Genomic DNA, 57,671 nt, shown 5'->3' with positions numbered 1-57,671 from the left:
GTTAACGATCTAACAGACGCTAACATGCTTGCACACCTTTTACAATATGACTCTGTTCACGGAAAACTAGATGCAGAGGTTTCTGTAGACGGTACAAACTTAGTAGTGAACGGTAAAACAATCGAAGTATCAGCTGAGCGTGACCCTGCAAAATTAAGCTGGGGTAAACAAGGCGTAGAAATCGTTGTTGAATCTACTGGGTTCTTCACTAAGCGTGCAGACGCTGCAAAACACTTAGAAGCTGGCGCTAAAAAAGTCATCATCTCTGCTCCTGCTAACGAAGAAGATATCACAATCGTTATGGGTGTAAACGAAGACAAATACGATGCAGCTAGCCACGATGTCATCTCTAATGCATCTTGTACGACTAACTGCTTAGCTCCATTTGCAAAAGTACTTAACGATAAATTTGGTATTAAACGCGGTATGATGACAACTGTTCACTCATACACAAATGACCAGCAAATTCTTGATCTTCCGCACAAAGACTACCGTCGTGCTCGTGCAGCTGCGGAAAACATCATCCCAACTTCTACAGGTGCTGCGAAAGCCGTTTCACTTGTATTGCCTGAACTAAAAGGCAAATTAAACGGTGGCGCAATGCGTGTTCCAACACCTAACGTTTCTTTAGTTGACCTTGTTGCTGAATTAAACCAAGATGTAACAGCTGAAGACGTAAATGCAGCACTTAAAGAAGCAGCTGAAGGAGAACTTAACGGAATCCTTGGCTACAGCGAAGAGCCATTAGTATCTGGTGACTACAATGGTAATGCAAACTCTTCTACAATTGATGCTCTTTCTACAATGGTCATGGAAGGCAGCATGGTGAAAGTCATCTCTTGGTACGATAACGAGAGTGGATATTCTCACCGCGTAGTTGACCTTGCAGCTTACATTGCAAAACAAGGTCTTTAATTTCTCACGCTGAAGGAACTCACTTGGTTCTTTCCTAGAGACACGATATAATGAAGACGGACAAGGGAAGGGGAAGCATCCCTTTCCCTTTTTCTCTTCTTTTATCCGTTCTGCACGATTTCTTGTTTTGATGAGGGCAAAATGGGAAAAGGATAAAGAGAGACTTGTCCAATGCGTAAGGAAACCAGAATAAAGGAGGATCTCCTGACGAGCATGAATAAGAAATCAGTAAAAGACATTGACGTAAAAGGTAAAGTTGTGTTCTGCCGCGTAGATTTTAACGTTCCAATGAAAGACGGAAAAGTGACGGATGATACTCGTATTCGCGCAGCATTACCAACGATTGAGTATTTAACAGGACAAGGCGCAAAGGTACTGCTAGCTAGTCATTTGGGTCGTCCGAAGGGTCAAGTTACTGAAGAACTGCGTCTGACACCTGTGGCTAAGCGTCTGCAAGAGCTTCTTGGACAAGAAGTGAAAAAAGCGGATGAAGCTTACGGCGACAACGTGAAAAAGCAAATCTCTGACTTAAAAGAAGGAGACGTGCTAGTGCTTGAAAACGTTCGTTTCTATCCTGGTGAAGAAAAGAACGATCCTGAATTATCAAAAGCGTTTGCTGATTTAGCGGATGTGTATGTCAATGATGCGTTTGGTGCTGCACACCGTGCACATGCATCGACAGCTGGTATTGCAGCATATCTTCCGGCTGTTTCGGGCTTCCTCATGCAAAAAGAACTTGAGGTTTTAGGAAAAGCTGTTTCAAACCCTGATCGCCCATTTACAGCGATTATCGGTGGCGCAAAAGTAAAGGATAAAATCGGTGTCATTGAAAGTCTTCTTGATAAAGTGGACAACCTGATCATCGGCGGTGGACTTGCTTATACATTTGTGAAAGCACTCGGCCACGAAGTAGGGAAATCTCTATTAGAAGAAGACAAAGTAGATTTAGCGAAATCCTTTATGGACCGTGCAAAAGAAAAAGGCGTGAACTTCCTGATTCCAACAGATGTTCTAGTAGCCGACGACTTTTCAAATGATGCGAATACAAGCATTGTGCCAATCTCTGAAATTCCAAGTGATCTAGAAGCACTTGATATTGGGACAGAGACAAGAGACAAGTATGCTGACGTGATTAAAAAGAGCAAACTTGTTGTCTGGAACGGACCAATGGGTGTATTTGAAATCGATGCATTCGCCAAAGGAACAAAAGCAATCGCAGAAGCACTGGCAGAAGCAAAAGATACATATTCTGTCATTGGCGGTGGAGACTCAGCAGCAGCTGTTGAGAAATTTGGTCTTGCCGATCAGATGAGCCATATTTCGACAGGCGGCGGCGCTTCACTTGAGTTCATGGAAGGCAAAGAGCTTCCAGGTGTTACTGCATTAAACGATAAATAAGACAAAACTGCTATAAGGAAGTGTCAATCATGAGAAAACCAATTATAGCTGGGAACTGGAAAATGAACAAAACACTTGGCGAAGCGGTTAGCTTCGTTGAAGAAGTCAAGTCATCTATTCCATCTCCTGACAAAGTGGAATCCATTGTCTGTGCGCCAGCACTTTTCCTAGAAAAGCTAAACAGCCTTTCAAACGGAACAGACCTTAAAATTGGTGCGCAAAATATGCACTTTGAAGAAAATGGTGCATTCACTGGTGAAATCAGCCCTGCTGCTCTAACAGACCTTGGCATCGGCTACTCAGTGATTGGACATTCAGAGCGCCGCGAATTCTTCGCTGAAACAGATGAAACAGTGAACAAAAAAGCACATGCAGCATTCAAGCATGGCATCGTTCCAATTATCTGTGTAGGTGAAACGCTTGAAGAGCGTGAAGCAGGCAAAACAAATGAACTTGTCGCTGATCAAGTGAAGAAAGCACTAGCTGGTTTAACGAAGCAGCAAGTGGCTGAATCTGTTATTGCGTATGAGCCAATTTGGGCCATCGGTACAGGTAAATCTTCTACAGCGAAAGATGCAAACGATGTTTGTGCACACATCCGCCAAACCGTTGCAAGCGAATTTGGTCAAGAAGCGGCAGACAGCCTTCGCATTCAATATGGCGGAAGCGTGAAGCCGGCGAACATTAAAGAATATATGGCAGAATCCGATATTGACGGTGCTTTGGTTGGTGGCGCAAGCCTAGAACCTCAGTCTTTCGTTCAATTATTGGAGGAAGGTCAATATGAGTAAGAAACCAGCTGCATTAATCATCTTAGACGGGTTCGGTTTAAGAGGCGAAACAGTCGGAAATGCTGTTGCACAAGCAAAGAAACCGAACTTTGACCGCTACTGGAACGAATTCCCGCATCAAACTTTAACGGCATCAGGTGAGGCAGTGGGTCTCCCGCAAGGTCAAATGGGAAACTCTGAAGTTGGGCATTTGAACATCGGTGCAGGACGTATTGTGTATCAAAGCTTAACAAGAGTGAATGTTGCCATTCGTGATGGGGAATTTGAGAAAAACGAAACGTTCATAGAGGCAATGACATATGCAAAAGAGAATGACAAGGCCCTTCATTTATTTGGTCTATTGTCAGATGGCGGTGTGCACAGTCACATCCAGCATCTATTTGCCCTGCTGAAACTAGCGAAAAAAGAAGGCTTAACAAAGGTATACATTCATGGCTTCTTGGACGGACGTGATGTTGGTCAGAAGACAGCCAAAGTGTACTTAAAACAGCTTGAAGAACAAATCAAAGAAATTGGTGTCGGTGAAATTGCAACACTTTCTGGACGCTACTACTCAATGGACCGTGACAAACGCTGGGATCGTGTGGAAAAAGCGTATCGCGCGATGGCGTATGGTGAAGGCCCAAGTTATCAAAACATCTATGATGTCGTTGATGACTCATATGAAAATGGAATCTACGATGAATTCGTTATTCCATCTGTCATGACAAGAGAAAATGGTGAACCTGTTGCAAAAGTAAACGACGGCGACTCTGTGATTTTCTATAACTTCCGTCCAGACCGTGCAATCCAAATTTCGAACACATTCACAAATGAAGATTTCCGCTCGTTTGACCGCGGAGAAGCACATCCGAAGCATTTACACTTCGTCTGCTTCACACACTTCAGTGAAACGGTTGATGGCTATGTGGCCTTCAAACCAGTGAATTTGGATAACACAGTAGGAGAAGTGATTTCTCAAAATGGATTGAAACAGCTGCGGATTGCTGAAACAGAGAAATATCCTCATGTCACGTTCTTTATGAGTGGTGGACGTGAAGAAGAATTTCCTGGTGAAGACCGCATCTTGATCAATTCACCAAATGTTGCAACCTATGACCTAAAGCCGGAAATGAGCGCTTACGAGGTGAAGGATGCACTTGTTGAAGACATCAATGCCGACAAGCATGATGCGATCATTCTAAACTTTGCGAACCCGGATATGGTTGGTCATTCAGGGATGCTCGAGCCAACCATTAAAGCAATTGAAGCAGTAGATGAGTGCTTAGGAGCTGTTGTCGACGCAATCCTAGCTAAAGGCGGACATGCCATCATCACGGCAGACCACGGTAACGCAGACGTGCTGATTACCGAAGAAGGAAAACCGCATACTGCACATACGACAAACCCTGTTCCAGTCATCGTAACGAAAAAAGGTGCGACGCTTAGAGAAGGCGGCATTTTAGCTGATCTATCTCCAACGCTTTTAGACTTACTTGGTCTTGAAAAACCAAAAGAGATGACAGGAACATCATTGATTCAAAAATAACAAAATTGATTCAAAAGGAGCGAAATAATCATGCCATACATTGTTGACGTATATGCACGCGAAGTATTAGACTCTCGCGGTAATCCAACAGTTGAAGTAGAAGTTTACACAGAATCTGGCGGCTTTGGCCGTGCATTAGTTCCAAGTGGTGCTTCTACTGGTGAATATGAAGCAGTAGAACTACGTGACGGAGATAAAGACCGTTACCTTGGAAAAGGTGTTCTTACAGCTGTAAACAACGTAAACGAAATCATTGCACCAGAGCTTTTAGGCTTTGATGTAACAGAACAAGTAGCGATTGACAAAATGTTAATCGAACTTGATGGAACAGAAAACAAAGGGAAATTAGGCGCAAACGCAATTCTTGGCGTATCTATCGCTGTAGCACGTGCGGCTGCTGATTTCTTACAAATTCCACTTTACCAATACCTTGGTGGATTCAACTCCAAAACGCTTCCAGTGCCAATGATGAATATCGTCAATGGCGGAGAGCATGCGGATAACAACGTAGACATTCAAGAATTCATGATTATGCCTGTAGGTGCACCGAACTTCCGTGAAGCACTTCGTATGGGCGCACAAATCTTCCATAGCCTGAAATCTGTATTAAGCGCAAAAGGCTTAAACACAGCTGTAGGTGACGAAGGTGGATTCGCTCCAAACCTTGGTTCTAACGAAGAAGCACTTCAAACAATCGTGGAAGCGATTGAAAAAGCTGGCTTCAAACCAGGTGAAGAAGTGAAACTTGCAATGGATGCTGCATCTTCTGAGTTCTATAACAAAGAAGACGGTAAATATCATTTATCAGGCGAAGGTGTTGTAAAAACATCAGCTGAAATGGTTGACTGGTATGAAGATATGGTATCGAAATACCCAATCATCTCAATCGAAGACGGCCTTGATGAAAACGACTGGGAAGGTCACAAACTATTAACTGAGCGCCTTGGCAGCAAGGTTCAGCTAGTAGGAGACGACTTATTCGTAACAAATACGAAGAAACTTTCTGAAGGTATCAAAAATGGTGTCGGTAACTCAATCCTGATCAAAGTAAACCAAATCGGTACATTGACTGAAACATTTGATGCAATCGAAATGGCAAAACGTGCAGGATACACAGCTGTGATCTCTCACCGTTCTGGTGAAACAGAAGACAGCACAATTGCGGACATCGCAGTTGCAACAAACGCTGGACAAATCAAAACAGGTGCTCCGTCTCGTACGGACCGTGTGGCGAAATACAACCAATTACTTCGCATCGAAGATCAATTGGCTGAAACAGCACAATACCACGGTATTGCAACTTTCTATAACTTGAATAAATAATGTAAAACAACGCGCTGCGTACCGCTCTTTTATGAGAGCGGGCCGCAGCGTTTTTTTGTTGAACGAGGCCTCAAAGCTGTTTCAATAGTCACATCCTATTTTTGTAAAAAATCATCCTTCTGTCAGAGATGAAGTCAGCAGGACCCCAATTTATAAGAAATAGATCATGAAAACTCTACTAAAAATATGAGCTGAAATGAACTTATGCTTTCTGCAAGGTGATGGTATCATTTTACATATATTAGGGGGTGATGAGATGCTGAATCCTTTTAGCCTTCGTTTTCCAGTAGGTGTGTATATGTATATACTTCATCTATTGGCGGCCTATGATGAAAGGAAGCAACGAATTCTGACTTCTAAGAACGTACAGAAAAATGCATTTTGGATTTATGTCCTTGCCGTTATTTTAGGCATTGTGACAGTTGCAGCATTGATTTGGGCATGCAGAACATTTGGAAAAGGCTCTAAATTTTTAGGAGAGTTTAAGTTTTTAGGCATGTACATTAAAATCAAATGCGGTTTTTAACAGGTGATGAGAACAGATGCAAAGTCATCTGTTCTATCTGAAACAAACGGAGGGACATGATGCTGACATTACAATTAAAAGAAAAAACGTATAGCCGTACCTTCTCTCTCCGCAATATTCAGATGAATGTGGAGAAAGGACGCATGATGCTTCTTTTGGGGCATAATGGTGCAGGAAAGACAACGATGATCCAATCCATGTTTGGGCTGACGCCATTTACAGGGCACGTATCCTTAAATGGTGAACAGCTCAACTTCCAATACTCAGCTCACATATCCCTTTTGAAAGAACATGTTTCCTATATTCCTGACGACCATGCTTTGTTCGATTATTTAACGCCGAGAGAATATTTTCATTTACTTCAGCTGCCAAATAAGCAAGATATCGCGCGAGACGAGACATTCATCGATCTTTTTGAGCTGAGTCCGTATATGGATCAGCCAATCGCTCAGCTGTCCCATGGCAATCAAAAGAAAACTCAGATCATTTCACAGCTCCTCAGGCCTTGTGATTATTTTGTGTTCGACGAGCCAACGAATGGACTTGATCCAGATATGATGATCATCTTAAGAAAGGTGCTCATGAAGCTGAGAGATCAAGGCGCTGGTATCCTTATTTCAACCCATCATTTGAGCTTTGGTGAGACATTGTATGATCACCTCATGATCTTAAGAAATGGTGACGTAAAGCTGGATATGTCTCGTCAAGAAGCAAGTCAGACATTTCCTCATCAGGCACTTGAGGACATTTATAAAGAAGTGAATCGAGATTACTATATGCAGGTGGAGAGGTTGCTCAATGATTTGGACTCAACGCGTTCTTCATAAAATAGAATGGGGTATGCTGACTACGAAAGGAAAGCAGCTCGGCAAAAAATATCCTTTGCAGCTTCTCGCAGCAGCCGCTTTTTTCTTGCTGATGTATGCTATGTACGTCGTCATGAGCCTGCGCTTTTTCATGCAGACAGGGGAAAGTGAACCTTCTGCTCTATACCTCCAATTTGTCAAAATGGCACTTCTGCTTTTGTGTGCAGGAATTGTCTTTTCCCGTAATAAAATGAAGCGTCAAGAATACCAATTTTTCTTTCTAAATAGTGCAATTCAAAGTGTGTCATTTGTCCTGTGTGTATATTTCTTTCCGGTGCTGTTTTGCTTCATTATCCTTGGCCTTCTTTTTTTACCAATCGTGTTAGGGCTTTTCATTAGCGGTGTTACACTCTCTATGTATTGGATCATTGTTGTATGTGTCACTTGCTGTGTACTGGCGCTGTATGTGCTCGTTTCTTGGATGCTGATGCGAATTGGTGTGAGCCGCTTCATATCCAAAACAAAAGAGCATTTGCTTCTGCAAACGATCGGATTTGTGATACTAAGCGCTTTGATGTTTCTTCTTTTTCAAAAAGCGGTTGAGATAATCCATGTATGGCCGTCAGTCTATCTGGTGTTTCAGCTGATCTTACTATGTGCTGGATGGCTTTGGCTGAAGGGTTTATCGGCTTGTTATGTCAATCGGATGTTTTTGCAGCTGAAAGTAGAAGTGAAGTCGTTTTCTTACCAAAAAATCAGAACGGATTCTTCATTTCTGACTCATCTGCGGCAGGAATTTGTTTATTTCAGCCGATCAGCTGTTTTTAAAGAACAGGGTATTCTGTTTCTATTTCTTGTTTGCTTGACGGTGGGGCTGCCATTTGTTTTTTCTCCGGCAGAAACTGGCTGGCTGTATGCTTTTATTGTGCAGTTTGCGTTAAAAGAGATCTTGATCATGCTTCCGCTGATGATTGGCAGGGAATATCATATGAATCATCGAGCCATCTTTATGTTGAATACATCAAAGGGCGCTTATTTATTGTCGAGAATTTTATTTTATTACGCGATCAATTTGCTCATATATTTTGTGTATATTGGGCTTACTTATTTGGTGATGGGTATTGAAAGTGAAGGTCACGTTTTGGCGAGTTTGTCCATTTTATTGATCACCGTCATGGCGGCATGTGTAGGGTTTGTAGTGAAAATTAATGATTTTAATAAAATGTTTGTGATCCTGATGATGATTGCTGTGTTCAGTTTCTTAGATATGCTTTTATTAGAGTGGCTTTCATCCGATCCACAGCTTCTTGCAACTGCCTATATGATTGGTTCCCTTACATTTTTCAGTTGTATATATGCTGCCATGTTAAAAAGGCCAATCTTGCGATGATAGAGCTTTTGATTAGTTTGATAGCGGTTGTGCTCATTCATGAACTCGGTCATATGCTGATGGTCATGGTGTGTAACAAAATCGAAAATAGACCACTTTTTGATTTTGTGGTGATGATCGATTGGAAGCACGTGTCGATCGTCCATGAAAAATTTGCCCGGCCGAGCTTCAATGTGATGGTGGCACTTGCAGGTCCATTGTTTCCGGTGATCTGCTCTAGTGTTCTTTTTTTCATGTGGAAGCATCCATTGAGTCATCAATTGCTGCTTTTTTCTTTACTGAACACTGTGATGCTGCATCCAGCCTGCCCAGACGGGAAAAATATCACAGCCAGCTTAAAAGAGATGAAAGGAGAGAAATAGATGATCAAAGTATTTCATTCTTTTTCTAGTGGCTTAACACTCGCGATGCTTTATGTATTCGCTGTGTTTATGACCCCAGTATTTTTATTGCTGCTAGAGGTCCATCATGTTGAATCAAGTCCGACTGTGTTTGGCATGCCATTTTATATCATGAAAATCGAAAAGTATCAATTCAGCTCAGAGGCGACCCTCTTTGGATGTGCGGTCTGCTTTCTAGCTGGTGCCGTGCTCTACTTCTTGATTCAATATGTGATTCATGCCGTAAAAAAGCGCAGATCATAAAAAAGCAGGCTGAACAAGAAGTCAGTCTGCTTGAAAATCGAGCGACAGCCGTACCATATCCATGCACTGAATACCGTTTTCATAGATCGGTTCATCATAATGCTTAAGGAAGAAATCATGATCAATGGATGTTAGGCGAAAGCCGCATTTTTGATAAAGTGCCAGCTGGTGAATACTAGAGTTTCCTGTGCCGATTTCAATCGTGTGAAAACCGGCTGCTTTGGCTTCAGCAATGGCATGATGAATCAGCTGTTTCCCAATTCCTTTTCCTTGCCATGACTCCTTCACAGCGACATTCATCATTTCAACCGTGTGCTGAGATCGTGATGAAAGTACATAGATACCGATCATGTCCTGTTCATGAAAGGCGACATAACAAGAGCCGGATTGTACATAGGCAAGAATCTTTTCTTTTGAAGGGTCAGCTAATAGCAAAAGATCCATAGGTACAGATTGATGACGAGACAATGGCCGAATCTGAATCACTTCATTTCATCCTCTCTATTCTTTAATATACCCTTGTTTGACCCCCCCAATCGTATTGATCCTGCACCCACTGAGAGGGAGGATGATGTGTGACATTCGGGTCTTTTTTGACGTGAGGTTTCCTTGCAGCTTGTGCTGACTGCTTATTCGTTTGAGCAGTTGCTTTCGCTGCTGCCAGCTCCTTTTGAAGCTGATTGATTTCCACCTCAAGAGCTTTACGCTGTTTGACTTCTTTTTGATAGGCCTTCTTTTTTTCCTTCAGCTTTTTTGTGACTGTGGACAATTTCTTTTTTTGATCATCGATTTCATGCTTCATATCCGCTCCTTCTGACTTTAACTTCACCAGCTGCTGATCATTCGTTTTGGTTTCTTGCTGATGTTTTTCCGCTGCTGCGGTGATTGTATGCTCCTGCCAAACAATCCAGCCAGCTGCGCCTAAAATAGCGACAGACAGAAGGAGGATGGTGATTGTTTTCTTCATGTGTTATCTCCCTTTCTCTAAACCTCTATTAACATCGGTTAAAGCCAAACAGGTTTTAACATATCAAGGGAATATTCACATCAGTTTGGCAGACACTATGAAAAAAGGAGGGTGTCTGTTGATTTCCTTTATGATTCATGTCGTTGTGTCACTATTTGCTGTGTCGAACCCAATTGGAAACGTGCCTCTTTTTATCACCTTAACAGAAGGCTATACAGAGAAAGAACGCTCTCAGACGGCCAAAAAAGCCATTGTTGTATCATTTATTATTTTGGTTGCCTTTCTACTGGCAGGCAGGCTCATTTTCAAGTTGTTTGGGATCGATATTCATGCACTCCGCATCGCTGGAGGTATTTTTATTTTTGGTATCGCTTACAATTTACTGAATGCAAAAGAGTCACATGTCCAAAACCCTCATTCGGACGAAAAGGCAGAAAGCATAGAGAAGGCAGATGTCTCCGTTACCCCGCTGGCGATCCCAATCATTGCAGGCCCCGGTACAATCGCCACAGTGATGAGTTTAACCCCAGGAAGTGAGGCAGGGGTTCATATACTTGCGATCCTTTTTGGTATTGTGATCGTTCTTGCCATGATGTATTATGCATTTCATTATTCAAGTTTCATTATGCGAAAAATGGGGAAAACAGAGATGAATGTCGTGACTCGATTGATGGGATTGATTCTTGCTGTCGTGGCAGTAGAGATGATTGGCGCAGGTTTAAAAGGGATGTTCCCAATGCTTATGTCATAAGTGTATATATAAAAAAGCTGTTTTTTTCTACAATGATGTAAAATAAAACAGCTTTTTCTAAGGTTTTGGTACATGCTTAAACACTTCTTCACTTTCGAAGAATTCAATTAAGCGGCTAATCCAATCATAGTAATCAAGACTTTCTTTAATTTCTGAAAGGAGCAGATTGATTTTATCCTCTATCTCTTCTGGTAGGTCATCCTGTTCAAGCAGTTCCAGCAATTCCTTGCACGTTTTCTTATGTGCTTTGCGATTTTTGCTGACCACTCGTGACCAATTGGCTGCAAACAATGAAATAAATGTCTGGTAATGATCTTGCTCAACGTCATACAGATCTTTACGTATTCCTTTTTCATAAACCTTTTCCGCAATATTCAAATCGAGCATTTCTCGAACGACTTGACTCATTCTCGTTTTGCTCATGCCGGTCTCCTCTGAGAGCTCTCCCAGCGTCATTGGTTTACGGTTCATGTGAATGATACCAAGCACTCTACCCACTGTAGAAGAAAGACCAAAGGCATTCATGTTCTCGGCAGCTTTTTCAATATAATGATCCTGTGCTTTTTGAATGGCGCCTAACGCTAGCTTGTCCACTCCCCGCTTCATCCCTTCACGACTGACAATTTGTAACACAATATATCATATACCTGTTTGTTAATGAAAACAATAAATATTGAGCATTTGCTAGTAATTTGAAGGAAAAAGGAGGGATCTCTACATATCAGCCCGTTAACTGAAAATTTTTAATAAATGTTATGCAATACAAACATATTGTAAACTTTTTATTTTACAAAGTTTGCACTATAATTAATAAGGTGTAAATTTTCTGAAAATACATACCCAACTAATTGGAGGTGTCTCATTTGCTGAAACTAGAGAATGTATCTAAGACGTATAGAGGCGGAAAAAAAGCTGTCAAACATATTGATTTAGAAATAGCAAAAGGAGAATTTGTTTGTTTTATTGGACCGAGCGGCTGTGGCAAAACGACAACGATGAAGATGATCAATCGACTCATTGAACCTTCCTCAGGAAACATTTTGATCGAGGGAGAAAACATTATGAAGAAGGACGCTGTCCAATTAAGAAGAGAAATTGGTTATGTGATTCAGCAAATTGGACTTTTCCCCCATATGACCATTGCACAAAACATTTCACTTGTTCCGAAGCTATTAAAATGGCCGGAAGAAAAGCGAAAAGAACGGGCGCGAGAACTGCTCAAGCTAGTCGATATGGGGCCGGAGTATCTAGAACGTTACCCGCATGAACTAAGTGGAGGACAGCAGCAGCGAATTGGCGTTCTTCGCGCACTAGCAGCAGAACCTCCTCTTATCCTCATGGATGAACCATTTGGTGCACTTGATCCAATTACACGAGATTCACTGCAAGAAGAATTTAAGAAACTACAAAAAACATTAAATAAAACAATCGTATTCGTCACACATGACATGGATGAAGCGATCAAACTCGCTGACCGAATTGTGATTTTAAAGGATGGAGAGATTGTCCAAGTAGGCACGCCAGATGATATTCTGCGTAACCCTGCCAATGAGTTCGTAGAAGAGTTCATCGGGAAAGAACGTCTGCTTCAATCAAATCCAAACATGGAACGTGTAGAACAGATGATGAACACGTCGCCAGTGACAATTACAGTCGAAAAAACGTTGACTGATGCCATTTACATCATGAGAGAAAAGCGGGTCGATTCTTTGCTTGTTGTGGATGAAAATCATGTGTTAAAAGGTTATATCGATATCGAAACGATCGATGCGAACCGTAGAAAAGCAGCCTTCGTTGGTGAGATCTTAAATACAGAGTTCTATACAGTACAAGAAGGCGCACTTCTAAGAGACACCGTCCGGAAAATTTTAATACGCGGTATTAAATATGTACCGGTTGTGGATGCAGAGGGGCATTTAAAAGGCATTGTGACACGTGCAAGTCTTGTTGATGTTGTGTACGACTCCATCTGGGGAGAAGATACACCGGCTGTCACTGAAATGAACTAAGGAGGTGTACACATGGATCAAATCATCGATTTTCTAGAGAAAAATGGTGGGGAACTCCTCACAAAAATGTGGGAGCATTTATATATTTCTTTAATTGCCGTCGTGCTAGGCATTATTGTCGCCGTTCCTTTAGGCGTGATACTCACACGAATGAAAAAAGGTGCAGGTTTTGTCATCGGTGTCGTGAATATCTTTCAAACACTCCCTAGTTTAGCGATTCTTGCATTTTTTATTCCTATTTTGGGGGTTGGGAAAATACCTGCGATCGTTGCTCTATTTTTCTATTCCGTTTTGCCTATTTTAAGAAATACGTATGCCGGAGTTCAAGGTGTGAACAAAAACTTGCTTGAATCTGGTAAAGGGATCGGCATGACGACATGGGAACAAATTCGTCTTGTGGAACTCCCGCTTGCCGTGCCGATTATTATGGCGGGTGTCAGGACGTCAACGATTTATTTAATTGGCTGGACAACACTTGCTGCGTTTATCGGTGGAGGCGGTCTTGGTGACTATATTTTAATTGGACTCCAATTATACCAGCCGGAATACATTATTGCTGGTGCCATCCCAGTCACCATTTTAGCGGTCATCATCGATTTTACATTGATGAGGCTTGAGAAAAAAGTAACACCAGAAGGCTTAAAAGGATTGAAGGAAGTTTCATAAGGAGTTGGCACATGTGAAGAATCGAAAAACAAAATGGATCAGTGCACTGCTTGCCGGATGCTTGCTATTGATTAGTGGCTGTTCACTTCCTGGACTAGCCGGCTCCTCAGGCAATACACTGCGAATTGGCGCACAAAACTTTACCGAATCAGAAATTATGGCCTATATGGTTGGGGATATCATTGAACATTACACAGATAAAAAAACGACCATTGTGAAAAATCTAGGCTCCAACACCGTGCAGCAGAAAGCGATGGAAAACGGAGATGTTGATATTTCTGCGACAAGATATACAGGCACGGATTTGACAAGTACGCTCGGAATGGACGCGGAAAAAGATCCGAAGCGTGCGATGGAAATGGTTCAAAAAGAATTTAAAAAACGCTACGATTACAAATGGTTTGATTCCTATGGATTTGATAATACGTATGCCTTTGCTGTGACGCAAAAGATGGCAAAGGAAAACAATGTAGAAACGGTCTCTGATTTGAAAAAGAATGCGAAGAATTACCGTTTCGGTGTCGATAATATTTGGCTCAAAAAGAAAGGCGACGGTTATGAAGGGTTTGTGAAAACATACGGGATCGAATTTGGAAGCACCTTTCCGATGCAGATTGGTTTAGTCTATGATGCATTGAAAAATGAAAAAATGGATATTGTGCTTGCCTATTCAACAGATGGCCGGATCAAAGCCTATAATCTCAAAATCTTAAAAGATGATAAACGATACTTTCCGCCATATGATGCATCGCCAGTTGTCCCAGAGAAGGTATTAAAAGAAAATCCAGGCCTGGACAAGGTGATCAACAGGATGATTGGAAAAATCGGTACAGAACAAATGCAAGAGCTTAACTATCAAGTCGACGGTGAGCTTCAAGAACCAGCGACCGTTGCGAAGAATTTCCTGAAAAAACACAATTACTTTGAGTAAGATTGGGAGGTGTCAGGGCTGATGGACACACTGCAGCAATTATGGACGTATTATCAGCAGAACGGTTCATATGTGTTAGAAGAATTTTATCGGCATTTTCTCATGTCAGCGTATGGGGTGTTGTTTGCGGCAATGGTCGGAATTCCAGTAGGCATCTTTGTGGCACATTATCGCAAGCTGAGCAATTGGGTGTTCGCCATTACAAATGTCATTCAAACCATACCAGCGTTAGCGATGCTTTCAGTGTTGATGCTTGTATTAGGACTTGGCGCAAATACAGTGATCCTATCACTCTTTCTATATTCGCTTCTGCCTATCATCCGAAACACATACACTGGGATTGTCAGCATTGAACACGCCTATTTAGAATCGGGTAAAGCAATGGGCATGACGAAATGGCAAGTGCTGAGAATGGTTGAATTACCGCTTGCTTTATCGGTGATTATGGCTGGTTTAAGAACCGCACTGGTCATCGCAATCGGCATTACAGCGATTGGGACATTCGTTGGTGCGGGAGGACTTGGTGATATCATCATCAGAGGATCAAATGCGACAAACGGAACAGCCATCATTTTAGCAGGCGCTATTCCAACTGCGCTCATGGCCATCATTGCCGACCTTGTCATGGGCTGGCTTGAACGCTATTTAAGCCCAACAAACAAGAAAAAAGAGAGAAAAGCGTTAGCTGAAAAAAACATCACATCTGCTTAAGCGGTTGAATAGACAAAACCTCCCTTACATCTGTAAGGGAGGTTGTTTTATGATCATCAGGCGGCTCACATGGAGAGATTTTATGATTCAAGTGTGATCCATTCAGTGGACCACTTCGAAATTTCCTCAAAAACGGGTGCAAGTGAACGCCCCATATCAGTTAAAGAATACTCAATGCGTACGGGTGTTTCAGCAAAAACCTCCCGTTTTACAATGCCTGCTGCTTCCAGCTCTTTTAATCTCTCAGATAATACTCTTCCGCTTAAATTTGTCAGAGCCGCCTCAATTTCACTAAAGCGCTGCTGACCTGAGAGAAGCTGAAAAACAATCAGTGCAACCCAGCGTTTACTTAATAACTCAACTGCTTTTTCAAACCGCGGGCACATGTCAGATTGATTCATCTTTCTTCACTCCAATCTGAACCCATTATACCGTAATTCTGTCATCAATCAGCGCAAAAAGCTTGTCAATGATCAAAACATTTTATGATGACGTGCGGCTGTTTAACATAAACAACAGATAGCGGTTTAGATCCTCTATTTCTTTTTTAGAAAGGGTAGACCATATGTTTCCATCAAATATTTCGAGATCACCAAGTTCATATTGCTCTGCGGCTTCTTTTATTTTGGATAAAGCCATTTCCTCTTCCTTTATCAGAGGGACAGGAGATGCTTCTTCAATATAACCAGCTGCCTGCATCATTTCCTCATAAGGTACCTTTAATGCACCTGCTAGTTTCTTCATCGTAGGAGGTTTCGGAATGCCGCGTTTCCCGTTTTCAATACGAGAAATACCGGCAGCGCTGACCTCTGAATACATGGCTAATTGGTTCACTGATAGCTTCTTTTCCTCACGCAATGCTCTTAAATATGCACCAAAGTTCATCAACTCAAAACCTCACATGGTTAAAGATTAGGTAATTCTATTTTACCTGATTTGTTGACTATTGGCAATAAGTGTACCATGAAAATATTGACATTAGTTAATGGTAGATGTATCTTAAGTTTATGCCCGCTATTTGTTCGCCTTTTTTTGGTTGATGAGCGTGAGAAAGTATTCATTCAGCTGGCTGATGTCTTGTGCAGTGAGCGTTTCCCATTGGTCTCCATCAAAAATGGGGAGATGTTCTACATCCTTTTGAAGCGCCGTTTGATAGATTTTCAACATGGACTCATATTTAGGTTTCATTTCATGAACCTTTTCCTGTTCTATATGACCGGCAAGCAGCATTAAATCCTCATAAGGCACCTTCAAGGCGTGTGCTAATTTTTTTATGGTTAAAGGCTTGGGCACACCACGCTTTCCATTTTCAATACGAGAAATACCAGCAGCGCTTACACCCGAATACATGGCGAGTTGATTGACAGACATTTTTCTATTTTCTCTTAAAATGCGTAATTGTTCACCAAAGTGATTCATGACATCGAACCTCACATTTCAGTATATGACTTATTTTAGTATGATCATTGACCAAAGGAAATAGCAGAGGTGTAAAAGTGTTGACATAAGTTAATGGATCTGTTTGTTGTGAGAGCCCTACGTTCTGTACATATTGATCCTATAGGAGGTTGTAATGATGGTCGAAAAGATTCAGATCAGGCGAGCTTTTGTGATGCAGTATATGATCGAAAACGATATGTCTTTAAATCAGCTCGCAGATGAAATTGGCATCTCTCCTGCCACACTCAGCAGGGTATTAAATGGTCACCGGAAACCAGGACAGCTTGTCATTGGCAAAATGATTCATTACTTTGATAAAAAATTTGAAGATCTATTTTACTATGAAGATGTTGACAAAAGTCAATGATTGGAATAATCATATCATCTTTAAGGAGGCAATGTCATTGAAAAGAACTGGGATGGTCAGACACATTGATTCTCTTGGCAGAATTGTGCTGCCTTCAGAAATGCGAAAGGTACTCAATATCAAAGAAGAGCAGCTTTTAGAAATTTTTATAGAAGATCAAACCATCATGCTGAAAAAATATGATGCAGATAAGAGCTGCCTGTTAACTGGACAAGTAACGAAATACAACAAAAGCTATGGAAATGGCAAAGTGATGCTAAGTCCTGAAGGAGCTGAACGTTTGTTAGTAGAATTAAAACAGCTATTAAAAGAAGAAGCAACTCGTTAAAATGTTTTTTTAACTCAAAATCGAATATAAAAAATGCTGCACGCAACCCTTTTGAACGAAATTGAATCAAAATAACAAATAAAGTCGACAATATATAGGAAATCTTTATTTTGATGTTTCGTGACATGCACATTGTTTTCATGTAAAATAAAGTTATGTGTACCAGTTTGTCTGGAGGTGTTTTCATGCACGCATTTGTTATCACATTACTCGTAATTGTCAGTATCGCACTTATCATCGTTGTATTATTACAATCAAGTAAAAGTGCTGGACTGTCAGGCGCTATTTCAGGTGGAGCCGAGCAGCTTTTCGGTAAGCAAAAAGCGAGAGGCCTTGACTTGATTCTTCACCGATTAACGGTCATTTTGTCAGTGCTTTTCTTCATATTAACACTTGCATTGGCATATTTAGGCGTGTAAGGCGCGAGTAACAGAAGGTCTGATCTTTTTTCAGACCTTTTTTTATTATCAGCACTCTTTTGTGTTTGTTTCATACATACAAGTGAAAATATAAACCATAACAGAAGGAAAGGAAGTCACATCATGAAAGTTGTTACACCAAAACCATTTACGTTTAAAGGTGGAGAAAAGGCGGTGCTTCTTCTTCACGGTTTTACTGGGAATACAGCAGATGTTCGAATGCTTGGCCGTTACCTGAATGAAAGAGGTTATACATGCCATGCACCTCAATACAAAGGACACGGCGTGCCGCCAGAAGAGCTTGTTCATACAGGCCCGATAGATTGGTGGAAAGATGTAGAAGAAGGCTATCAATTTTTAAAAGATGAGGGCTATGAGGAGATTGCTGTTTGCGGACTGTCCCTCGGAGGAGTTTTTTCATTGAAATTAGGTTACACTGTACCTGTAAAGGGAATTGTACCTATGTGTGCACCTATGTACATAAAAAGTGAAGAAGTCATGTACCAGGGTGTACTAGATTATGCCCGTAACTATAAAAAATTCGAGGGTAAGTCAGAGGACCAAATTGAACAGGAAATGGAAGAGTTCAAGAAAACACCAATGGGTACACTCAAGGGCCTGCAAGAGCTGATTGCAGATGTAAGAAACAATGTTGACATGATTTATTCACCTACTTTTGTTGTTCAGGCACGTCATGATCATATGATTAATACAGACAGTGCAAATATCATTTATAACGAAGTAGAGACAGATCAAAAACATTTGAAATGGTATGAAGAATCGGGCCATGTCATCACGCTTGATAAAGAGCGGGAGAAGGTTCATCAGGATGTGTATGCATTCTTAGAATCACTTGATTGGTCAATTTAAATATACAGGGGGTTAGAGTGTGCAAAAAGAAGAATTTATGAATGAATTACTCGCTTTTATGCAAGAAGAGGCGTACAAACCGTTAACAGTACAAGAATTAGAAGTCATGATGGAAATTACAAATGCTGATGATTATAAAGAGCTCATCAAAGCACTTGTGATATTAGAGGATCAGGGACTTATCGTCCGTACCCGCAGTGATCGCTACGGTGTACCGGAAAAAATGAATTTGGTGAAAGGGAAGCTGTCCGCTCATGCGAAAGGATTTGCCTTTGTGACACCTGAAGAGTTTGGACAGGATGATATTTTCATTCCGCCAACAGAACTTGGAACAGCGATGAATGGCGATACGGTCATGGTTCGTGTCAGCCATAAATCCAATGGAACCAAAAAAGAAGGGACAGTCATCCGAATTCTGGAGCGTAATATTCAGTCGGTTGTCGGTACCTATACAGAAACAAAAAGCTTTGGTTTTGTCATTCCTGATGATAAAAAGATCACACACGATATCTTTATCCCGAAATCCGCCAAAAACGGAGCGGTAGAAGGTCATAAAGTCGTTGTGACGCTGACAAGCTATCCGGAAGGAAGAATGAGTGCAGAGGGCGAAGTGACTGAAATTTTAGGTCATAAAAATGACCCAGGCATTGATATTTTGTCGATCATTCATAAACATGGCCTGCCAGGTGAGTTCCCAGAAGAGGCGCTGCAGCAGGCGGCAGACACACCTGAAACAATCGATGAAAAAGACCTGGAAGGCAGACGTGATCTGCGCAACGAAACGATTGTGACAATTGACGGTGCAGATGCGAAGGACTTAGATGACGCGGTCACTGTGCAAAAGCTGGATGATGGTAAATATAAGCTAGGGGTGCATATTGCAGATGTCTCTCATTATGTTACTGAAAATTCTCCGATTGATCAGGAAGCATATGAGCGCGGGACGAGTGTGTATCTTGTAGACCGCGTCATTCCGATGATTCCGCATCGTCTATCAAACGGCATTTGTTCATTAAATCCGAAGGTCGATCGTCTCACACTGTCTTGTGAAATGGTCATTGATCGCAATGGGAAAGTCGTCAAACACGAGATTTTCCAAAGTGTGATCAAAACAACGGAGAGAATGACGTATTCAGATGTGAATAAGATTTTAGTGGACCAAGACGAAGAGCTTCTAGAGAAATACGAGCCGCTTGTTCCTATGTTCCAAGAGATGGAGAAGCTTGCAGAAATCCTTCGTGACAAGCGGATGGAGCGTGGAGCTGTAGACTTTGACTTCAAGGAAGCGAAAGTGCTTGTTGATGATGAAGGAGCGGCAAAGGATGTTATCATTCGAGAGCGTTCAGTCGCGGAGAAATTAATTGAAGAATTCATGCTTGTCGCAAATGAGACGGTTGCAGAGCACTTCCACTGGATGAATGTACCGTTCATTTACCGAATTCACGAAGAACCAAATCCTGAGAAGCTTCAGCGCTTTTTAGAATTCGTGACAACATTTGGGTACATTGTCAAAGGAACGTCGACGAACATTCACCCGCGTGCACTTCAAAGTGTACTGGATGCCGTCCGAGATCAGCCAGAAGAAGTAGTCATTCAAACCGTCATGCTTCGCTCTATGAAACAGGCGAAGTATGATCCAGAAAGCATCGGGCACTTTGGGTTATCAACGGAATTCTATACGCACTTCACATCACCGATCCGCCGATATCCTGATTTAATTGTTCATAGACTGATCAGAACCTATTTGATTCAGAAAAAGACAGACGAAACGACCCTTGAAAAGTGGGGACAGCTGCTGCCAGAAATAGCAGACCATGCGTCTACAATGGAACGCCGGTCCGTCGATGCAGAGCGTGAAACAGATGACCTGAAAAAGGCAGAGTTCATGCTTGATAAAATCGGTGAAGAATTTGATGGCATGATTAGTTCCGTGACGAATTTCGGACTATTCGTTGAACTGCCGAATACGATAGAAGGTCTCGTCCATGTCAGCTACATGACAGACGACTACTATCGCTTTGATGAACAGCATTTTGCTATGATCGGTGAGCGGACAGGAAATGTATATCGCATCGGTGACGAAATCACTGTCAAAGTGGTGAATGTCAATAAAGATGAGCATTCCATTGATTTTGAAATCGTCGGGATGAAAGGCACTCGTCGTAAATCACCTAAAGATTTCAAGTTCAAAAAACGGACAGATTCACCAGCAAAAAAAGGGAGCGTTGGTCAGAAGGCGTCTGGGGATAAGGCAAAAGACGATAAAGGCGGCGACTGGTTCACAGGTCGAAAAAAGAAGAAAAAGAAAAAACGCGTATTTGATAACGCACCGAAACAAAAGCGGAAAAAGAAAAAGTAACGTGCCAAAAAAGCAAATAGGGCATCACGCTCTATTTGCTTTTTGACCACATGGCGTCAGCATTGTCGAAAGCTGGATTGTTTGATAAAATAATCCGTACGATTTGGACCGTGTTTGTGTCAAAAGGAGGGTGTACGCCAATGCCAAAGGGAGAGGGAAAGGTTGTTTCCCAAAACAAAAAAGCAAATCATGACTATTTTATAGAAGAAACGTATGAAGCCGGCCTTGTGTTACAAGGAACAGAAATCAAATCGATTCGTGCAGGAAAAGTGAATTTAAAAGATTCCTTTGCCAAAATTGAACGAGGAGAAGTGTTTCTTCACAACATGCACGTAAGCCCATACGAGCAGGGGAACCGCTATAACCATGATCCGCTAAGAACGAGAAAGCTGCTGCTTCATCGCAAGCAAATTAGCAAATTGATTGGTGCAACAAAGGAAGAGGGCTACTCACTTGTCCCCATTAAACTATATTTGAAAAATGGCTTTGCCAAAGTGCTGATCGGAATCGGTAAAGGGAAAAAGAAATACGATAAACGTGAGGATCTGAAGAAAAAAGATGCAAAACGTGAAATTGAACGTGCCTTCCGCGATCGCCAAAAGCAATTCTAGTCCGGGCGCAGATTGCTTGCTGAGAGCGGAAGCATTATGCTACAATATGATATGCAGTAAACAATCATCGTAGGTTTTTACAGAAACCACCAGTTGTTTCAAGCGATGAGGCTGTTATAATAGTTATATACGGAAGCAGTTAAGCTGAACGTTTCCATCCCGTATATCCCTTTTACAAGGGGACGTTACGGATTCGACAGGGGCGGTTCGAGCTTGAGCTGCGAGCCGAGAGGCGATCTCGTTAACACGCACTAAATGTAACTGGCAAAACTAAAAGTTTTAACCAAAACTTAGCACTAGCTGCCTAATAAGCGCAGCGAGCTCTTCCTGACATTGCCTATGTGTCTGTGAGGAGCCCAATGAAGTAGGCTACGCTTACGTTTCCGTCTGAGGACGTAAGAAGAGATCCATCAGACTAGCTCTCCAAGCGCCCGTCAGCAGGCATGCGGATGAGTGAACACGTAAATATGTTGACTACGCTCGTAGACGCTTAAGTAATCGATGTCTCTGGACGTGGGTTCGACTCCCACCGTCTCCATCAAAACTTTTAGAATGCAGTCGTATCAAGGGTTTGAAAGCCCTTGATACTGGTTTGGCATCATTTTAGAAATTTCTTCTTCCATGAAAGCTATAACTTCCTTTTGTTTGGAAGGGGGTATAGGTGGCTATAAGTGTTGCAACATCTGAGTGCCCTAAACGATTGGCTAGCACCAAAGGATTGCAATTTTTATTTATTAAATATGAGGCATGAGAATGTCTGAATTCGTGAATTACAATTTTTCTGACATTCGATTCTTTTAAATATTTTGCATAACGTCTGTCGATAGTGCTGGTAGCTATACTATCGTAAAACGTTCCAAAAACTCTATAATCATTTTTAACTGGCGCTATTTTTTCAGCGTCATTTTTTATGCCCTTTAATAGATGCGGCTGTTTTTGAAGGGGTAATTTCTCTAGTATACTCCGTCTTATTAATGTCTATATAATTTTCTTCAAAATTGACATCAGCCCACGTTAAGGCAAGCAACTCTCCTTTTCTCGCTCCACTAAAATAAAGCGTGGAAAAGAATGCTTTGTGCAATGGATCCTCCACCACACTTATAAATGTTTTAAACTCTTCAAATTCCCAGTAATTCAACCTTTTATTAACAGTCACTTCAAAATTACCAACTACTTTCGCCGGATTATTCTCAGTACCATGATACTTCGCTGAAAAGTTGAATACGGCAGATAAGGTAGAATGGATTTTTTGGGAATCACGAGCGTATTTATTGGTCATCGTTTCAATTAAGATTTCTATTTATAGGAACAGTTCTAGCTCGTAGACTCTTAAAGAGGACACTTCTAAATTAGTTATGAGAAGTTTTACAAATAAATCAATATTCAAAAGCACACATAACTTTAAAATTAAACTAACTTTAAAGTTATGTAACATAAATCTTTGCTATAATTAATGTAATTATATTGAAGGAGTGGTAAGAAGTGAAAATTAAAAAGGTTTTAATGGCTGTTGTCCTATGTTTAAGTTTATTGACCCCTATAGCTGTTCAAGCAAAAGAAGATCCATCGAAATTTACCTTTGAGTTTAAACATCAACTTACGTCTAGAAATTGGAGTTTAAAAGGAAAGAACATTAAAATTTCAACGACTAGTGATACTTATGGACAAAAAGGCAGTTTTAAAATTGAATTGTATCGTAATACTGGATGGTTTTCAAGTAAATATGTGGGTGTGAAAAGTTTTACAAAAGAAGGAACCACTACAAATGTTTACTCTAATAAGACGTCTGGAAATTTTTATATGATTTTTAAAAAAGCCCAAAGTAGTGTTTATACTGGTGGGCGTGGAAGAATTACAAATTAGTAAGAAAGGTGATTAAATGATTACCAATGGTTTAGCTATTTTCATTGGTTTATTGATGTATATTATATTTATTTTGTTTCGAATTTACAAAATATTTATATTGAAACAAAAATTTTACCCAATTGAAAAAAGTATATTTATTTTTGGTTTTTTTGCTTATATTAGTGGACTTTTATATGTTACATTATTTCCTATTCCTATAGATGTGGATTTGATTAATGATCGAATTTCTGAGGGGTTTGAGGAAGAAAATAATTTTATACCGTTAAGATCCATTATAAACATAATTAGTGAAAGTTCTTTGACCACTATATTAACCCAAATTGGAGGTAATTTATTATTATTATTTCCTTTGGCAATATTTATCCAATTAATTTTTAATAATTTATCTTTGAAAATAAGAGGTGTATTCATAATTGGTTTTCTTTCATCACTTATTATAGAGATGAGTCAGCTAACAATCTCAAATTTAATCGGTTTTACTTACAGAAGTTTTGATGTAGATGATTTAATTTTAAATACACTCGGTTTTTTTATTGGTTATTTATCATATAAATTTGTTTATCCAATAAGAAATTTATTTTTTGAGTGATAGGAAATCTTGATGCTGTTTTGAAATCTATTATGGTTATCTAAGCTTGTAGACAAAGTCTATAAGCTTTTTTGTATAATAATTATCTAGGAATAAATATGTAATTACAACGTGAAGAAGAAAGGAAAAAGTAACTAAAATCAGTGGCTTTAGATGTGTTAATTTCTGAAGATTTTCTTGTGCAAAAAAATTGAAAATACAATTCTAGTCAAGGTCCTTACTAGGCTGCAATGGATTCCATGTTACGCTGAAAAAGAAGACAAAGGGCTAAAATGAAAAATATTTGATTATTTGTTTACTGTTTATAGTAATTAAATCAATTCCGTGAATTGAATATTTATCAATATTTGAAAGATCACTTATTCTTTTTGAACCTCCTCATCTTTTATCCTAAGCTTACATAGATATTTGCTCCATCACAACATGCCTTTCCTTAAAATTAAGCAAAAATAGTAAAAAGATTGGATCTTCATGACAAGTAATCGTCTGAAAGTAGACAAAAACCGCCAACCAAATCAAAATCCCACCTTCCCATTTGTGATATCCTCATATATAGTAATATTAGACTAGTTCTAAATAACTGAAATTGGGGCGTTTACATGGATTCGATTGTTTTCCATTTTATTGTGATCATGAGTGTTTCTGGCATTCTGTCCGTGATATTATCAATCATTGCTCATGCAAATCGTCATCGGTATATTGGCTGTCAATTGTTTATGTACATGTCTGGGGCAACTGCGATTTATATTTTTGGGTATACGTTTGAATTATTGGCGCGTACTCCTGAAGAAATCATGTTCTGGGTTTGTTTTCAATACATAGGTCTACCGTTTATCGCACCGTTCAGCCTCATGATTGTGCTGCAATTTACGGGTTTCCATCAATATTTTACAAAGCGCCGCGTGCTTCTCATCTTACTGATTCCATTTCTCACAACCATTATGGTGTTCACCAACTCTTTTCATTCACTCTTTTATCGAAGCATCACGATGCATACAGTAGACGGATTTTTATTGGCTGATTTTACGATTGGCTATTGGTATATCATTCATGGGGTCTACACATTTGGCTGTTCAATGCTCGCTATTTTTATGCTGCTTTGGTTTTTACGGGTAACGAAAAAGGAATATTTAAAACAGATCCTGACCCTGCTCGTTGGGCTGTTTTTGCCAATCACGACCTCTTTTATCTATTTATTAGGCGTAACCCCTTTTCACATTGATCCGGTACCTGTGGTGATGTTTTTAACCAATGCGCTATACTTATGGGCGATTATGTCCTTTCAGCTCTCTCCCATTGCGATGGAGCGTGTGTTTGAGCATATGACAGAAGGGGTTCTCATTTTAGATCGATACCGGACACTCATTGATTATAATCCGGCTGCTGCGACTATCATTCCTGCTCTTTCTAAAAAGGGAATCGGCTATAAAATCGACGATATTTTTTCAGGGGAAATCAAAGAGGCGGCGTTTATTCAGTGGCTGCGTTCTCCGCAGGATCATGCGCAGTATGATTTGATGTGGGAAAAAGAAGAGCCCTTCTATTATCAACTGACTGCTTCTTCGTTATTTAATAGAAGAGGCGAGATCGAGGGCAGGCAAATTGTGATCAGTGATGTAACAGAGCAGCGTTTGCTGCAGGAAGAGCTGGAGCGCCGTGCGTATATTGATGGTTTGACGAATATCTTCAACCGTTCTTCTTTCATCGAACGAACGCAGATGTTATTGGAAGAGGATGCGCAGGATACCGCCATTTTGCTGTTTGATATTGATTTCTTTAAACAAATTAATGATACGCACGGACATCATATCGGGGACGAGGCACTGCGTCATGTCGTCTCCATTTGTCAGCAGCATTTAAAAATGGATGATTTATTCGGCCGATATGGGGGAGAAGAGTTTGCCATTTGTCTGCCACATCATTCATTTGAAGAGGCATGTCATATCGCGGAACAGATTAGACATTCGTTTGAAGCAAGTTTCCTTCAGACTAATGAGAAAAAGGTACGAGTGACAGCGAGCTTTGGAATTGCTCATACAGCCTATGATCCTCATGTATTAGAAACCCTTCTATTTGAGGCGGATCAAGCCTTGTATATGTCAAAACGCCAAGGACGGAATCGGATTTATGCGTCAACTGGTGCGGACTACATGCTGTATCAAGAACAAGATCTGCCGCCAGCTTCTCATTGACTGTTGTTCTGACTTTAGATATGATAAACATAACATTTGAACGGTTTCCTAAAGGGGAGTAGCTTTTACGGTTTGGTCGTCATTACAGAAACACACGTTGTTTCTCGGCCATTCCGGCATGAACATGTTAGCCAGACCTTTGCCTATGACACATGAGGCAAAGGTCTGGCTTTTTTGAGGTCCCTTTGCATCTGTGTGATAGGGGAGCAGGACAAATGAGTGTGTTCACCACAGCAGATGAAAGGATGATCGATCTTGAAAAAATATGTGATGGCTTTCCTTTTTTCCGGCACGCTTGTGTTAAGTGGATGTTCCGGCTTGCTTGATCAGGTCAACGATACGACGACATATGTCACAGAGGCAAATAAGTATGTGACTGACATTCAGCAATTTACGGAGGACTTTCCAAAGCTCGCTGAAGAAGCTGTAAAAAATGCCGCCAAAAAAGCAGAATTGACGCAGCAGCTTGAATCATTGAAGGCAGACATTCAAGAATTTAATGAACTGACAGCACCAAAAATAGCGGAAGATCTGCATGCGCAAATCATGGAAAAAAATAAGGTGCTGTCGGAGGAAATTCAAACCTATTTACAGCAATTGAAAGCTGACAATATCGATGCTGCAGCCATTTTAGAGGACCAGCAAGGGCTGATCAAGCAGCTTCAGCAGTCCGTCAGCCTTTTACAGGATATTGAACAATTAACAAACTAGGACAAACCCAGCTCTTAGACCGGCATTCAGCATATCTTTGCCTTTTCCGGTGGAGATATGCTTTAATTTAGTTAAAGACAAGTCATAATAGAAAAAAGGTGATCACATGACAGAACATGAAGAAAGACATATTGCTTCGCCTAGAGCCGAGAAGGAAAAAAATCAATTAATCAATCGCTTGAAACGAGTGGAAGGACAAGTTCGAGGGATTCAGCAAATGATTGAAAATGATCGTTACTGTATAGATGTCGTCAATCAAATTTCTGCTGTCAATGCCGCTTTAAAAAAGGTCAGTCTTCAATTAATGGAAAAGCATACACATCACTGCGTAGCGGATGCTATTAAGAGCGGCAACGGGGATGAAGCCATTGAAGAGTTAATGAACGTCTTTACGAAACTGACAAAATCGTAGCACATTAAGCATCATTTATGTTTACAATGATACCCTACTAGGGTATAGTAAAGTGTAGAAAATGATTGATGGAGGCGATGAGAAGTGGAACAAGCAACACTTCAAGTGCAGGGCATGTCTTGCGGACATTGCGTGAAAGCTGTCGAAGGAAATGTAGGAGAATTAACAGGTGTTGAATCTGTGAAAGTCCATTTAGACAAGGGACAGGTGGAGGTTTCTTTTCATCCTGATCAAGTCACGTTACACCGAATCTCTGATGTGATTGAAGAACAGGGATATGATGTCGTATAAATGATATACGTGCTGCATGTGACAGCGCGTATTTCTTTCAAAAAAAGATACCCCCATGGAGTATGTGAAGAGGTGAGATGAATGAAAAAGGAAGTTGATTTTCATATTACGGGAATGACCTGTGCTGCCTGTGCAGGACGCATTGAAAAGGGTTTGAACAAGCTGGAAGGTGTGGATGAAGCCAATGTGAATTTGGCACTTGAAACATCTCATATCGTATATGAAACGGAACAACTATCACCAGATGATCTGAAGAAAAAAATCCAATCTCTTGGCTACGATGTGGCGATGGAGCAAGCAGAGTTTGATATAGAGGGAATGACCTGTGCGGCTTGTGCCAACCGAATTGAGAAAAAAATCAACCGATTGGACGGTGTCGATCACGGATCTGTAAACTTTGCGCTTGAGACACTTCAGGTCACATATCATCCGGACCAAACGTCTACAAGCGACATAAAAGATGCCGTTCAGTCCATTGGGTATTCACTAATGGAACCAGCTGGAGATCTAGCAGAGGAAGGGAAAAAAGATCATCGCCAAGCAGCGATAGAGAAGCAAACGGCACGCTTTTTATTCTCGGTGATCTTGTCACTGCCCCTCCTTTGGGCAATGGTCAGCCATTTTTCTTTCACATCCTTTATTTGGCTGCCAGAAGCGTTCATGAATCCATGGGTTCAGCTTGCATTAGCAGCACCCGTTCAGTTTATTGTCGGCTGGCCCTTTTATGTAGGTGCGTATAAGGCTTTAAGAAATAAAAGTGCCAATATGGATGTCCTTGTGGCACTTGGGACATCAGCTGCGTTTTTCTATAGTTTATATGAAAGCATTCAGTCAGCGGTTCAAGGCACACATGAGGCAGCACTCTATTATGAAACAAGTGCTGTGCTCATTACGTTGATTGTGCTCGGAAAATTAATGGAAGCAAGAGCAAAAGGGAGATCATCAGAAGCGATTCAAAAGCTAATGGGCTTACAAGCAAAAGAAGCTGTTATTGAGCGAGATGGGAAAGAGATGACCGTTCCTATTTCTGATGTGAAAGTGGATGATCTTGTGTTTGTAAGACCAGGTGAAAAAGTACCGGTAGATGGAGAGATCATGGAGGGAACAACAGCGATAGACGAGTCCATGATTACAGGAGAAAGTCTGCCTGTTGATAAAACCGCAGGAGATGCGGTCATTGGGGCAACCATCAATAAAAATGGGTTTATCAAAGTGAAAGCGACAAAAGTGGGGAAAGAGACGGCCCTTTCACAAATTATCCGAGTGGTAGAACAAGCACAAGGCTCAAAAGCACCGATTCAAAGAATGGCTGATCAAATATCAGGTGTATTTGTCCCTATTGTTGTCGGAATTGCTGTGCTCACCTTCCTTATATGGTTTTTCTTTGTTGATCCAGGGAATGTGACTTCAGCACTTGAAACCTTTATAGCGGTCATAGTCATTGCATGTCCGTGTGCGCTCGGTCTTGCTACACCAACCTCTATTATGGCTGGCAGCGGCCGTGCGGCTGAATCAGGCATTCTGTTTAAAGGCGGAGAGCATTTAGAAGTGACCCAATCACTGGACACGGTGGTTTTAGATAAAACAGGGACTGTGACAAAAGGTGAGCCGAGTCTTACAGATGTGATGGCGTATGCAAATTGGACAGAAGATACGGTGCTTCAGCTAGTAGGATCGGCAGAACAGCAGTCGGAACATCCACTTGCCCGAGCGATCACAGACGGAATGAAGGAACGAGGTCTTGAAGCGGCCGAGGTAGAAGACTTTCAAGCAGATCCTGGCCATGGCATTGAAGCAAAGGCCGCCGGGCACCAGCTTTTGATTGGAACGCGGAAGCTATTAAAGAAACATCATATCCAATACGATCAAGTCGAAGCATCCGTGACTGCGCTGGAGGAGCAAGGGAAAACGGCTATGCTCGTCGCCATTGACGGCGAAATCTCCGGCATTGTCGCGGTGGCAGATACAATCAAATCATCCTCCCCTCAAGCCATCGCCCGGTTGAAAGAGCAAGGGATTCACGTTGTCATGATGACAGGGGATAACAAGCGCACAGCAGAGGCGATCGCAAGACAGGCGGGCATTGAGCATGTCATCGCTGAAGTTCTGCCTGAGGAGAAGGCTGCTCACATTGCAGCGCTTCAGGAACAAGGAAAGAAAGTCGCCATGGTCGGAGACGGCATCAATGATGCACCAGCCCTTGCGACAGCAAATATTGGGATGGCGGTTGGAACAGGTACAGACGTTGCTATGGAAGCGGCAGATATTACGCTCATGACAGGAGACCTCCATGCCATTGCAGATGCGCTTGAGTTTAGTAAAAAAACGATGAGAAATATTAAGCAAAATCTATTTTGGGCGCTTGCCTATAACTGTATTGGGATACCGGTAGCTGCATTCGGATTCCTTGCCCCATGGCTTGCAGGAGCGGCAATGGCCTTTAGCTCCGTGTCGGTTGTTCTGAATGCGCTCAGATTGCAGCGGTTGAAACCTGTAAGAGAGGGAGTGGCAGAATGAAGCTGAATGTCAAATGGATTTGGACATTGAGTGCATTGATCTATGTTGCTTTCGTACTCATTGGATATGCCATATATGATGAATTTTATGCAAATCAAGATACGCCAAGTGAACAGATCATTAAAACTTCGCCAAAAGCGAAGTCTTTTTTTAACAATTTTGTGGAAAAACCCACCTTTTTAAAGATTTTTCATAAAAAATTCATTTGTTTTTGTTCCTTTTTGTCGTTTTTTGTAGGTTCATCGTTAAGATGCGATTAAGCAACAAAGAAAGCGTTATCAAAAAAAGGGGGTTCACGTATGAAAAAGTTAGGGTTAGCTTCTCAAATACTCATTGCACTTGTTCTGGGTGTTATCGTAGGAGCGCTGTTTTATCAAAATGAAACCGTTATTAATGTGTTAACGCCAATTGGCGATATATTCATTCATTTAATTAAAATGATCGTTCTTCCAATTGTTATTGCTGCATTGATTGTAGCCGTTGCAGGTGTAGGGGATATGAAAACCATCGGAAGACTCGGCGGAAAAACGATCCTTTACTTCGAGATTGTCACAACGATTGCATTAGCAGTTGGACTGCTTGCAGCGAACTTCTTCCACCCTGGTACAGGAATTGATATGAGCAACATGGAAAAGGGAGATATCTCGAAATATGAAGAGACGTCTAAGGCTTCTTCCGAAAAAGCTAGTTTCTCTGAAACCATTGTGCATCTTGTGCCAACAAACGTTTTCCAATCAATCGCAGAAGGTGATCTATTACCAACCATCTTCTTTACAGTTTTATTCGGATTAGGAATTGCCGCAGTAGGAGACAAAGGGAAACCAGTGTTAGGGTTCTTTGAGGGCATACTCGAAGCCATGTTCTGGGTGACCAATAAAGTGATGAAGTTTGCACCATTTGGTGTATTCGCACTCATCAGTGTGACGGTGATCAAATTCGGGGTCGGGGCGCTCCTCCCACTAGGTAAACTTGTACTTGTCGTTTACGGCACAATGGCATTCTTCGTCATTGTCGTACTTGGCATTATTGCAAAATTGGCTGGGACAAGCGTCTTTACACTATTTAGAGTGTTAAAAGAAGAAATTATTCTTGCATTCTCAACAGCAAGTTCAGAAGCTGTACTGCCTAGATTAATGGACAAAATGGAGAAGTTCGGCTGCCCGAAAGCGATCACGTCGTTCGTTATCCCAACAGGGTACACCTTTAACCTGGATGGAAGTGCGATCTATCAATCCATTGCCGCCATATTTGTTGCCCAAATGTACGGCATGCCGCTTTCCATTTATGAGCAAATTACGTTACTATTAATCTTAATGCTGACATCAAAAGGTATGGCTGGTGTACCAGGTGCATCTATCGTTGTTGTCATCACGACACTTGGTGCAATGGGACTTCCGCTTGAAGGACTTGCCTTCATCGTTGGGATCGACCGTATTCTTGACATGGTTCGTACAACAGTGAACGTATTTGGTAACTCACTTGCAGCGATTGTGATGTCTAAGTGGGAAAAAGTATTTGATCAAGAGAAATCGAAAAAGTATATTGAGGAATTAAAGCAACAAACAAAAGCAGCGTAAAAAAGGAGATCTTTTCAAATGACGAAGCTACAGGATAAGCAAGTTCGAATCGAACGAGACTTTCTAGGTGAAAAGGAAGTAGACACGCAAGCATATTACGGAATTCAAACATTACGTGCAGTGGAGAACTTTCCAATTACAGGCTACCGTATTCATGAGGAACTCATCAAAGCATTAGGGATTGTCAAAAAGGCAGCCGCACTTGCAAATATGGATACACAGCGACTTTATGCTGGTCTTGGAGAAAAAATTGTTCAAGCCGCAGATGAGGTCATCGAAGGAAAATGGAACAACCAATTTATTGTCGATCCAATTCAAGGCGGGGCTGGCACTTCAATGAATATGAATGCCAATGAAGTCATTGCAAACAGAGCGCTTGAACTACTAGGAAAGGAAAAAGGCGCTTATACTGAGCTGAGTCCAAATACGCATGTGAACATGTCGCAGTCAACAAACGACGTTTTCCCAACAGCGATTCATATTTCGACATTGAATATGATTGAAAAGTTACTTTATACGATGGAAAACATGCATCAAGTCATGACTGAAAAAGCGCAGGAATTTGATCATGTGATCAAAATGGGACGTACGCATCTTCAGGACGCTGTTCCAATCCGACTTGGTCAAGAGTTTAGTGCCTATGCAAAGGTTCTCGCTCGTGATATTAAACGCATCAAGCAGTCTAGACAGCATTTATATGAAGTCAATATGGGTGCAACAGCAGTCGGAACTGGACTGAATGCAGATCCTAAATACATTCGTCAAGTAGTCGGCTATCTATCTGATATCAGTGGATTACCATTAGTTGGAGCTGATGACTTAGTCGATGCAACGCAAAATACGGATGCTTATACAGAAGTATCTGCTGCGTTAAAAGTATGTATGATGAATATGTCCAAAATGGCGAACGATATTCGTTTGATGGCTTCAGGTCCAAGAGCAGGCTTTGGTGAGCTTCATTTGCCGCCTAGACAGCCAGGTTCATCGATCATGCCAGGGAAAGTCAACCCAGTGATGCCAGAGGTCATGAACCAAGTGGCGTTCCAAGTCATCGGGAATGATCATACGATCTGTCTTGCATCAGAGGCTGGTCAGCTTGAACTGAACGTGATGGAACCAGTCCTTGTGTTCAACTTGCTTCAATCTCTCAGCATCATGAAAAATGTATTTGAGTCCTTCGTAGACAACTGCTTGCGTGACCTAAAAGCAGATGAATCTAGATTAAAAGAATATGTAGAAAAGAGTGCTGGTGTCATGACGGCGGTCAATCCGCACATTGGTTATGAAGCTGCTGCACGAATTGCCAGAGAAGCGATTCTTACAGGCGTATCTGTACGTGAGCTTTGTCTGCAAAATGATGTTTTATCAGAGGAAGAGCTTGATGTCATCTTAAACCCTTTTGAAATGACAAAACCAGGTATTGCTGGCGCATCACTTTTAGAAAAGGATCGTTTAGAAGATTAAGCTGCATCATGATAAGCGCACACCGACAAAGTTCCGGTGTGCGCTTTTTCATGGACTGTTTGTTTTTCTCAAGATCACATAGTATACTATCGTCAATTATTAGGGATGTGACTGCGTTTGAATCTACTGAAAAAATGGCTGAATACAGAGCCTTATTTAATTGTGATGCTCATTGTACTGACACCGATTGGCGGAGAGCTAAAATTTTATCCGTTTGATGACAGCTTTCGGGTCAGCTTTGGGACCGTTGTCTTTTTCTTTATTCTGCTTCAAATGAAAAGATTCCCGGCATGGGCAAGCGGAATCATTGCAGGGGTATCTGTTTTTGCGTTTCGGGTGCTGCTTGATACAGCCGTGACAGGCCACCTGCCGCTGGAAGAGGCGGTTTCATTAAGGTTGCCTTCCCTGCTTTATTATGTCGTCTATGGCACGCTTTTTTATTTATTGCAGGTCAGACGTTTCCGCGATAAGCCTTGGCTGATTGGGGCGACAGGCATCATCATGGAACTGTGCGCGAGCGTTGTTGAGATGGTTGCGCTTCGAGGCACCATTGATGAAATTTTAACGGTGCGGACGCTGTTTCAACTATTTGTTTTGGCGATTTTTAGAAGCTTTTTCGTATTGGCTTGTTATACAATGATTCGGTTATACGAAGAGCAGGCGAGAGAGCGTCAGATGAAAAAAGAAAAGGAACATCTGCTTATGCTGCTTTCGAACCTTTACACGGAATCTACATACTTTCATAAGACACTTGCACATGCTGAGCACATTACAGCTACATCCTATCAATTGTATCAATCCCTTCATCACGCAAAGGATGCGGAATCATTGGATTTGAAAAAGCTTGGAAAAACAGCCCTGCAAATTGCAGGAGAGGTGCATGAAATCAAAAAGGATAATCAGCGGATTTTTTCTGCTTTATCAAAGCTGATTCATGAGGAGAAATTTCAGGAGTATGAAAGCCCTGCCCATATTGCTGGGCTTGTGATTCGTATCCATGAAAATTACGCAGAATCACTTAAAAAAAACATTGTCTTTCACTATGATGAAGAAGGGCAGCATCCCGTCTATCATGTGTATACCATTCTATCTTTGTTAAATAACATAGTATCTAATGCCGTTGAAGCTATTCCAGTCGATGGAGAGGTGTCACTATCCATTTCGCGGGAAGAGAAAGATGTGATCTTTGAAATCAGTGACAATGGGCCTGGCATTAAAGAGAGAAATCATCATGTGATTTTTAAACCCGGCTTCACTTTAAAATACGACCAGGCGGGGAATCCATCAAGCGGTATCGGACTTTCCTATGTGAAGGATACAGCGGAGAAGCTTGGCGGAAGGGTTGAGATGAAGAGTATCCCAAATAAACAAACGATTTTCACATTAACGATACCAGTTGATCAAGTCAGTAGAAAAGAGGGGATTGGGAGATGAGATTTTTTATTGTCGATGATGATGAAGCCGTTCGTTCTTCACTGGCTCAGCTCATTGAAGATGAAGAGCTTGGCATTGTGGCTGGAGAAGCAGAGGATGGCGCAGAATTAACTGCCAGCTACTTAAATGATTTGCACATTGATATCTTATGTATTGATCTTCTGATGCCGGAAAGGGACGGGCTTGAAACGATTCGAGCAATCAAGGATGAGTTTCATGGGAAATACTTAATGCTGTCACAGGTAGAAACAAAGGAATTAATCGGACAGGCCTATGCGCTTGGCGTCGAGTATTATGTGACAAAGCCGATCAATCGGGTAGAAGTCTTAAGTGTGCTCCACCTCATGATTGAACGTCTTCATTTAGAGCACTCGATTGAAAATATTCAGCACTCGCTCAAATCGGTGATGCAGTTCCAGCAGCGGGGCCAGACGAAAACGAAGCAGCGGGGGAAAAGTCTTGCAGAGGCAGGTCAGTTCTTACTGGCGGAGCTTGGAATTGTCGGCGAGAAGGGGTCTAAAGATTTATTAGATATGATTCTCTTTACAGATCAGTATCTAGCGTTACATGCCGATCATCACGATTCCTTTCCTTCTTTGAAGGTCATTTTCACCGGGATCACGGAGGATAAATTAAATGAGCCTTACACATCAGCAGACATCGCAAGAGAAGCGAAGGCAGCGGAACAGAGGGTAAGGCGAGCGATCAACCAATCATTGAAACACATTGCATCGCTCGGATTAACGGATTATTCCCATCCAAGCTTTGAAAACTATGCATCTAAATTTTTCGATTTCACCATTGTACGAAAGAAAATGAGTGAACTGACAAAAGAGTCAAACGGAAGAGAAGCACACACCCGCATCAATGTGAAGAAATTTGTGCAGGTGCTCTACTACGAAGCAAAGCGTATTTTTATGGAAGATTAAAAAAAGACATGCTCGCCTATTGCGGAGGCATGTCTTTTTTTGTGATGGATTGCAGATGCATCTCCAGCACGGAGCGCATGAGCTGAGGCGGTAGACGGTGAGGCTGCAAGATTCCATTCAAAGCAAGCCCATTGACGACCGCATAAAGCCGTTCTGTCTCCAGTAAAAGATCGGTATGCTCTAGCAGCAGCTCAGCCTCTTTTAATTTCGTTAAACAAGCATGAACGGTTTGGAAAAGATCGTTATACATCTCTGCATTGAGCGGCTGTAAATCGGATTCAGTCAGGGATTTAATCGTAAAAGCCTGCCACACCTCCATTTCAAATTTTCGTTCTTCATCAAGTGGAAGGACTTGCTCCAATAAAGTGGGGAGCTTTCTTCCTGATCTGTACGCCGATTTTGGATCTGGTCCTTCTTGCGGCTACTTATATGGATTCAAGGCAAGGGGCGGTGGCGAGTGTCATCCACGGACTTGCGGCTGTTTATATTGGCGTGAGTCTGACCTTTGGGCATCAAATGGTGAAATGGGCAGATGCCCGGTTTGCTTATCGATTTGCAGGAGACCCGAAGCCAAAGGGAAAACCAAAGTACGGCAAGGAGCGGTCTATGTATGAAATGGTCAGCTGGGTGAGGCATTTAGCTGCTTGGGTCATCGGAGCCGGTTTACTTTTTGGGCTCACCTTTCTCATTCAAGCACCAGAACGAACCGAATCATTGATGCAGCTTGCCTATGTGTGGGGAATGGTCTTAATCGTTGATTTCCTAATTAGCATCAGTTATGTGATTTGGCCGAAAAAACATCCACAAAATATGGCAGGCTAACAGAAAAGACAGGCGGACTCACTCCACCTGTCTTTTCTCATGATGACAACCCTTTGTAAATGGTGTCAATATTCCATTTCATCATCTTATAGTAGCTGTCTCCATCTTCACCTTTCTTTCCAATGGAGTCAGTGAATACTTTTCCCTTAATCGGTACCCCAGTTTCTTCAGAAAGGCTTTCAAGGCTGCGTTTATCTACACTTGTTTCAAGAAAGAGAGCAGGAACTTGATGATCTTTGACAAAATGAATGATGCGTTTCATTTGTCCAGGTGTTCCTTCGCTTTCTGTATTGATCTCCCAAATGTAGCCCGCTTTCAGTCCATACGCATCTGCAAAATACTTGAATGCTCCCTCACTTGTGACAAGGAGTTTTTTGTCTTTTGGCAGCTGATCAAACTTGTCTTTTGCTTCATGATGAAGAGCTTGAAGCTTCTTGATGTAGGCGTCTGCATTTTTTTCGTAATCCTCTTTATGCTCGGGGTCCGCTTGAATGAGCGCATCCCGGGCATTTTGTGCATAAATAATGCCATTTGCAACATTCAGCCAGGCATGGGGGTCCTGCTGACTTTCCAGCCCTTTTGAAGATAAATGCTTTACTTTGACGCCCTTACTCAATTCGGCTACAGGGGCATTATCCCCGTTCTTGCCGCTCGATTCAAGCAGCTTTTGAAACCAGCCATTCCCTGTTTCGAGGTTTAAGCCATTGTATAGAACAAGGTCTGCATCCGTCGTATGCTGAACATCCTTTGGCAGTGGATCGAATTCATGTGGGTCTGTACCAATGGGAACAATGCTGTGAATAGAGACATGCTGTCCGCCTACTTCCTTCACGATGTCATAAAGAATGGAATAGGTCGTGACAACTTTTAATTTGCCATCATCTTTGCCGGAATTATTTTGTTGAGTAGAACAACCTGCGATCACCATAAGGGCAATGAATACTGCGGTCAAACGGATTGCAAATACCTTCTTCATGTAGTTCCTCCTTTTACATAGACGCTTCCTTTTTTAACTGCGTTCGTTTTCGTTTAGATTTTAATGATCTCCATAAAATACCTTGCTTTGGTGAAAAGATAAAGGCACTGCCGAATAAAATGGTCGCGACTAGCACGATGGAAGCACCAGACGACAAGTTATACGTAAAACTCAGCCCAAGTCCCGCGATGGCAGAAACGGCACCGAAAAAAGCAGATAAATAAATCATGATCCATAGCCGGTCTGTCAAGAGATAAGCGGTGGCGGCCGGCGTAATAAGCATCGCAACGACAAGAATAATACCAACGGTTTGCAGCGACGCGACGGTTACAAGGGTCAATAATGTCATGAGAAAATAATGGATCATTCGATTCGGTAAACCGTAAACAGAAGAAATGACCGGATCAAATGAACTAATAAGCAGCTCTTTGTAGAACACGATGACGGCCAGTAAAATAAAAATGCCGATTCCGAGCGTAATCCACATATCAGAGGAACGAACAGCTAGTACGTTTCCAAACAAGATATGATATAAATCACTGGAACTTTTCAAAAATGTAATGAGAATGATCCCAATTGAAAAAAAGGCGGTGAATACAATGCCGATGGCAGAATCATTTTTAATGCGGCTGTTTTGACTGACATATCCGATGCCAATCGCTGTTAGCACACCAGTTAAGACGGCTCCGAAAAAAAAGTTAATCCCTAGCATATAAGAGATGGCGACACCTGGCAGCACGGCGTGTGAAATGGCATCTCCCATCAGTGCCATGCCTCGTAAAATGATAAAGCAGCCAATGACACCGCAAATAATGCCTACCATGACGGATGTAAATAACGCTTTTTGTAAAAACGCATACTCAAAGAGTCCGGTTAAGAATTCCATTACACGTCTCCTCCTGCTGATTTTAAGAATGGTAGCTGCGTTTCATATGCCTCCAGCATCACCTCTGGACGAAGAATGTCATGTACAGGTCCTGCCTTGATCAATTTTTTATTTAAAAGAACGAGGTGGCTGAAGTAATCATCGGCCTTACTTAAATCATGGTGGACGACCAGAATGGTTTTCCCTTCATCTCGTAATTCCTTCAAAATGCGAATCATCGTTTCTTCACTTGTCATATCAATCCCGACAAAAGGTTCATCCAAACAAAAGAGCTGTGTGTTTTGAGCAAGTGCTCTTGCAAGGAAGACACGCTGCTGCTGACCGCCGGATAATTCACCGATCTGTCTTTTGGCAAAGTCCTGCATCCCGACTTTTTCTAAGCAATGGTATGCATAGGCTCGGTCTTCTTTTTTGGGTCGTTTCATTAGTCCAAGCTTCGGATATGTTCCAAGTAGAACGGTATCCAGTACATGAATAGGAAATGTCCAGTCTAGATCATTTCTCTGCGGTACATATGCGATCTGTTTTCTGACTTGTTTAAAGGGCTGTTCAAAAAAGTGAATATCCCCTTGATCTTTTTCAATTAAATCCAAACATGCTTTCAATAAAGTCGATTTACCGGCACCATTTGGACCAATGATTCCTGTCATCGTCCCTTCCTGTATGGAAAGAGAGATGTTTTCTAATGCATCTTGTCCGTGATATGAGACATGAAGACGGTCGATTGTTAAAGCATTTGACATCTCTTGCGGCCCCTTTCAATCATCATTGCGCTTCCTAAAGATATATGCATACATTAAATAATTTTGACTAAAGGATGAAATGATTCACTTGCGCTAATTTGTTTCCTTGGGAAAACTTTTATTTTATTCTAAGCGTATGTCCTTCTTTTGTAAAGAGAAATGCTGTACTTATTTCGTTAGAGGTCAAACGATCGTTTTTATGTTATGCGACGGGCGGGGGACATGAGCTTGGTTTATTGAAAATCCACGTGACAGCATTGGACACAAAAAAACAATTATTTGCTCATAAATGATTGACAGTTGATCAGATCTCCACATATAATAAGGGTAATTCAATATATGAATACGTGCTCATATATAACATCCATAGTATCTGATATAGGTTTGATTGAATCAGGGAATGCTACTTATATAGAAAAAGGTGAGAACATGAAAAAGATGAAAGATGAATACGTATTAAGCGGTCTTGATTGCGGCAACTGTGCACGTAAAATTGAAACAGGTGTCAGCAAAATGGATGGAGTTGAAGCTTGCTCTGTTAATTTTGCGACAGGCACATTGACTGTCACACATGCAGATAAACAAGAAACGATGTCAAAGCGTATTGCGAAAACCGTTCAGTCCATTGAACCTCATGTGAGTGTATCACCAAAAGAAGAAGGACATCATCACGATCATGATCATGGGACAAAGAACTTAAAAACGATTGTTCTGAAATTAATTGGCGGTGCTGTGATTGGAACAGCTGCCTATTTTATACCTGAAGATGGTTTGCTGAAGTTCGTCATGTTTTTCGCAGCGTATTTACTAGTCGGCGGTGATGTCGTCTTTAAAGCGCTGAAAAATATCGTGCGCGGCCAAGTATTTGATGAGAACTTTTTAATGACCATTGCAACGGTTGGTGCTTTTGTCATTCAGCAATATCCAGAGGCACTAGCTGTCATGCTGTTTTACCAAATTGGAGAGCTCTTCCAAGGGGCGGCAGTGAATCGTTCAAGACGATCGATTAGTGAATTAATGAATATTCGCCCTGAATATGCGAATCTCAAAGTGGGACATGAAACGAAAAGAGTAAAGCCGGAAGAAGTAAAAGCGGGTGACCGCATCGTCGTCAAACCGGGTGAGAAAATTCCGCTGGACGGACTTGTCATTGAAGGTTATTCACTCGTGGATACCTCTGCATTAACAGGGGAATCTGTTCCTCGAGATGTAGAAGCAGGAAAAGAAGTTCTTGCAGGATTTGTGAATCAAAACGGGATGCTTGAAATCGAAGTACAAAAAGAGCTAAGCGAATCGGCTGTTACGAAGATTTTAGATTTGGTGGAGAATGCGAGCAGCCGAAAAGCACAGACAGAAAACTTTATCACAAAGTTCGCAAAATATTATACACCTGCGGTCGTCGTGCTAGCATTATTGCTTGCCTTTATGCCGCCGCTCCTCATTCCATCAGCACAATTGTCTGACTGGGTTTACCGGGCGCTCGTCTTTCTCGTGATCTCTTGTCCTTGTGCACTAGTTGTCTCCATCCCATTAGGATTCTTCGGTGGAATCGGTGCGGCATCTAAACGAGGCATTCTTGTGAAAGGCAGTAACTATTTAGAAGCACTGAACTCTGTGCGCTATGCTGTATTTGATAAAACTGGCACACTCACAAAAGGGAACTTTACGGTGACCAATATCGTGACAACGAGTGACAAGTGCTCAAAAGAGGAACTGCTTTCTTTTGCGGCTCTGGCAGAAGCCCATTCCTCGCACCCGATTGCAGAATCAATTAAAGCTGCTTACGGTTCACCGCTTGATGAGAGCCAGATTGAAGCATATGAGGATATTGCTGGACATGGAATTAAAGCCACGATTAGCGGTGTCCATGTATTAGCTGGAAATCACCGCTTAATGGAAAGAGAAGGCATTGCGTTTGAAAAAGAAAAACGAAGCGGAACCGTTGTGTACATGGCAATAAACGGTGAGTTTGCCGGATCTATTTTGATTGCAGATGAATTAAAGAATGATGCGGTCGAAGCAGTCTCTGCATTAAAAGCGTCTGGGATTAAAACAGTCATGCTCACTGGTGATGCCAAACAAGTAGGGACTGCGGTCGCCCAGCAAATTGGTATTGACGAAGTGCATACTGAATTATTGCCACAGGATAAAGTAACGAAATTAGAAGAAATCGATCAGAAAAAAGCCCCTCAAGAAAAGCTATTATTTGTTGGGGACGGCATTAATGATACACCGGTATTAGCAAGAGCAGACATAGGAATTGCAATGGGCGGGCTTGGTTCAGATGCAGCTGTCGAAGCGGCTGATATCGTCATCATGACGGACCAGCCATCAAAGGTAGCAGAAGCCATCGCTGTTGCGAAACGAACAAAAAGGATTGTATGGCAGAATATCGCATTTGCTCTTGGTGTCAAAGGCGTTTTCCTGTTACTCGGTGCATTCGGTATTGCGACCATGTGGGAAGCCGTCTTCTCGGATGTCGGTGTTACCGTACTTGCGGTTTTAAATGCGATGAGGGTCATGAAATAAAATTGTAAGGAAAAATTCATGAATACCACCTTTCATAATGGCCCCCCTCTTGTTAAAATAGAAGAAGCTGGATAATGGCATTTTTCTAAGCTATTATCCTTTTTCTTTTTTTAGGAATGAAAAAGATAAGGTAGGTGCTTATGTGAGTAAGAAAAATAATCAATCTTCATCCATTAAATTTGCCGTCATTTTAACCATCGTCGCAGCTCTTCTCATCGGTCTATTTGTTGTGATTGGGAACAATAACAGCCAAGAAGCACAAACAGTTGACAGTAAGCCTTCTATTAAAGGACAGCCTGTCATGGGGGACAAAAACGCAGCGGTGCAAATCGTCGAGTTTGGGGACTACAAATGTCCGTCATGTAAATCATTTGAAACAGACATTTTCCCGAAACTGAAAGCAGACTACATAGATAAAGGCGATGTATCCTTTTCATTTATTAACTTACCACTGCCTGTTCATGGAGATGGCGCAGTGTTAGCAGCACTAGCTTCTGAAGAAGTGTGGAAAGAAGATCCAAAAAACTTCTGGGCATTCCATGAAGCTATCTATCAAGCACAGCCAGGTAGTGAAGCAGAATGGGTTACGCCTGCTAAGCTGACTGAACTAGCGAAAAAGACAACAAAAATTGATACGGACAAGCTAAAAGATAACTTATCAAAGAAAACGTATCAGCCGCAGCTGAACACAGACGATCAGCTTGTGAACAAATATAAAGTCAATTCAACACCAACGATTTTTATTAATAATCAACAAGTTCAAAACTTTTATGACTATGATGAAATCAAACAATTAATTGATCAAGAGCTCAAAGGGAAGAAATCATGAAAAATAAGCTGATTTACTTGTACAGTGCTTGGATTGTCTCTATCGTTGCGACGATGAGCAGCCTGTATTTAAGTGAAATAAAGAAGCTTATCCCATGCGATATGTGCTGGTTTCAGCGCATTTTCATGTACCCGCTTGTGCTTTTACTTGGAATTGCTACATTCCGGGGCGATGTCAAAGTGAAGTACTACGTTCTGCCTTTGGCAGTGATTGGTGCTGGCTTTTCCATCTATCATTATATGGAACAAAAGATCCCAGGATTTGCATCGATTCGTCCTTGCCTCAGCGGCATTCCTTGTTCCTTTGATTATTTGAACTGGTTTGGTTTTATCACCATTCCACTATTGGCTCTTATTGCATTTATTCTTATCATCATTAGTATGCTGCTGTTAAATGCAAAAAAAGATTGAGGAGATAGCCTGCTTATAAGTGGGCTATTTTTTATTTTTGCAAAAAGATTAAATTTAAAGAAAATTTGTATTGCTTTTCGCTTGTGTCAGATATACATTAAGGGGTAGTGTTAGATGATTAGATCATGGTAAGGAGATAAGCGGAAAATGGCATGGGAAGTCTTAAGTATCATTGGCATTATCGCATTCGCCATTAGTGGCGCGATTGTGGCAATGGAGGAAGAGTACGATATTCTTGGTGTGTATATTTTAGGGATTGTGACAGCATTTGGCGGTGGAGCGATTCGTAATTTATTAATCGGACTCCCGGTATCGGCTTTATGGTCACAGGGCAAGATGTTTACGATTGCCCTTGTGTCGATTACGATTGTGTTTCTATTTCCAAAGCTCTTGCTCAAGCATTGGAGCACATGGGGGAATTTCTCGGATGCCATCGGCTTAGCAGCCTTTGCGATTCAAGGCGCATTATTTGCTGTGCAAAGAGAGCTCCCGCTCAGTGCGGTTATTGTGGCAGCCATTTTGACTGGGAGCGGCGGCGGGATTGTGCGTGATCTCCTGGCAGGGCGCAAGCCGCTTGTTTTAAAAGCGGAGATTTACGCAGTATGGGCAGCACTTGGCGGCTTATTTGTAGGACTTGGTTTAGCCCAAGGAGAGCTCGCACTGTATCTGCTGTTTCTCATCCTCGTCACATGCCGGGTTTGTTCCTACTTATTCAAATGGCGGCTTCCCGCTAGGTCTTATTTTTTAAATAAAGGGTAAAAAAAGAGGGCGGCAATTTCGCTCTTTTTTTGTTTTATTCGAGCTGGATGTCAGCAGGTCATGCCATTTTCGTGTAAAATAAAAGTAGGTTTTTTATTCATCATTGGAACATTACATGTAATAAAAATTTTGTCATTTGGCTGAATATCTGGATTCAGCCTTTTTTTGCCTAGATGGATTGTCATGTTGTTGGTTTCACTTTTTGCGGGATACTAAAAAGCACTTATGATCGGACGGATGGATGGACCAAAAAGAAATAAACGCATCTTTGCATGTAAGCAAAACATGACGAACATAATAAAATAGGAGGGACATGTACTAGTGGAGATTTTTCTGGCAGTGCTCGTACTATTAGCACTCATTGCATCATCTAATATTATCAATCGTTTTCTGCCCTTTATTCCAGTTCCGTTAATCCAAGTGGGCTTAGGGATATTGGTCGCCGCTTTTCCTTCAGGTTTACATATTTCTTTAAATCCTGAGCTGTTTTTCGTGTTGTTCATTGCGCCGCTTCTATTTAATGACGGGAAGCGGACCCCAAGGGATGAGCTATGGAAATTAAGAGCGCCTATTCTCCTCTTAGCACTTGGTTTAGTGTTTGCGACAGTTATTGTAGCGGGATATACCATTCATTGGATGATTCCAAGCATTCCGCTTCCAGCCGCATTTGCGCTTGCAGCGATTCTTTCACCAACAGATGTGGTCGCAGTGAGTGCCTTATCCAGCCGTGTGAATATGCCAAAAGGCATCATGAGGCTGCTGGAAGGGGAAGGGCTGATGAACGATGCATCAGGACTTGTCGCCTTTAAATTTGCCATTGCTGCAACTGTTACTGGGGCTTTTTCAATTGCTGAGGCATCCTTTAGCTTTGTCCTTATTGCCGCTGGCGGATTATTGACTGGATTTATTCTATCCTTTTTTATCATTCGTTTCCGCTATTTCCTCCGCCGTTTAGGAATGGACGATGTCACAATGCACATCATCCTGCAAATCCTTACGCCATTTGTGATTTATCTAGCAGCTGAAGAAATCGGCGTATCCGGCATTTTAGCGGTTGTTGCTGGTGGTGTGACGCATGCAATTGAGCAAGATCGAATGGAAGGGAATTTAGCAAAACTGCAAATTGCTTCTTCAAACACATGGAATATTATTTTATTTATTTTAAACGGCCTTGTTTTCGTTTTACTTGGATTGCAGATTCCGGATGTATCCACAGTCATTTTCCAGGATGAAGCATTTAATAATATGCAGGTCATTAGTTACATTTTAATCATTACACTCTGTCTCATGGTTCTAAGATTCTTATGGGTATGGCTGTTCTGGGCAGGTAACTGGAGTGTAACGAGAAAGCAGAATGTGAAAAAACCGAAGCTGCGCGCTTCGATGCTGATGACATTCTCCGGTGTTCGTGGTGCTGTCACTTTAGCCGGTGCCTTCTCAATACCATTTACGCTTGCGGACGGATCACCATTCCCTGAGCGGCATTTGATTATTTTCCTCGCAGCAGGCGTGATCTTATGTACTCTCATTTTAGCTAGTGTGCTCTTGCCTATTTTATCTGAGAATAAAGATAAGCAAGTTGCTGTGGACTTAAATACAAAGATTCAGCACGCGAAACGGAAACTGCTGAGAAGTGCCATTAAAACCTTAAAAGAAGGAATGAATGAGGACAATAGGGAAGTGTCACTTGCACTCATCAATGATTACCGAATGAAGCTGAGAAATATTCAGCGAGAGCCGTACCAATTTGGGATGAGAAAACAGGAACGGAAAATCAGATTGCATGGAATTAAAGCAGAGCAAATGAAGCTTCAGCAATTAATTGATGAAGAGAAATTAGATAAAGAAGAAGCCTATGAACTGCAAGAGAGATTTCATGAGCTGGAAATGCTGTATTCAAACTCCTTTAAAATTCGTTTTTCAAAAGTGAAGTTTCTGCGCTTGCTTCAATGGCTCCAATTATGGCGGCCGGATGAGCGCGTTTCAAGCGGCATTTTAGAAAACGAGGAATCGTACAAACAAATTCGTAAGAAAACCGCTGAAGCTGCAGTAGATTCGATCAAACAGCATATGACAGATGAAAATAAACAAACATGTCACCAAGTCATTGGTTTTTACAATCAAGTGATTTTCCGCTGTGAACACGGTCCATCTTTCTTTCAGCAAAAAGATCGTGCCTTTGACAGAAAGAAAAAGGAGCTCAACTTCCAAGCTGTACAGACGATTCGAAATGAAATTCAAACCTTATATGAAGATGGCGAAATCAATCGTGATATTGCCCATCATTTAAGGGAGTATATCAATGACATGGAAGCAGTCTTGCTAACCAATACGTGATGTTGTCATCTCCTCCCCTATGTTTTATGATGAAGAAAGAGAACGAGCAGGGGGAGATCAATGATGGCGTATTATGGAGCAATTGAAGCTGGAGGTACAAAGTTTTGTTGTGCAATTGGCAATGAGTATGGGGAGATTCTAGAGGAAATGACGATTCCTACAGAGCACCCGGAAAAGACATTACAAAAGCTCATTCCATTTTTTCAAAAATATGAAATAGAAGCATTAGGGGTCGGCTCTTTTGGACCGATCTGTGTCCAAAAGGACGATCCTTCTTACGGTTATATCATGAACACGCCGAAGGTCGAATGGAAGCATTACCCGTTCATCCCGGAGCTAGAGAAACAATTAGGAGTACCTGTGTCCTTTACAACAGATGTCAATGCGGCAGCATTAGGTGAATTGACAAAAGGGGCAGCCAAAGGGCTGAACAGCTGTATGTATATCACAGTTGGCACGGGTATTGGTGCCGGAGCTGTTGTGAAAAATGAGCTTCTTCATGGTCATTCACATCCAGAAATGGGACATATCCTTGTCAGGCAGCATGAATCAGACCAGTTTGCAGGTGTCTGCCCAGCGCACGGTACTTGCTTAGAAGGACTGGCAGCTGGACCAGCGATTGAGAAAAGGTGGGGAAAGCCGGCCAAGGAGCTCACTCAGGAAGAATCGGTTTGGGCACTTGAAGCGGATTATTTGGCACAGGCATTGATGCAATACACGCTCATTTTAAGCCCAGAACGCATCATTATGGGCGGAGGCGTGATGAAGCAAAGCCAGCTGTTTCCGCTCATTCGAGAGAAGCTTGCTGCCTATGTAAATGATTATGTAGATCTGCCGCCGCTTGATACATACATTGTCTCTCCTGGACTTGAGGACAAGGCTGGCATGACAGGCGCTTTGCTTTTAGCCATCGAAGCGAAGAGAAACGCCTGATAATAGAGTTTTAAAGCGCAACATGAGATAATGAAAAAGATGGAATCTATGAAAAAGGTGGTTGTTAACATGGTTAAAAGCTTGAATGATACCGTAACACTGAATAACGGAGTGGACATGCCTTGGTTTGGTTTAGGTGTATTCAAAGTGGAGGACGGCAATCAAGTGGTAGATGCCGTAAAAGCAGCCATACGAAACGGATATCGCAGCATTGATACGGCTGCCGTTTATAAAAATGAGACAGGCGTAGGGAAAGCCATTAAAGAATCTGGTGTGAAACGAGAAGAATTATTCATTACGTCTAAAGTATGGAACACAGATCAAGGCTATGACAAGGCGCTGGCTGCATTTGATGCAAGCTTAAATCGTTTAGGTCTTGATTACTTAGACCTCTATTTGATTCATTGGCCTGGTCCAAATGCAGATACATTTAAAGACACATGGCGTGCGCTTGAGAAGCTTTACAAAGATGGGAAAGTGAGAGCCATTGGCGTCAGCAACTTCTATATTCAGCATTTAGAAGAGCTGTTAAAAGATGCTGAGGTTGTCCCAGCGGTGAACCAAGTTGAGTTTCATCCGAAACTGACACTTGTCGAATTACGTCAATATGCAAAAGAAAAAGGCATTCAAATTGAAGCGTGGTCTCCGCTGATGCAAGGAAAGCTGCTAGATCATGACATATTGAAGGACATTGCGGCACGCTGCAACAAATCTGTTGCTCAAGTCATCTTGCGCTGGGATCTGCAAAGCGGCGTCGTGACAATTCCAAAATCAATCAATGAAGAACGCATTAAACAAAACGCAGACATTTTTGACTTCGAGCTTTCTCAAGAAGACATGGAAAAAATCGATGCATTAAATAATAACGAACGCGTCGGCTCGAATCCAGAGACGATGACGGTTGGGTTTGAATCATAACAAAATAGAATGATTTTAAAACACCTTTTGATAGGACTTGGGAGTGTTACACTTCTAAGACGATTGGAAAGGTGTTTTTTAAATCTTGAAATGTAAGTAAGTGTTGAAAAATATGCTTAATTCCTTAAAATAACCTTAAATTTAATAAATATATGGGAAGAGTAATACATTTAATGGTAATTTATTAATTGTAAATAAAAGGAGGGAATTATGTGAAAAAGGTCATTCTTAGCTTGTCGTTAACTTTGGGTTTTACTATCCTGCCTACAACATTTACTGAAGCAGCAAATGTTGATTTAAGCAAGGAGCAAAAAGTGATTCAAGAAGATTATTCTAGTAGTACCATGTATGTACAAACAATAAAGGAAACAAATAAAGGTGAGATGTCTACAAGTGCTTCGAAAGTTTATGCAAAAAGGCTCACCACGTCGAGAGGAAGCTTTCTAGCTTGGTCTAAATCATATGTTGATTGGAGATATTCCTCAGGTAAAATCAAGTCGAGTTCTGGTTCTCAAGACGCCGGCTATATCTTTCCTAACAAAGTTGAAAAAAATGGTTCGAAAAGATACTACAAGGGATCTACAATTCATAAATGGGCACATAAAACTACCCTTAAATTTGGAACACCCACACCGTGGGGAGATGTTACCTTTGTAAGTAACTCTTTTACAGATAGAGTGTGGGTAAATGGAAAAGGGAAACATGGTTGGGATTAACTTTATAGTTTAATAGAAAAGGCGCTACGTATGAAATATTACAGATAATCTCAATAAATACCAAGAGAGGTTTTGGAAATGATCCATATAAAGGGGCTAACAAAAACATATCGACATCAGCCTATTTTTGAAGATTTACATATTCAAATTGAACATCGAAAGGTCAATTTCATCATGGGGAAGAACGGATCTGGAAAAACGACTTTTATGAAATGTCTACTCCAGTTAGAACAATATGAAGGAGAGATTTTGTATAACCACCAGTCAATTGATCAAGTGAGACATGAAATCCAAGTGATGTATGATGATACGCCGCTCTATTTGAATTTAAACGGTTACCAAAATATACGTTTATTGTTAAATGTTCCCGTTGACCAAAAAAAGTGTATGGCGCTGGCACGTGAATATCTACCACATGAGATTCTAAAGAAAAAGGTCAAACATTACTCTTATGGCCAAAAAAAGAAGCTAAGTTTCATATTCATTGCATTAACCAAACCAACTTATTTGTTCTTAGATGAAATATCAAATGGTTTAGATTATGGCACAATGATGGAATTAAAAGCAATGATTAAGAAGTGGTCTGAAGACATGACCATTATTGCTACAGGTCATCAATTTGAATTTTACTCGTCTATTGTCGATGAATTGTTTATTTTAAAGGACAAATCAATGATTCAAATCCATGACTTTCAGGAAAAAGGAGAGGATTTGGGTGACGTTTATCAAGCATATCTTTAAGCTAATGAAAAAAGAGCTTTTATATCAATATTATGCTAAAACATTTCTTATCTTGTTCATTCCATTAATGCTGATTTCGTTATGGAATGTGTATGCTCAATATGAAACAACAAAATCAAATTATGCTCAATATGTAAAAACGGAAACTGAATATAAAGAGCTCGGCATTGATATTAAAAAAGCTTTGACGATGCCAGTTAATATAGAAGAAGGTGAATTAGCCGGTGCTGAAGGAGAAGTTGTAGAAAATGTCTTAAAGTATGATTATGAGCAGTTTATTCAGTCACTTCATTTGATGGAACCAGCGCAAGCCATTTCAACTACTTTAGAATGGATGGGGTTTATCTTTTACCCTCTTGCATTTGGTTTATATGCGGTCTATTTAACCACATATGATGTTAAATATAAAACGATGAAAATAAAAGCGGTTCGATATCAGTGGAACGATGTTTTATTTTCAAAGCAACTGTCTCTGTATGTGATCATTCTATTCTTTATTTCTATTATCTGTCTCATTTCGTATATGGCTAGTCATCTATTTTATTCTGTCATCTCACAGGATATATCTGTTCAGTTGTTTACATATAAAGATAGTACCGAATATTCTATACTTCTTCAATTGATGTTTGTTGTATGTACAAGCTGGTTATTTAGTACAATTGTTTTTTATTTAGGTAGTTTATGTCGAAGTTTTATTTTATCTGTGGTTATTTATATGGTCTATTTTTTATTGATCCCTAACTTAGGTGTCTTTGATTTGAAAAATATGATCGCCAACTTAGCTTTGCATCTGTTTTCTTTTAAAGGAAACTACCAATTATTTGTGCCTATTCCCATTAGTGTAACCACAATTCTGACCTGCCTTTCACTGCTTATCATCTTGTTATCATTTCTGACTTATACTGTGGTAAAACGGCAAAGTAAATATGTAGTATAGATCCCCCTATGTGAGAATAGGGGGGATTTTTTATGTGCTGCTTCGGCGCACAGCCAGCAGCATGATAAAAGACAATATCACAATACAAATCGTCCAAGCCCAAGCAAGCTCCATTCGTCCAGAATCGATGGCCACATAGATAGCGGTTGGGAGTGTTTGGGTTTTCCCTGGGATGTTGCCGGCAAACATTAAGGTCGCCCCAAATTCTCCAAGGGCCCTGGCAAAGCTGAGGACGCTGCCTGACAGCAGGGAAGGCAGGGCGAGTGGTACGGTGATATAGGCAAAGACTTGGAATGAATGAGCACCGTCTACTTTTGCAGCACCTTCAATGTCTGACTCAATCGTAGAAAACCCCGCTTTTGCTGATTGATACATGAGCGGGAAAGCCACAACTGTTGATGCAATGACTGCCGCCCACCATGTGAAGATGACAGGCTGATGGAAGATCCATTCAATGGCGCGTCCAATCACGCTATGCTTTCCGAACATGACAAGCAATAAAAACCCTACGACCGTTGGTGGGAGGACAAGCGGCATCATGAGGAGCGTTTCAACGATCATTTTCCCCTTAAAAGATGTTCGCGCCATCCAAAAGCCGATCGTTGTTCCAAAAACAGTAGCCAATAGTCCGCTGACGACGGCAACTTGAATCGACAGCCAAATAGGAGATAAAAACTCTTCAGTCAGCATAGGCATTATTTCACTTGAAAGCCGTACTTTTTAAAAATTGATGCGGCTGTATCTGATTGGAGATATTGAAAAAATGCCTTGGCTTCCTCTAAATGTTCTGTCCCTTTTACAATTCCTACTGGATAAATGATGGGGGAATGCATGTCCGGATTTGCCTCATCCACAATCTTTCCTTTTTTGGAAACGAGGGCGTCTGTCTTATACACAACACCAGCTTCCACATTCCCTGTCTCTACGTAGCTTAGAACTTGACGCACATCTTTGCCGTAGACAGCGTTCTTTTTCACTTGATTCCATATGTTCAGCTTTGTGAAAATCTCTTTTCCGTATGTACCAGCAGGAACAGATTCAGGTGTACCGAGAGCAATTTTTCCTTTTAAGTGCTGGACGTCTTGAAAGCTTTTGATAGAGGAAGAGCTTTCTTTTGGCACAATGAGGACAAGCTCATTTTGTATGGCATCCTTTGTATGATCCTGATCAATGTCTCCAGATTGGACAAGTTCATCGAAAGGCTCCTCAGCCGCAGAGAAAAAGAGATCCGCTTTTGCTCCTTGAGCGATTTGCTGCTTCAGTGCGCCTGATGACCCAAAATTATTTGTTAATGTGACGTTCGGATGCTGATCGTTAAAGGCGGATTCAATTTCCTTTAATGCATCTTGAAGGCTTGCAGCTGCTGAAATCACAAGCTCCGTCTTTTTGCTCGTATGTGATGACTTCATCTCTGTTTGACATCCGGTTAGGAGCAAACATAGGGTGATGAAGGCTAAGAATGTATACTTCATGTTCACACCTCTCATCATTCAATATCATGTATCCCTTATGATAATCAAACTTATTTGAGCATTCATAGGCTTTCAGCGTGTAGACAAACCCTCGCATTCTTTGTCAGTCCTGCGTGCCGGTGCTCACGAATGTCAAATTCGCTCCGCTCCAGTACTCGTCCTTCCTAGACTGCAAAGGTTTTCTATCACGCTGAAAAGAAGACAAAGGGCTAAAATAAAGGTCATTTTAGCCCTTTGTCAACAATCTGAAAGCCGCCAGATGGCAGCTTTTAATGCTGATAAAAACGCAGTAAATTCCCATTGATGACTTTGTCTGATAAGGAGAGCTCTTTATTGGCTTTTTCTATATAAGGCTGACAAACTTCATCTTGTTCAACAGGCTCTTTTGTTTTTTGGTCATAGCAGGTGTTCTTTGTATAGAGATAATCATCTGTAATAAAGTTTCCATTTCTCAGAACAGCGAAAGGCGTCCGTTCGTTTGAAAATAAGTCATTTCCAAATTGAATGGCATCCTTGGATTCTATACCGAGCAAGTGAAGGAGTGTTGGCTTTACGTCCATTTGGCCGGCTGTTTCAGATATTGTCTGCGGTGCTTGATCCGTGATACCAGGAATGTAGATTAAAAATGGCACCCGCTGTAGTTTGACAGCATCAAACGGTGTGATTTCATCCTTTTTGAGGAGCTCTGCCATTGCCTCATGATGTGCCTCTGAGATGCCATAGTGATCACCCATAAGGACGAACATCGTATTTTCATACAGTCCTTCTTCTTTCATGCGGTCAAAGAATGTCTTAATGGCTTCATCTTGATAGCGGACGGTCGTCACATAGCGGTTTAAAATGGCGCTAGTCGAATTATATTCATCAATAAATTGATCCTTTGGATCGATTTCAAATGGAAAGTGATTTGTCAATGTAATGAACGTGCTGTAATAAGGAGTCTTCAACTTCTTTAAATAATCAATGGATTGATCAAAAAAGTCGATATCCTTTAAGCCCCAGCCAGTCGAATTCTGTTCATTGACATCAAACGAATCGACATCATAAAAGCGATCAATCCCAAGCGATTCATACATCACATCACGATTCCAAAACGTTTTATTATTCGCATGAAATTGGACGGATTGATAATTCTGTTTTTTCAATTCCTTGTATAACGTGTCATATTCGTTGTCACTCGCTGTGAAAAAGACAGCGCCGCTGCTAGATGGATAGAGGGAATTTGCGACAATAAACTCTGAATCCGATGTCTTCCCTTGCTCTGTCTGCTGATAAAATTCATCAAAATAAAAGCTCTTTTTGGCCAGTTGATTTAAAAAGGGTGTGATGTATTGTCCATTCACCTTTTGGTCAACGACAAATTGCTGCGTTGATTCAAGTGAAATGAACACGACGTTCTTGCCTTTAGCAAGTCCAAAGTAGTCTTCGTTTGGTGCACTGTAATCAGCCTTTGTATAGTTGGCTACTGTTGAAAGTGTATCTTCATCTGCAAAGGCTTTTTGTCCAATACGCGCCGTTTGGGCAGCGCCGTCATACAGGTGGAATTGGAACAGCCCAAGGTTTCGTACGATGACTTCTCGATCATAAGAGCTTGTCAGAAATTGAGGATGATCCATCATGGCTGAGCTGACATGAAACAATAGAAAGCTGCAGCAGACCGCATAATACGTTTTGATCGTCTTGAATGACGCTTTTGGTGCTAATGGTTTACGCTTTAACAGCCATGCCAGCACCACGAAATCAATGAGCATCAGCACAAACAGCGGGTGGAACAACTCAGTCATGCTGCTGCCCATATCCCCCATGTTCTTGGCTTGAAATAACACGGGAATGGTAATGAAATCAATATAAAAACCGTAAAAGATCGTATTCGATATCAAGATGGCTGTCAGTATAAAATTTGCGGTCAATAAAAAAACCTTTTGTTTGGTTTCATTTAAAAAAAGAGCAATCCCAAACAAAGGGAGCAAAAAGCTGAGTGGATTGATCAAAAGCAGCCATTCGTGAAACAGATTGGCCGTTCGTATATGAAATCCGAATTGATAAATGATGTATGTTTTCATCCACATGAAGAGGATGGAGTACACTAAAAACCAGTGATCTTTGAAAAACGCTTTCATTTATGTAGCTCCTCACCATTCTGTATTCAGCTGCACGGCAAAAACACTTATCTTAAAACTACTAAAAAAATGAGGAATGATCAATTCATATCCTGTCTTTTTTGCAAAACTCTTTTTTCATTCTCTTAGAACTGCAATGGAATGGATATTCCGCAGATGACAGCGATGTAATAGCAGGTAACGACGGTGAGAGCAGCTAGTACGACTTGTTCTCCTGTGCTGCCTGTTTTGACATAGAAGGGGAGACGTACTTTAATGGAAGCTGGGAACAAAAATTTAATGCCGTTCACTGTTCCAGCATCAAGGATGAGGTGGCTCGCCATCCCAACGAGTAAACCGATACTTAGGCTGTCATTTGGAATGTATGTTGTCGAAATAAAATAAATGATCAGCAGAAATAATAAACTGTGTGTAAACGTGCGATGACCGAACACACTGCTGATCAGTGTCGAGAGCAGCGGGAATTTCCTGCCGATTTTACTTTTCGTATGGCAAAGATCGGGGATCAAAGCACCTGCTGATCCAGCAGCAGCCATAGTGACTGGATCGAGTCCGTAGTAGTAGGCGGCGGCCGTTGTGGCGGCGATTCCGCCCATAATGTGTGTTTTTCCTGTCATGATGCGTACTCCTGTTCTGTTTTTTGTTCAAGTACTCACTATATCAAGGGTGAATTCATTCAGCAAGGCTTATTTCTATAGAAAAAGAGGACAAAAGGGTTGGCTGATTGGAAAAACATTTTATAATAAGGGGGAAGTCATGTTGATACTAACGATAAGGATGCGATTCGGATGAGTAATGCAGACATTTTAAAAGAAATTGTTCTCGTACATTATGAAGTCAGCCGTAAATTAAACCGCAAGTTACTTGAGTTAGAAAAAGACATCACGCCACCGCAGATTTATGCTCTCTCTATTTTGATACAAGGAAAAGTATCAGATGCCGAAGAGCTGAAGCAAAGACTCTCTTTAAACCCAGGTGCAGCCTCTATTGCACTCAATAAATTAAGCGAACAGGGCTATATTCAAAGAGAACGGGACAAGGAAGACCATTCACTTGTCAAGTTAGAAGCCACGGAAAAAGGGCTGGCCATTTACGAAAAGCATACACGCCTTTTTGGTAAGGTGATTCAGCATATGATGTCAGACTTCACAGAGGAAGATTTAAAAACCTTTTTGACTTATTTGCAAAAAATGAGACAGACCTTTCATGATGAATGAGTCTCTTCTCCTTGTATAATGCTGAGTGCTGTCGCACAAATTAAACAGGCAAACGCATTTTATGAAAAGGGGGGGAAGCAGCGATGTCATTTTTCCAAAAGGATAAAAAGGCAAAAAGTGAAAAAGACCATCAGCAGGTAGATCAGCTGTTAGAAGAAGCAAGTAAAGAACTAGCAGGCGATCCGCTTCAGGAAGCTGTACAAAAGAAGAAAAACAATCATCAATAAGCAGGTAAAAGGCAGAGAATCATTCCTCTGTCTTTTTTCTATGTTTTTCCCTTTGACAGATGTGAAAATGTTTGATAACCTTCGTGTAGTAAAAATGAATAGAAATCCTCACGCTATGTCTCAGTGAGGTAGAGGTTGCGCGGATGATGAGTCACTCATGGGAGAGATGGAATCGTTGATCATGGGAAAAAGGCATCAGCGCCGAAGTGTAGAGAGAGCTCCAACTTTCTTTATGCTGGGTCTGCATTGAATAAATGCAGGACTGCCACGTCTAAAAGCGTGGAGGGCTATCCGGAGATCAAGGTGTATGTTTTGAAAAGCATGGACTTTTGTTCAGGCTTTTTTTTATGTTCTCAGTGACAAAGATAAGGGTATGCTGTTAAGAAAGTGACCCATTATGAACATAAAGAATGCAAGTCATTGCTTCACAAATATATCAATGAAGATACTGCCGGGTCTGGTCCAAAGTGAATATAACGGAGGTACGGAAATGGAACAGACAAAAAAATGGGGTTTTTGGTTATTGACGGCATTTGTCGTCGGAAATATGGTAGGTTCAGGCATCTTTATGCTGCCAAGTACGCTTGCCCAGCACGCAAGTCCTTTAGGTGTGACGATGGCATGGCTTGTCACAGGTGGCGGTGTGCTGATGATTGCACTTGTATTTGGGCATTTATCCATTCATAAGCCGCAGCTGACGGCAGGACCACAAAGTTATGCAAGGGCGCTTTTTAAAGATCCGAAAAAGGGAAAAGCAGCCGGTTTTACAATGGTTTGGGGATATTGGGTGGCGAGCTGGATTAGTAATGTCGCCATTATTACGAGCCTTGCCGGTTATTTAACGACTTTTTTCCCTATTTTAACCGTAAAGACGGTGATCTTTACCTTTGGAAAAGAAACGATCACACTTGGTCAGCTCATGACCTTTATCGTATGTACCATCCTTCTATGGGGAACACATACCATTTTAATCACAAGCTTAAGTGCTGCAAGTAAATTAAACTTTATTACGACCTTTTCAAAGGTGCTCGGATTCGTCCTTTTTATTGTAGCGGGCTTATTTGCATTCCAAACGGCATTATTTGAGCATTATTACTTCCCGGTTGCATCAGGGGGCGAAGGAGTGCTTGGACTTGGAGGCCAAATTCATCATGCGGCCATTTCCACACTATGGGCATTTATCGGAATCGAATCTGCGGTTATTTTATCAGGGAGAGCGTCTTCGCAGCGCGATGTGAAACGTGCGACGATTACGGGTCTTTTAATCGCACTTTCGATCTACATGATTATCACGCTGATTACAATGGGCGTTCTGCCGCATGATCAATTGCAAGGCTCAGACAAACCATTCGTGGACGTGCTTCAGCTCATTATTGGGCCGGCTGGCGGGATTGTCATGGCACTGCTTGCGATCATTTGTTTATTTGGCTCAATGCTTGGCTGGATCTTACTCGGTTCAGAAGTACCTTATCAAGCAGCAAAGGCAGGCGACTTCCCAGCAGTATTTGCAAAAACAAACAAAAAGGGCAGTCCTGCCTTCGCTTTGACTGTCACAAATATCATGTCACAGCTGTTTATTTTCTCAGTCATGTCACGCACGATTAATGAAGCCTTTACCTTTTTAACAACATCAGCGACACTTGCGTATCTCATTCCGTATATCGTGTCTTCGATCTACAGCTTTAAGGTCATCATGCAAGGCGACACATATGAGCTTCAAAAAGGTAATCGAACAAGAGACGGCATCATCGCACTTGTTGCTATGGGGTATTCCGCTTGGGTCATTATTTCGGGAACAGCTGATTTGAAAACATTTGGTCTCGGAATAGGTCTGTTCTTAGTTGGTATTCTGCTTTATCCATTCATGTCAAAAGGATTTGCCAAAGGAACGGAATAAGGATGACGTTTCTCCAAAAATGGAGAAACGTTCAGCGTGTAGACAAACCCTCGCATTCTTTGTCAGGTCTGCGCTCCGGTGCTCACGAATGTCAAATTCGCTCCGGTGCTCGTCCTTCCTAGACTTCAAAGGTTTTCAATCACGCTGAAAAGGAGACAAAGGGCTAAAATAAAAATCATTTTAGCCCTTTGTCAACAATCTGGACGTTTCTCCAAAAATGGAGAAACGTCAGGCTGTCGAGAAAATCTCGACAGCTTTATTTTTTTCCTTAAAGTTTCCATTCCCCCGTTTTATAATAGAGAAAAGCATACTAAAGGAAGGTGTTTTTCTCATGTTCCACACTAGAAATTCTTCTCAGCACGAAGCCGAATTTGTATTGCTAGATCAACTGGTCGAAGAGGATCACCTGCTTCGTAAAATTGATCAGTACATTGATTTTTCATTTATCATAGACAAAGTAAAACCATATT

General features: G+C 41.4%; 60 protein-coding genes, 1 other RNA gene, 2 pseudogenes and 1 riboswitch (1 of these 64 running past the window's edge). Of the genes and pseudogenes, 48 read left to right on the top strand and 15 right to left on the bottom strand.

Annotated elements, in window-relative coordinates:
* From gap to ACSLGF_RS10515, 10 genes are all read left to right on the top strand, one after another.
* Window positions 1-915 carry the 3' portion of a type I glyceraldehyde-3-phosphate dehydrogenase gene (gene gap / locus ACSLGF_RS10560; RefSeq protein ID WP_012011304.1) on the top strand. The gene continues 93 nt to the left of window position 1, outside the view, so the window shows 915 of its 1,008 coding nt (coding positions 94-1,008); its start codon lies beyond the left edge, outside the window; it ends in the stop codon at window positions 913-915.
* Between the two features lie 213 nt (window positions 916-1,128).
* The gene (locus ACSLGF_RS10555) at window positions 1,129-2,313 is read left to right on the top strand and encodes a phosphoglycerate kinase (RefSeq protein WP_456005119.1); all 1,185 of its coding nucleotides are present in this window, start codon (window positions 1,129-1,131) and stop codon (window positions 2,311-2,313) included.
* A 29-nt stretch (window positions 2,314-2,342) separates the two neighbouring features.
* Window positions 2,343-3,104, top strand: a complete 762-nt coding sequence (gene tpiA / locus ACSLGF_RS10550) for a triose-phosphate isomerase (protein WP_105926908.1) — start codon at window positions 2,343-2,345, stop codon at window positions 3,102-3,104.
* A complete protein-coding gene (gpmI, locus tag ACSLGF_RS10545) occupies window positions 3,097-4,632 on the top strand; it encodes a 2,3-bisphosphoglycerate-independent phosphoglycerate mutase (RefSeq protein WP_456005117.1) in 1,536 nt (511 codons plus the stop codon). The genes tpiA and gpmI overlap by 8 nt, the downstream gene beginning before the upstream one ends.
* Window positions 4,633-4,662: 30 nt before the next feature.
* The gene (gene eno / locus ACSLGF_RS10540; RefSeq protein WP_003212752.1) at window positions 4,663-5,955 is read left to right on the top strand and encodes a phosphopyruvate hydratase; all 1,293 of its coding nucleotides are present in this window, start codon (window positions 4,663-4,665) and stop codon (window positions 5,953-5,955) included.
* Window positions 5,956-6,211: 256 nt separating this feature from the next.
* The gene (locus ACSLGF_RS10535; RefSeq protein WP_456005114.1) at window positions 6,212-6,481 is read left to right on the top strand and encodes a hypothetical protein; all 270 of its coding nucleotides are present in this window, start codon (window positions 6,212-6,214) and stop codon (window positions 6,479-6,481) included.
* Between the two features lie 59 nt (window positions 6,482-6,540).
* The gene (locus ACSLGF_RS10530) at window positions 6,541-7,308 is read left to right on the top strand and encodes an ATP-binding cassette domain-containing protein (protein ID WP_456005112.1); all 768 of its coding nucleotides are present in this window, start codon (window positions 6,541-6,543) and stop codon (window positions 7,306-7,308) included.
* Window positions 7,280-8,677, top strand: a complete 1,398-nt coding sequence (locus ACSLGF_RS10525; protein WP_456005109.1) for a hypothetical protein — start codon at window positions 7,280-7,282, stop codon at window positions 8,675-8,677. The genes ACSLGF_RS10530 and ACSLGF_RS10525 overlap by 29 nt, the downstream gene beginning before the upstream one ends.
* Window positions 8,674-9,039, top strand: a complete 366-nt coding sequence (locus tag ACSLGF_RS10520; RefSeq protein WP_456005106.1) for a hypothetical protein — start codon at window positions 8,674-8,676, stop codon at window positions 9,037-9,039. Before ACSLGF_RS10525 ends, ACSLGF_RS10520 begins: the two co-directional genes overlap by 4 nt.
* Complete coding sequence (locus ACSLGF_RS10515; protein ID WP_456005104.1) at window positions 9,040-9,321, top strand: hypothetical protein; 282 nt, start codon at window positions 9,040-9,042, stop codon at window positions 9,319-9,321.
* A 21-nt stretch (window positions 9,322-9,342) separates the two neighbouring features.
* Here ACSLGF_RS10515 and ACSLGF_RS10510 read toward each other — a convergent pair whose 3' ends face one another.
* Window positions 9,343-9,807 (bottom strand): GNAT family N-acetyltransferase, encoded by a 465-nt coding sequence (locus tag ACSLGF_RS10510; protein WP_456005102.1) that lies wholly within the window; start codon window positions 9,805-9,807, stop codon window positions 9,343-9,345.
* 22 nt (window positions 9,808-9,829) lie between these two features.
* Window positions 9,830-10,288: a hypothetical protein gene (locus ACSLGF_RS10505; RefSeq protein WP_456005100.1), complete on the bottom strand. Its 459-nt coding sequence runs from the start codon at window positions 10,286-10,288 to the stop codon at window positions 9,830-9,832.
* A gap of 97 nt (window positions 10,289-10,385) precedes the next feature.
* Between ACSLGF_RS10505 and ACSLGF_RS10500 the strand changes: the two genes are divergently transcribed.
* Window positions 10,386-11,039: a MarC family protein gene (locus ACSLGF_RS10500; protein ID WP_456005097.1), complete on the top strand. Its 654-nt coding sequence runs from the start codon at window positions 10,386-10,388 to the stop codon at window positions 11,037-11,039.
* Window positions 11,040-11,096: 57 nt separating this feature from the next.
* Here the strand turns inward: ACSLGF_RS10500 and ACSLGF_RS10495 are convergent, their stop codons facing one another.
* The gene (locus ACSLGF_RS10495) at window positions 11,097-11,633 is read right to left on the bottom strand and encodes a GbsR/MarR family transcriptional regulator (protein WP_456005094.1); all 537 of its coding nucleotides are present in this window, start codon (window positions 11,631-11,633) and stop codon (window positions 11,097-11,099) included.
* A 269-nt stretch (window positions 11,634-11,902) separates the two neighbouring features.
* On the opposite strand from ACSLGF_RS10495, the gene ACSLGF_RS10490 reads away from it, so the two are divergent.
* The 4 genes from ACSLGF_RS10490 to ACSLGF_RS10475 are packed head-to-tail and all read left to right on the top strand — an operon-like array spanning window position 11,903 to window position 15,356.
* Window positions 11,903-13,048 (top strand): betaine/proline/choline family ABC transporter ATP-binding protein, encoded by a 1,146-nt coding sequence (locus ACSLGF_RS10490; RefSeq protein WP_099727923.1) that lies wholly within the window; start codon window positions 11,903-11,905, stop codon window positions 13,046-13,048.
* 12 nt (window positions 13,049-13,060) lie between these two features.
* Window positions 13,061-13,714, top strand: a complete 654-nt coding sequence (locus ACSLGF_RS10485) for an ABC transporter permease (RefSeq protein ID WP_099727922.1) — start codon at window positions 13,061-13,063, stop codon at window positions 13,712-13,714.
* A gap of 13 nt (window positions 13,715-13,727) precedes the next feature.
* Window positions 13,728-14,645: an osmoprotectant ABC transporter substrate-binding protein gene (locus tag ACSLGF_RS10480; protein ID WP_456005091.1), complete on the top strand. Its 918-nt coding sequence runs from the start codon at window positions 13,728-13,730 to the stop codon at window positions 14,643-14,645.
* 21 nt (window positions 14,646-14,666) lie between these two features.
* On the top strand, window positions 14,667-15,356 hold the full coding sequence (locus tag ACSLGF_RS10475) for an ABC transporter permease (RefSeq protein ID WP_456005089.1): 690 nt from the start codon (window positions 14,667-14,669) through the stop codon (window positions 15,354-15,356).
* Between the two features lie 80 nt (window positions 15,357-15,436).
* Here ACSLGF_RS10475 and ACSLGF_RS10470 read toward each other — a convergent pair whose 3' ends face one another.
* From ACSLGF_RS10470 to ACSLGF_RS10460, 3 genes are all read right to left on the bottom strand, one after another.
* A complete protein-coding gene (locus ACSLGF_RS10470) occupies window positions 15,437-15,757 on the bottom strand; it encodes a winged helix-turn-helix transcriptional regulator (RefSeq protein WP_034316754.1) in 321 nt (106 codons plus the stop codon).
* Window positions 15,758-15,839: 82 nt separating this feature from the next.
* Window positions 15,840-16,241: a helix-turn-helix domain-containing protein gene (locus tag ACSLGF_RS10465; RefSeq protein WP_456005087.1), complete on the bottom strand. Its 402-nt coding sequence runs from the start codon at window positions 16,239-16,241 to the stop codon at window positions 15,840-15,842.
* Window positions 16,242-16,370: 129 nt separating this feature from the next.
* Window positions 16,371-16,775: a helix-turn-helix domain-containing protein gene (locus ACSLGF_RS10460; protein WP_105926889.1), complete on the bottom strand. Its 405-nt coding sequence runs from the start codon at window positions 16,773-16,775 to the stop codon at window positions 16,371-16,373.
* A gap of 154 nt (window positions 16,776-16,929) precedes the next feature.
* Here ACSLGF_RS10460 and ACSLGF_RS10455 point away from each other — a divergent pair, with 154 nt between their 5' ends.
* The 7 genes from ACSLGF_RS10455 (at window position 16,930) to ssrA (ending at window position 22,291) form a co-directional block, all read left to right on the top strand.
* Window positions 16,930-17,163, top strand: coding sequence for a helix-turn-helix domain-containing protein (locus ACSLGF_RS10455; RefSeq protein WP_008347669.1), 234 nt, complete (start codon window positions 16,930-16,932; stop codon window positions 17,161-17,163).
* A 37-nt stretch (window positions 17,164-17,200) separates the two neighbouring features.
* Entirely contained in the window at window positions 17,201-17,491 is a 291-nt protein-coding gene (locus ACSLGF_RS10450) for an AbrB/MazE/SpoVT family DNA-binding domain-containing protein (RefSeq protein ID WP_003213714.1), read from the top strand.
* 185 nt (window positions 17,492-17,676) lie between these two features.
* Complete coding sequence (gene secG / locus ACSLGF_RS10445; protein WP_003212746.1) at window positions 17,677-17,910, top strand: preprotein translocase subunit SecG; 234 nt, start codon at window positions 17,677-17,679, stop codon at window positions 17,908-17,910.
* 123 nt (window positions 17,911-18,033) lie between these two features.
* A complete protein-coding gene (locus tag ACSLGF_RS10440) occupies window positions 18,034-18,780 on the top strand; it encodes an alpha/beta hydrolase (RefSeq protein WP_456005083.1) in 747 nt (248 codons plus the stop codon).
* Window positions 18,781-18,799: 19 nt separating this feature from the next.
* Entirely contained in the window at window positions 18,800-21,139 is a 2,340-nt protein-coding gene (rnr, locus tag ACSLGF_RS10435; protein WP_456005080.1) for a ribonuclease R, read from the top strand.
* A gap of 140 nt (window positions 21,140-21,279) precedes the next feature.
* Window positions 21,280-21,750 (top strand): SsrA-binding protein SmpB, encoded by a 471-nt coding sequence (smpB, locus tag ACSLGF_RS10430; RefSeq protein ID WP_041507778.1) that lies wholly within the window; start codon window positions 21,280-21,282, stop codon window positions 21,748-21,750.
* 178 nt (window positions 21,751-21,928) lie between these two features.
* Window positions 21,929-22,291: a transfer-messenger RNA gene (gene ssrA, locus ACSLGF_RS10425) on the top strand.
* Window positions 22,292-22,313: 22 nt separating this feature from the next.
* Here the strand turns inward: ssrA and ACSLGF_RS10420 are convergent.
* Window positions 22,314-23,023, bottom strand: a pseudogene (locus ACSLGF_RS10420) (site-specific integrase); the annotation flags it as partial.
* Window positions 23,024-23,232: 209 nt separating this feature from the next.
* On the opposite strand from ACSLGF_RS10420, the gene ACSLGF_RS10415 reads away from it, so the two are divergent.
* The 11 genes from ACSLGF_RS10415 to ACSLGF_RS10365 all read left to right on the top strand — a co-directional run bounded on the left by ACSLGF_RS10415 (window position 23,233) and on the right by ACSLGF_RS10365 (window position 35,732).
* Window positions 23,233-23,613, top strand: coding sequence for a hypothetical protein (locus tag ACSLGF_RS10415; RefSeq protein ID WP_456005077.1), 381 nt, complete (start codon window positions 23,233-23,235; stop codon window positions 23,611-23,613).
* Between the two features lie 16 nt (window positions 23,614-23,629).
* The gene (locus tag ACSLGF_RS10410) at window positions 23,630-24,205 is read left to right on the top strand and encodes a VanZ family protein (protein WP_456005074.1); all 576 of its coding nucleotides are present in this window, start codon (window positions 23,630-23,632) and stop codon (window positions 24,203-24,205) included.
* Between the two features lie 599 nt (window positions 24,206-24,804).
* A complete protein-coding gene (locus ACSLGF_RS10405) occupies window positions 24,805-26,397 on the top strand; it encodes a histidine kinase N-terminal 7TM domain-containing protein (RefSeq protein ID WP_456005072.1) in 1,593 nt (530 codons plus the stop codon).
* A gap of 255 nt (window positions 26,398-26,652) precedes the next feature.
* Window positions 26,653-27,108 carry a DUF6376 family protein gene (locus ACSLGF_RS10400; RefSeq protein WP_456005069.1) on the top strand — a complete coding sequence of 152 codons (456 nt, stop codon included), beginning with the start codon at window positions 26,653-26,655 and terminating at the stop codon, window positions 27,106-27,108.
* Window positions 27,109-27,214: 106 nt separating this feature from the next.
* Entirely contained in the window at window positions 27,215-27,520 is a 306-nt protein-coding gene (locus ACSLGF_RS10395; RefSeq protein ID WP_456005066.1) for a metal-sensing transcriptional repressor, read from the top strand.
* An 84-nt stretch (window positions 27,521-27,604) separates the two neighbouring features.
* Entirely contained in the window at window positions 27,605-27,811 is a 207-nt protein-coding gene (gene copZ, locus ACSLGF_RS10390; RefSeq protein WP_048237448.1) for a copper chaperone CopZ, read from the top strand.
* A gap of 81 nt (window positions 27,812-27,892) precedes the next feature.
* Window positions 27,893-30,328: a heavy metal translocating P-type ATPase gene (locus ACSLGF_RS10385; RefSeq protein ID WP_456005064.1), complete on the top strand. Its 2,436-nt coding sequence runs from the start codon at window positions 27,893-27,895 to the stop codon at window positions 30,326-30,328.
* A gap of 299 nt (window positions 30,329-30,627) precedes the next feature.
* Entirely contained in the window at window positions 30,628-31,905 is a 1,278-nt protein-coding gene (locus tag ACSLGF_RS10380; RefSeq protein ID WP_099728521.1) for a cation:dicarboxylate symporter family transporter, read from the top strand.
* An 18-nt stretch (window positions 31,906-31,923) separates the two neighbouring features.
* The gene (aspA, locus tag ACSLGF_RS10375; protein ID WP_456005061.1) at window positions 31,924-33,369 is read left to right on the top strand and encodes an aspartate ammonia-lyase; all 1,446 of its coding nucleotides are present in this window, start codon (window positions 31,924-31,926) and stop codon (window positions 33,367-33,369) included.
* Window positions 33,370-33,486: 117 nt separating this feature from the next.
* Entirely contained in the window at window positions 33,487-34,803 is a 1,317-nt protein-coding gene (locus ACSLGF_RS10370) for a sensor histidine kinase (RefSeq protein WP_456005058.1), read from the top strand.
* Window positions 34,800-35,732: a response regulator gene (locus tag ACSLGF_RS10365; protein WP_456005056.1), complete on the top strand. Its 933-nt coding sequence runs from the start codon at window positions 34,800-34,802 to the stop codon at window positions 35,730-35,732. The genes ACSLGF_RS10370 and ACSLGF_RS10365 overlap by 4 nt, the downstream gene beginning before the upstream one ends.
* A 16-nt stretch (window positions 35,733-35,748) precedes the next feature.
* On the opposite strand, the gene ACSLGF_RS10360 is transcribed toward ACSLGF_RS10365, so the two are convergent.
* Window positions 35,749-36,093 (bottom strand): TetR family transcriptional regulator C-terminal domain-containing protein, encoded by a 345-nt coding sequence (locus tag ACSLGF_RS10360; protein WP_456005054.1) that lies wholly within the window; start codon window positions 36,091-36,093, stop codon window positions 35,749-35,751.
* 68 nt (window positions 36,094-36,161) lie between these two features.
* Here ACSLGF_RS10360 and ACSLGF_RS10355 point away from each other — a divergent pair, with 68 nt between their 5' ends.
* Window positions 36,162-36,554 carry a hypothetical protein gene (locus ACSLGF_RS10355; protein ID WP_456005052.1) on the top strand — a complete coding sequence of 131 codons (393 nt, stop codon included), beginning with the start codon at window positions 36,162-36,164 and terminating at the stop codon, window positions 36,552-36,554.
* Window positions 36,555-36,591: 37 nt separating this feature from the next.
* Here ACSLGF_RS10355 and ACSLGF_RS10350 read toward each other — a convergent pair whose 3' ends face one another.
* The 3 genes from ACSLGF_RS10350 to ACSLGF_RS10340 are packed head-to-tail and all read right to left on the bottom strand — an operon-like array spanning window position 36,592 to window position 39,159.
* Entirely contained in the window at window positions 36,592-37,530 is a 939-nt protein-coding gene (locus ACSLGF_RS10350; RefSeq protein WP_456005050.1) for a metal ABC transporter solute-binding protein, Zn/Mn family, read from the bottom strand.
* 13 nt (window positions 37,531-37,543) lie between these two features.
* Window positions 37,544-38,416, bottom strand: a complete 873-nt coding sequence (locus ACSLGF_RS10345) for a metal ABC transporter permease (protein WP_456005048.1) — start codon at window positions 38,414-38,416, stop codon at window positions 37,544-37,546.
* A complete protein-coding gene (locus tag ACSLGF_RS10340; RefSeq protein ID WP_456005046.1) occupies window positions 38,416-39,159 on the bottom strand; it encodes a metal ABC transporter ATP-binding protein in 744 nt (247 codons plus the stop codon). Before ACSLGF_RS10340 ends, ACSLGF_RS10345 begins: the two co-directional genes overlap by 1 nt.
* Window positions 39,160-39,588: 429 nt before the next feature.
* Here ACSLGF_RS10340 and ACSLGF_RS10335 point away from each other — a divergent pair, with 429 nt between their 5' ends.
* From ACSLGF_RS10335 to ACSLGF_RS10290, 10 genes are all read left to right on the top strand, one after another.
* Window positions 39,589-41,688: a heavy metal translocating P-type ATPase gene (locus ACSLGF_RS10335; RefSeq protein WP_456005043.1), complete on the top strand. Its 2,100-nt coding sequence runs from the start codon at window positions 39,589-39,591 to the stop codon at window positions 41,686-41,688.
* Window positions 41,689-41,830: 142 nt separating this feature from the next.
* On the top strand, window positions 41,831-42,517 hold the full coding sequence (locus ACSLGF_RS10330; RefSeq protein WP_456005041.1) for a DsbA family protein: 687 nt from the start codon (window positions 41,831-41,833) through the stop codon (window positions 42,515-42,517).
* The gene (locus ACSLGF_RS10325) at window positions 42,514-42,927 is read left to right on the top strand and encodes a disulfide oxidoreductase (protein WP_456005038.1); all 414 of its coding nucleotides are present in this window, start codon (window positions 42,514-42,516) and stop codon (window positions 42,925-42,927) included. The genes ACSLGF_RS10330 and ACSLGF_RS10325 overlap by 4 nt, the downstream gene beginning before the upstream one ends.
* A gap of 147 nt (window positions 42,928-43,074) precedes the next feature.
* A complete protein-coding gene (locus ACSLGF_RS10320) occupies window positions 43,075-43,686 on the top strand; it encodes a trimeric intracellular cation channel family protein (RefSeq protein ID WP_099728508.1) in 612 nt (203 codons plus the stop codon).
* A gap of 321 nt (window positions 43,687-44,007) precedes the next feature.
* Window positions 44,008-46,023, top strand: a complete 2,016-nt coding sequence (locus tag ACSLGF_RS10315) for a Na+/H+ antiporter (RefSeq protein WP_456005036.1) — start codon at window positions 44,008-44,010, stop codon at window positions 46,021-46,023.
* Between the two features lie 63 nt (window positions 46,024-46,086).
* On the top strand, window positions 46,087-46,956 hold the full coding sequence (locus tag ACSLGF_RS10310; protein WP_456005034.1) for an ROK family protein: 870 nt from the start codon (window positions 46,087-46,089) through the stop codon (window positions 46,954-46,956).
* Window positions 46,957-47,025: 69 nt separating this feature from the next.
* On the top strand, window positions 47,026-47,874 hold the full coding sequence (locus tag ACSLGF_RS10305; protein ID WP_456005032.1) for an aldo/keto reductase: 849 nt from the start codon (window positions 47,026-47,028) through the stop codon (window positions 47,872-47,874).
* 212 nt (window positions 47,875-48,086) lie between these two features.
* On the top strand, window positions 48,087-48,590 hold the full coding sequence (locus ACSLGF_RS10300; RefSeq protein ID WP_456005029.1) for a hypothetical protein: 504 nt from the start codon (window positions 48,087-48,089) through the stop codon (window positions 48,588-48,590).
* Between the two features lie 78 nt (window positions 48,591-48,668).
* Window positions 48,669-49,331, top strand: coding sequence for an ATP-binding cassette domain-containing protein (locus ACSLGF_RS10295; RefSeq protein ID WP_456005027.1), 663 nt, complete (start codon window positions 48,669-48,671; stop codon window positions 49,329-49,331).
* Window positions 49,306-50,268 carry an ABC transporter permease gene (locus ACSLGF_RS10290; RefSeq protein ID WP_456005025.1) on the top strand — a complete coding sequence of 321 codons (963 nt, stop codon included), beginning with the start codon at window positions 49,306-49,308 and terminating at the stop codon, window positions 50,266-50,268. The genes ACSLGF_RS10295 and ACSLGF_RS10290 overlap by 26 nt, the downstream gene beginning before the upstream one ends.
* 30 nt (window positions 50,269-50,298) lie before the next feature.
* Here the strand turns inward: ACSLGF_RS10290 and modB are convergent, their stop codons facing one another.
* The 4 genes from modB to ACSLGF_RS10270 all read right to left on the bottom strand — a co-directional run bounded on the left by modB (window position 50,299) and on the right by ACSLGF_RS10270 (window position 54,477).
* Window positions 50,299-50,964 carry a molybdate ABC transporter permease subunit gene (modB, locus tag ACSLGF_RS10285; protein WP_099728504.1) on the bottom strand — a complete coding sequence of 222 codons (666 nt, stop codon included), beginning with the start codon at window positions 50,962-50,964 and terminating at the stop codon, window positions 50,299-50,301.
* Window positions 50,964-51,740 carry a molybdate ABC transporter substrate-binding protein gene (modA, locus tag ACSLGF_RS10280; RefSeq protein ID WP_456005023.1) on the bottom strand — a complete coding sequence of 259 codons (777 nt, stop codon included), beginning with the start codon at window positions 51,738-51,740 and terminating at the stop codon, window positions 50,964-50,966. The genes modB and modA overlap by 1 nt, the downstream gene beginning before the upstream one ends.
* A gap of 269 nt (window positions 51,741-52,009) precedes the next feature.
* Window positions 52,010-53,860, bottom strand: a complete 1,851-nt coding sequence (locus ACSLGF_RS10275) for an LTA synthase family protein (protein ID WP_456005020.1) — start codon at window positions 53,858-53,860, stop codon at window positions 52,010-52,012.
* Window positions 53,861-53,985: 125 nt separating this feature from the next.
* On the bottom strand, window positions 53,986-54,477 hold the full coding sequence (locus ACSLGF_RS10270) for a metal-dependent hydrolase (RefSeq protein WP_456005018.1): 492 nt from the start codon (window positions 54,475-54,477) through the stop codon (window positions 53,986-53,988).
* 171 nt (window positions 54,478-54,648) lie between these two features.
* Here ACSLGF_RS10270 and ACSLGF_RS10265 point away from each other — a divergent pair, with 171 nt between their 5' ends.
* The 4 genes and pseudogenes from ACSLGF_RS10265 to ACSLGF_RS10250 form a co-directional block, all read left to right on the top strand.
* Window positions 54,649-55,077 (top strand): MarR family winged helix-turn-helix transcriptional regulator, encoded by a 429-nt coding sequence (locus tag ACSLGF_RS10265; protein WP_456005016.1) that lies wholly within the window; start codon window positions 54,649-54,651, stop codon window positions 55,075-55,077.
* A gap of 83 nt (window positions 55,078-55,160) precedes the next feature.
* Window positions 55,161-55,304, top strand: a complete 144-nt coding sequence (sspJ, locus tag ACSLGF_RS10260; RefSeq protein ID WP_008347117.1) for a small acid-soluble spore protein SspJ — start codon at window positions 55,161-55,163, stop codon at window positions 55,302-55,304.
* Between the two features lie 121 nt (window positions 55,305-55,425).
* Window positions 55,426-55,602, top strand: a riboswitch (Lysine riboswitch).
* A 192-nt stretch (window positions 55,603-55,794) separates the two neighbouring features.
* Window positions 55,795-57,201: an amino acid permease gene (locus ACSLGF_RS10255; protein WP_099728497.1), complete on the top strand. Its 1,407-nt coding sequence runs from the start codon at window positions 55,795-55,797 to the stop codon at window positions 57,199-57,201.
* A 331-nt stretch (window positions 57,202-57,532) separates the two neighbouring features.
* Window positions 57,533-57,671, top strand: a pseudogene (locus tag ACSLGF_RS10250) (IS5/IS1182 family transposase); the annotation flags it as partial.

Source organism: Bacillus sp. A015, from assembly GCF_053851875.1.
This window is presented reverse-complemented; position numbering and strand designations above follow the sequence as displayed.

Coding starts and splice junctions, on each gene's coding strand:
- ACSLGF_RS10555 (WP_456005119.1), top strand. CDS start 1,129: ATGAATAAGAAATCAGTAAAAGACATTGACGTAAAAGGTAAAGTTGTG.
- tpiA (WP_105926908.1), top strand. CDS start 2,343: ATGAGAAAACCAATTATAGCTGGGAACTGGAAAATGAACAAAACACTT.
- gpmI (WP_456005117.1), top strand. CDS start 3,097: ATGAGTAAGAAACCAGCTGCATTAATCATCTTAGACGGGTTCGGTTTA.
- eno (WP_003212752.1), top strand. CDS start 4,663: ATGCCATACATTGTTGACGTATATGCACGCGAAGTATTAGACTCTCGC.
- ACSLGF_RS10535 (WP_456005114.1), top strand. CDS start 6,212: ATGCTGAATCCTTTTAGCCTTCGTTTTCCAGTAGGTGTGTATATGTAT.
- ACSLGF_RS10530 (WP_456005112.1), top strand. CDS start 6,541: ATGCTGACATTACAATTAAAAGAAAAAACGTATAGCCGTACCTTCTCT.
- ACSLGF_RS10525 (WP_456005109.1), top strand. CDS start 7,280: ATGATTTGGACTCAACGCGTTCTTCATAAAATAGAATGGGGTATGCTG.
- ACSLGF_RS10520 (WP_456005106.1), top strand. CDS start 8,674: ATGATAGAGCTTTTGATTAGTTTGATAGCGGTTGTGCTCATTCATGAA.
- ACSLGF_RS10515 (WP_456005104.1), top strand. CDS start 9,040: ATGATCAAAGTATTTCATTCTTTTTCTAGTGGCTTAACACTCGCGATG.
- ACSLGF_RS10505 (WP_456005100.1), bottom strand. CDS start 10,288: ATGAAGAAAACAATCACCATCCTCCTTCTGTCTGTCGCTATTTTAGGC.
- ACSLGF_RS10500 (WP_456005097.1), top strand. CDS start 10,386: ATGAAAAAAGGAGGGTGTCTGTTGATTTCCTTTATGATTCATGTCGTT.
- ACSLGF_RS10485 (WP_099727922.1), top strand. CDS start 13,061: ATGGATCAAATCATCGATTTTCTAGAGAAAAATGGTGGGGAACTCCTC.
- ACSLGF_RS10475 (WP_456005089.1), top strand. CDS start 14,667: ATGGACACACTGCAGCAATTATGGACGTATTATCAGCAGAACGGTTCA.
- ACSLGF_RS10470 (WP_034316754.1), bottom strand. CDS start 15,757: ATGAATCAATCTGACATGTGCCCGCGGTTTGAAAAAGCAGTTGAGTTA.
- ACSLGF_RS10465 (WP_456005087.1), bottom strand. CDS start 16,241: ATGAACTTTGGTGCATATTTAAGAGCATTGCGTGAGGAAAAGAAGCTA.
- ACSLGF_RS10460 (WP_105926889.1), bottom strand. CDS start 16,775: ATGAATCACTTTGGTGAACAATTACGCATTTTAAGAGAAAATAGAAAA.
- ACSLGF_RS10455 (WP_008347669.1), top strand. CDS start 16,930: ATGATGGTCGAAAAGATTCAGATCAGGCGAGCTTTTGTGATGCAGTAT.
- secG (WP_003212746.1), top strand. CDS start 17,677: ATGCACGCATTTGTTATCACATTACTCGTAATTGTCAGTATCGCACTT.
- ACSLGF_RS10440 (WP_456005083.1), top strand. CDS start 18,034: ATGAAAGTTGTTACACCAAAACCATTTACGTTTAAAGGTGGAGAAAAG.
- smpB (WP_041507778.1), top strand. CDS start 21,280: ATGCCAAAGGGAGAGGGAAAGGTTGTTTCCCAAAACAAAAAAGCAAAT.
- ACSLGF_RS10410 (WP_456005074.1), top strand. CDS start 23,630: ATGATTACCAATGGTTTAGCTATTTTCATTGGTTTATTGATGTATATT.
- ACSLGF_RS10405 (WP_456005072.1), top strand. CDS start 24,805: ATGGATTCGATTGTTTTCCATTTTATTGTGATCATGAGTGTTTCTGGC.
- ACSLGF_RS10395 (WP_456005066.1), top strand. CDS start 27,215: ATGACAGAACATGAAGAAAGACATATTGCTTCGCCTAGAGCCGAGAAG.
- ACSLGF_RS10385 (WP_456005064.1), top strand. CDS start 27,893: ATGAAAAAGGAAGTTGATTTTCATATTACGGGAATGACCTGTGCTGCC.
- ACSLGF_RS10380 (WP_099728521.1), top strand. CDS start 30,628: ATGAAAAAGTTAGGGTTAGCTTCTCAAATACTCATTGCACTTGTTCTG.
- aspA (WP_456005061.1), top strand. CDS start 31,924: ATGACGAAGCTACAGGATAAGCAAGTTCGAATCGAACGAGACTTTCTA.
- ACSLGF_RS10365 (WP_456005056.1), top strand. CDS start 34,800: ATGAGATTTTTTATTGTCGATGATGATGAAGCCGTTCGTTCTTCACTG.
- ACSLGF_RS10355 (WP_456005052.1), top strand. CDS start 36,162: ATGGATTCAAGGCAAGGGGCGGTGGCGAGTGTCATCCACGGACTTGCG.
- ACSLGF_RS10350 (WP_456005050.1), bottom strand. CDS start 37,530: ATGAAGAAGGTATTTGCAATCCGTTTGACCGCAGTATTCATTGCCCTT.
- ACSLGF_RS10345 (WP_456005048.1), bottom strand. CDS start 38,416: ATGGAATTCTTAACCGGACTCTTTGAGTATGCGTTTTTACAAAAAGCG.
- ACSLGF_RS10340 (WP_456005046.1), bottom strand. CDS start 39,159: ATGTCAAATGCTTTAACAATCGACCGTCTTCATGTCTCATATCACGGA.
- ACSLGF_RS10335 (WP_456005043.1), top strand. CDS start 39,589: ATGAAAAAGATGAAAGATGAATACGTATTAAGCGGTCTTGATTGCGGC.
- ACSLGF_RS10325 (WP_456005038.1), top strand. CDS start 42,514: ATGAAAAATAAGCTGATTTACTTGTACAGTGCTTGGATTGTCTCTATC.
- ACSLGF_RS10320 (WP_099728508.1), top strand. CDS start 43,075: ATGGCATGGGAAGTCTTAAGTATCATTGGCATTATCGCATTCGCCATT.
- ACSLGF_RS10310 (WP_456005034.1), top strand. CDS start 46,087: ATGGCGTATTATGGAGCAATTGAAGCTGGAGGTACAAAGTTTTGTTGT.
- ACSLGF_RS10305 (WP_456005032.1), top strand. CDS start 47,026: ATGGTTAAAAGCTTGAATGATACCGTAACACTGAATAACGGAGTGGAC.
- ACSLGF_RS10295 (WP_456005027.1), top strand. CDS start 48,669: ATGATCCATATAAAGGGGCTAACAAAAACATATCGACATCAGCCTATT.
- modB (WP_099728504.1), bottom strand. CDS start 50,964: ATGCCTATGCTGACTGAAGAGTTTTTATCTCCTATTTGGCTGTCGATT.
- modA (WP_456005023.1), bottom strand. CDS start 51,740: ATGAAGTATACATTCTTAGCCTTCATCACCCTATGTTTGCTCCTAACC.
- ACSLGF_RS10275 (WP_456005020.1), bottom strand. CDS start 53,860: ATGAAAGCGTTTTTCAAAGATCACTGGTTTTTAGTGTACTCCATCCTC.
- ACSLGF_RS10270 (WP_456005018.1), bottom strand. CDS start 54,477: ATGACAGGAAAAACACACATTATGGGCGGAATCGCCGCCACAACGGCC.
- ACSLGF_RS10265 (WP_456005016.1), top strand. CDS start 54,649: ATGAGTAATGCAGACATTTTAAAAGAAATTGTTCTCGTACATTATGAA.
- sspJ (WP_008347117.1), top strand. CDS start 55,161: ATGTCATTTTTCCAAAAGGATAAAAAGGCAAAAAGTGAAAAAGACCAT.
- ACSLGF_RS10255 (WP_099728497.1), top strand. CDS start 55,795: ATGGAACAGACAAAAAAATGGGGTTTTTGGTTATTGACGGCATTTGTC.